This is a genomic window from Variovorax sp. Root318D1 (assembly GCF_001424835.1).
Classification (GTDB): domain Bacteria; phylum Pseudomonadota; class Gammaproteobacteria; order Burkholderiales; family Burkholderiaceae_C; genus Variovorax.
On record NZ_LMCQ01000025.1, the window covers coordinates 271,199 to 328,395 of the forward strand.

Annotated in this window: 51 protein-coding genes and 1 pseudogene (2 of these 52 running past the window's edge); 31 read left to right on the plus strand and 21 right to left on the minus strand. The window is 65.5% G+C overall.

All coding sequences use genetic code 11. The features are described 5' to 3' along the window. From ASC78_RS26390 to ASC78_RS26405, 4 genes are all read right to left on the minus strand, one after another. Positions 1 to 316, minus strand: the 5' portion of a protein-coding gene (locus ASC78_RS26390) for an enoyl-CoA hydratase (protein ID WP_055808332.1). The gene continues 464 nt to the left of window position 1, outside the view; the window shows 316 of its 780 coding nt (coding positions 1–316); the start codon lies at positions 314 to 316; its stop codon lies beyond the left edge, outside the window. Positions 317 to 379: 63 nt separating this feature from the next. Then, positions 380 to 2,230, minus strand: a complete 1,851-nt coding sequence (locus ASC78_RS26395) for a M61 family metallopeptidase (RefSeq protein WP_055808334.1) — start codon at positions 2,228 to 2,230, stop codon at positions 380 to 382. Then, positions 2,230 to 2,952, minus strand: a complete 723-nt coding sequence (locus ASC78_RS26400; RefSeq protein ID WP_055808336.1) for a DsbC family protein — start codon at positions 2,950 to 2,952, stop codon at positions 2,230 to 2,232. Before ASC78_RS26400 ends, ASC78_RS26395 begins: the two co-directional genes overlap by 1 nt. Before the next feature lie 20 nt (positions 2,953 to 2,972). Then, positions 2,973 to 4,106 (minus strand): FAD-dependent monooxygenase, encoded by a 1,134-nt coding sequence (locus ASC78_RS26405; protein ID WP_055808337.1) that lies wholly within the window; start codon positions 4,104 to 4,106, stop codon positions 2,973 to 2,975. A gap of 74 nt (positions 4,107 to 4,180) precedes the next feature. Between ASC78_RS26405 and ASC78_RS26410 the strand changes: the two genes are divergently transcribed. Beyond that, positions 4,181 to 5,062, plus strand: coding sequence for an MOSC domain-containing protein (locus tag ASC78_RS26410; RefSeq protein WP_055808339.1), 882 nt, complete (start codon positions 4,181 to 4,183; stop codon positions 5,060 to 5,062). A gap of 18 nt (positions 5,063 to 5,080) precedes the next feature. Here ASC78_RS26410 and rbsD read toward each other — a convergent pair whose 3' ends face one another. Genes rbsD through ASC78_RS26440 form a run of 6 tightly spaced genes read right to left on the minus strand, consistent with a single transcriptional unit; the run spans position 5,081 to position 11,178 of the window. Then, positions 5,081 to 5,473: a D-ribose pyranase gene (rbsD, locus tag ASC78_RS26415; RefSeq protein WP_055808341.1), complete on the minus strand. Its 393-nt coding sequence runs from the start codon at positions 5,471 to 5,473 to the stop codon at positions 5,081 to 5,083. Beyond that, positions 5,470 to 6,441: a ribokinase gene (rbsK, locus tag ASC78_RS26420; protein ID WP_055808343.1), complete on the minus strand. Its 972-nt coding sequence runs from the start codon at positions 6,439 to 6,441 to the stop codon at positions 5,470 to 5,472. The genes rbsD and rbsK overlap by 4 nt, the downstream gene beginning before the upstream one ends. After that, positions 6,438 to 7,532, minus strand: coding sequence for a LacI family DNA-binding transcriptional regulator (locus tag ASC78_RS26425; RefSeq protein WP_055808344.1), 1,095 nt, complete (start codon positions 7,530 to 7,532; stop codon positions 6,438 to 6,440). The genes rbsK and ASC78_RS26425 overlap by 4 nt, the downstream gene beginning before the upstream one ends. Positions 7,533 to 7,556: 24 nt before the next feature. Next, entirely contained in the window at positions 7,557 to 8,552 is a 996-nt protein-coding gene (locus ASC78_RS26430) for an ABC transporter permease (RefSeq protein WP_055808346.1), read from the minus strand. After that, positions 8,549 to 10,168, minus strand: coding sequence for a sugar ABC transporter ATP-binding protein (locus ASC78_RS26435; RefSeq protein WP_055808348.1), 1,620 nt, complete (start codon positions 10,166 to 10,168; stop codon positions 8,549 to 8,551). Before ASC78_RS26435 ends, ASC78_RS26430 begins: the two co-directional genes overlap by 4 nt. A gap of 50 nt (positions 10,169 to 10,218) precedes the next feature. After that, entirely contained in the window at positions 10,219 to 11,178 is a 960-nt protein-coding gene (locus tag ASC78_RS26440) for a sugar ABC transporter substrate-binding protein (RefSeq protein WP_055808350.1), read from the minus strand. A gap of 203 nt (positions 11,179 to 11,381) precedes the next feature. Here ASC78_RS26440 and ychF point away from each other — a divergent pair, with 203 nt between their 5' ends. Then, positions 11,382 to 12,473 carry a redox-regulated ATPase YchF gene (gene ychF / locus ASC78_RS26445; RefSeq protein ID WP_055808352.1) on the plus strand — a complete coding sequence of 364 codons (1,092 nt, stop codon included), beginning with the start codon at positions 11,382 to 11,384 and terminating at the stop codon, positions 12,471 to 12,473. A 10-nt stretch (positions 12,474 to 12,483) separates the two neighbouring features. After that, a complete protein-coding gene (locus ASC78_RS26450) occupies positions 12,484 to 13,158 on the plus strand; it encodes a glutathione S-transferase (protein WP_055808354.1) in 675 nt (224 codons plus the stop codon). Between the two features lie 16 nt (positions 13,159 to 13,174). Here ASC78_RS26450 and ASC78_RS26455 read toward each other — a convergent pair whose 3' ends face one another. Further along, positions 13,175 to 13,645 carry a YqaA family protein gene (locus tag ASC78_RS26455; RefSeq protein WP_055808356.1) on the minus strand — a complete coding sequence of 157 codons (471 nt, stop codon included), beginning with the start codon at positions 13,643 to 13,645 and terminating at the stop codon, positions 13,175 to 13,177. A gap of 180 nt (positions 13,646 to 13,825) precedes the next feature. Here ASC78_RS26455 and dusB point away from each other — a divergent pair, with 180 nt between their 5' ends. Genes dusB through purH form a run of 3 tightly spaced genes read left to right on the plus strand, consistent with a single transcriptional unit; the run spans position 13,826 to position 16,768 of the window. Further along, the gene (gene dusB / locus ASC78_RS26460) at positions 13,826 to 14,884 is read left to right on the plus strand and encodes a tRNA dihydrouridine synthase DusB (RefSeq protein WP_055808358.1); all 1,059 of its coding nucleotides are present in this window, start codon (positions 13,826 to 13,828) and stop codon (positions 14,882 to 14,884) included. Positions 14,885 to 14,907: 23 nt separating this feature from the next. Further along, positions 14,908 to 15,144, plus strand: coding sequence for a Fis family transcriptional regulator (locus tag ASC78_RS26465; RefSeq protein WP_007838304.1), 237 nt, complete (start codon positions 14,908 to 14,910; stop codon positions 15,142 to 15,144). A gap of 16 nt (positions 15,145 to 15,160) precedes the next feature. After that, on the plus strand, positions 15,161 to 16,768 hold the full coding sequence (gene purH / locus ASC78_RS26470; protein WP_055808360.1) for a bifunctional phosphoribosylaminoimidazolecarboxamide formyltransferase/IMP cyclohydrolase: 1,608 nt from the start codon (positions 15,161 to 15,163) through the stop codon (positions 16,766 to 16,768). 25 nt (positions 16,769 to 16,793) lie between these two features. On the opposite strand, the gene hemL is transcribed toward purH, so the two are convergent. Together hemL and thiD are read right to left on the minus strand one after the other, a co-directional pair. Continuing rightward, positions 16,794 to 18,089, minus strand: coding sequence for a glutamate-1-semialdehyde 2,1-aminomutase (gene hemL / locus ASC78_RS26475; protein WP_055808362.1), 1,296 nt, complete (start codon positions 18,087 to 18,089; stop codon positions 16,794 to 16,796). Then, positions 18,089 to 19,054: a bifunctional hydroxymethylpyrimidine kinase/phosphomethylpyrimidine kinase gene (gene thiD / locus ASC78_RS26480; protein ID WP_055808363.1), complete on the minus strand. Its 966-nt coding sequence runs from the start codon at positions 19,052 to 19,054 to the stop codon at positions 18,089 to 18,091. The genes hemL and thiD overlap by 1 nt, the downstream gene beginning before the upstream one ends. Positions 19,055 to 19,165: 111 nt before the next feature. Here thiD and ASC78_RS27265 point away from each other — a divergent pair, with 111 nt between their 5' ends. From ASC78_RS27265 to ASC78_RS26505, 6 genes are all read left to right on the plus strand, one after another. Then, complete coding sequence (locus ASC78_RS27265; RefSeq protein ID WP_007838397.1) at positions 19,166 to 19,336, plus strand: rubredoxin; 171 nt, start codon at positions 19,166 to 19,168, stop codon at positions 19,334 to 19,336. Positions 19,337 to 19,417: 81 nt separating this feature from the next. Then, positions 19,418 to 19,816 (plus strand): response regulator, encoded by a 399-nt coding sequence (locus tag ASC78_RS26485; RefSeq protein ID WP_028259709.1) that lies wholly within the window; start codon positions 19,418 to 19,420, stop codon positions 19,814 to 19,816. Then, a complete protein-coding gene (locus ASC78_RS26490) occupies positions 19,816 to 20,181 on the plus strand; it encodes a response regulator transcription factor (protein ID WP_055808364.1) in 366 nt (121 codons plus the stop codon). The genes ASC78_RS26485 and ASC78_RS26490 overlap by 1 nt, the downstream gene beginning before the upstream one ends. A gap of 19 nt (positions 20,182 to 20,200) precedes the next feature. Next, entirely contained in the window at positions 20,201 to 20,734 is a 534-nt protein-coding gene (locus tag ASC78_RS26495; protein WP_055808365.1) for a chemotaxis protein CheW, read from the plus strand. A gap of 42 nt (positions 20,735 to 20,776) precedes the next feature. After that, entirely contained in the window at positions 20,777 to 23,101 is a 2,325-nt protein-coding gene (locus ASC78_RS26500; protein WP_055808366.1) for a methyl-accepting chemotaxis protein, read from the plus strand. A 28-nt stretch (positions 23,102 to 23,129) separates the two neighbouring features. Further along, entirely contained in the window at positions 23,130 to 29,126 is a 5,997-nt protein-coding gene (locus ASC78_RS26505; RefSeq protein ID WP_055808368.1) for a hybrid sensor histidine kinase/response regulator, read from the plus strand. A 42-nt stretch (positions 29,127 to 29,168) separates the two neighbouring features. On the opposite strand, the gene ASC78_RS26510 is transcribed toward ASC78_RS26505, so the two are convergent. Further along, positions 29,169 to 30,668, minus strand: coding sequence for a cryptochrome/photolyase family protein (locus tag ASC78_RS26510; protein ID WP_055808370.1), 1,500 nt, complete (start codon positions 30,666 to 30,668; stop codon positions 29,169 to 29,171). Here ASC78_RS26510 and ASC78_RS26515 point away from each other — a divergent pair, their 5' ends adjacent. From ASC78_RS26515 to ASC78_RS26580, 14 genes and pseudogenes are all read left to right on the plus strand, one after another. Continuing rightward, a complete protein-coding gene (locus ASC78_RS26515) occupies positions 30,669 to 31,268 on the plus strand; it encodes a YqgE/AlgH family protein (RefSeq protein ID WP_055808372.1) in 600 nt (199 codons plus the stop codon). Next, positions 31,268 to 31,726: a Holliday junction resolvase RuvX gene (gene ruvX / locus ASC78_RS26520; protein WP_055808374.1), complete on the plus strand. Its 459-nt coding sequence runs from the start codon at positions 31,268 to 31,270 to the stop codon at positions 31,724 to 31,726. Before ASC78_RS26515 ends, ruvX begins: the two co-directional genes overlap by 1 nt. Continuing rightward, positions 31,723 to 32,220 (plus strand): bifunctional pyr operon transcriptional regulator/uracil phosphoribosyltransferase PyrR, encoded by a 498-nt coding sequence (gene pyrR / locus ASC78_RS26525; protein ID WP_055808376.1) that lies wholly within the window; start codon positions 31,723 to 31,725, stop codon positions 32,218 to 32,220. The genes ruvX and pyrR overlap by 4 nt, the downstream gene beginning before the upstream one ends. Beyond that, positions 32,220 to 33,182: an aspartate carbamoyltransferase catalytic subunit gene (locus ASC78_RS26530; RefSeq protein WP_055808378.1), complete on the plus strand. Its 963-nt coding sequence runs from the start codon at positions 32,220 to 32,222 to the stop codon at positions 33,180 to 33,182. Before pyrR ends, ASC78_RS26530 begins: the two co-directional genes overlap by 1 nt. Then, complete coding sequence (locus ASC78_RS26535) at positions 33,179 to 34,465, plus strand: dihydroorotase (protein WP_055808380.1); 1,287 nt, start codon at positions 33,179 to 33,181, stop codon at positions 34,463 to 34,465. Before ASC78_RS26530 ends, ASC78_RS26535 begins: the two co-directional genes overlap by 4 nt. A gap of 23 nt (positions 34,466 to 34,488) precedes the next feature. Further along, on the plus strand, positions 34,489 to 35,235 hold the full coding sequence (locus tag ASC78_RS26540; protein ID WP_055808382.1) for a lysophospholipid acyltransferase family protein: 747 nt from the start codon (positions 34,489 to 34,491) through the stop codon (positions 35,233 to 35,235). A 1,060-nt stretch (positions 35,236 to 36,295) separates the two neighbouring features. Continuing rightward, positions 36,296 to 37,009, plus strand: coding sequence for a response regulator transcription factor (locus tag ASC78_RS26550; RefSeq protein WP_055808385.1), 714 nt, complete (start codon positions 36,296 to 36,298; stop codon positions 37,007 to 37,009). Between the two features lie 64 nt (positions 37,010 to 37,073). After that, positions 37,074 to 38,882: an ATP-binding protein gene (locus ASC78_RS26555; protein ID WP_055808387.1), complete on the plus strand. Its 1,809-nt coding sequence runs from the start codon at positions 37,074 to 37,076 to the stop codon at positions 38,880 to 38,882. A gap of 392 nt (positions 38,883 to 39,274) precedes the next feature. After that, positions 39,275 to 39,844 (plus strand): hypothetical protein, encoded by a 570-nt coding sequence (locus tag ASC78_RS26560; protein ID WP_157634525.1) that lies wholly within the window; start codon positions 39,275 to 39,277, stop codon positions 39,842 to 39,844. Positions 39,845 to 40,140: 296 nt separating this feature from the next. Next, a complete protein-coding gene (locus ASC78_RS26565) occupies positions 40,141 to 40,968 on the plus strand; it encodes a CsgG/HfaB family protein (protein ID WP_235505225.1) in 828 nt (275 codons plus the stop codon). Positions 40,969 to 41,163: 195 nt separating this feature from the next. After that, positions 41,164 to 41,449: pseudogene (locus ASC78_RS27270) on the plus strand (IS21 family transposase); the annotation flags it as partial. Between the two features lie 158 nt (positions 41,450 to 41,607). Further along, on the plus strand, positions 41,608 to 42,669 hold the full coding sequence (locus ASC78_RS26570; RefSeq protein ID WP_055808393.1) for a PDR/VanB family oxidoreductase: 1,062 nt from the start codon (positions 41,608 to 41,610) through the stop codon (positions 42,667 to 42,669). Between the two features lie 140 nt (positions 42,670 to 42,809). Further along, entirely contained in the window at positions 42,810 to 43,490 is a 681-nt protein-coding gene (locus ASC78_RS26575) for a hypothetical protein (RefSeq protein WP_055808394.1), read from the plus strand. Between the two features lie 189 nt (positions 43,491 to 43,679). Then, positions 43,680 to 44,711 carry a helix-turn-helix domain-containing protein gene (locus tag ASC78_RS26580; protein ID WP_055808396.1) on the plus strand — a complete coding sequence of 344 codons (1,032 nt, stop codon included), beginning with the start codon at positions 43,680 to 43,682 and terminating at the stop codon, positions 44,709 to 44,711. Between the two features lie 27 nt (positions 44,712 to 44,738). Here the strand turns inward: ASC78_RS26580 and ASC78_RS26585 are convergent, their stop codons facing one another. The 7 genes from ASC78_RS26585 to ASC78_RS26615 form a co-directional block, all read right to left on the minus strand. Beyond that, positions 44,739 to 45,362, minus strand: coding sequence for an NADPH-dependent F420 reductase (locus ASC78_RS26585; RefSeq protein ID WP_055808399.1), 624 nt, complete (start codon positions 45,360 to 45,362; stop codon positions 44,739 to 44,741). A 92-nt stretch (positions 45,363 to 45,454) separates the two neighbouring features. Continuing rightward, positions 45,455 to 46,978, minus strand: a complete 1,524-nt coding sequence (locus ASC78_RS26590; protein ID WP_082517666.1) for an ABC transporter substrate-binding protein — start codon at positions 46,976 to 46,978, stop codon at positions 45,455 to 45,457. A 28-nt stretch (positions 46,979 to 47,006) separates the two neighbouring features. Next, positions 47,007 to 47,819, minus strand: coding sequence for a TauD/TfdA dioxygenase family protein (locus ASC78_RS26595; protein ID WP_055808491.1), 813 nt, complete (start codon positions 47,817 to 47,819; stop codon positions 47,007 to 47,009). Between the two features lie 100 nt (positions 47,820 to 47,919). Continuing rightward, positions 47,920 to 49,767, minus strand: coding sequence for a dipeptide ABC transporter ATP-binding protein (locus tag ASC78_RS26600; RefSeq protein ID WP_055808493.1), 1,848 nt, complete (start codon positions 49,765 to 49,767; stop codon positions 47,920 to 47,922). Positions 49,768 to 49,824: 57 nt separating this feature from the next. Beyond that, positions 49,825 to 50,706: an ABC transporter permease gene (locus tag ASC78_RS26605; RefSeq protein WP_055808403.1), complete on the minus strand. Its 882-nt coding sequence runs from the start codon at positions 50,704 to 50,706 to the stop codon at positions 49,825 to 49,827. Further along, positions 50,703 to 51,779 carry an ABC transporter permease gene (locus ASC78_RS26610; RefSeq protein ID WP_235505227.1) on the minus strand — a complete coding sequence of 359 codons (1,077 nt, stop codon included), beginning with the start codon at positions 51,777 to 51,779 and terminating at the stop codon, positions 50,703 to 50,705. Before ASC78_RS26610 ends, ASC78_RS26605 begins: the two co-directional genes overlap by 4 nt. A 33-nt stretch (positions 51,780 to 51,812) precedes the next feature. Further along, positions 51,813 to 52,994, minus strand: coding sequence for an aromatic ring-hydroxylating oxygenase subunit alpha (locus ASC78_RS26615; protein WP_235505228.1), 1,182 nt, complete (start codon positions 52,992 to 52,994; stop codon positions 51,813 to 51,815). Between the two features lie 108 nt (positions 52,995 to 53,102). Between ASC78_RS26615 and ASC78_RS26620 the strand changes: the two genes are divergently transcribed. From ASC78_RS26620 to ASC78_RS26640, 5 genes are all read left to right on the plus strand, one after another. After that, positions 53,103 to 53,381 carry a hypothetical protein gene (locus ASC78_RS26620; protein WP_157634526.1) on the plus strand — a complete coding sequence of 93 codons (279 nt, stop codon included), beginning with the start codon at positions 53,103 to 53,105 and terminating at the stop codon, positions 53,379 to 53,381. A gap of 71 nt (positions 53,382 to 53,452) precedes the next feature. Next, positions 53,453 to 54,235, plus strand: a complete 783-nt coding sequence (locus tag ASC78_RS26625) for an outer membrane protein OmpK (RefSeq protein WP_055808409.1) — start codon at positions 53,453 to 53,455, stop codon at positions 54,233 to 54,235. Positions 54,236 to 54,280: 45 nt separating this feature from the next. Next, positions 54,281 to 55,552 (plus strand): MFS transporter, encoded by a 1,272-nt coding sequence (locus ASC78_RS26630; RefSeq protein WP_055808411.1) that lies wholly within the window; start codon positions 54,281 to 54,283, stop codon positions 55,550 to 55,552. A gap of 34 nt (positions 55,553 to 55,586) precedes the next feature. Further along, positions 55,587 to 56,648: an LLM class flavin-dependent oxidoreductase gene (locus ASC78_RS26635; RefSeq protein ID WP_055808413.1), complete on the plus strand. Its 1,062-nt coding sequence runs from the start codon at positions 55,587 to 55,589 to the stop codon at positions 56,646 to 56,648. Continuing rightward, positions 56,645 to 57,197, plus strand: partial view of a cysteine hydrolase family protein gene (locus ASC78_RS26640; RefSeq protein ID WP_055808414.1) — the 5' portion only. 89 nt of this gene lie beyond the right edge of the window; only the first 553 of its 642 coding nucleotides appear in the window; it begins with the start codon at positions 56,645 to 56,647; the stop codon falls past the right edge of the window. Before ASC78_RS26635 ends, ASC78_RS26640 begins: the two co-directional genes overlap by 4 nt.

Below are 57,197 nucleotides of genomic sequence, written 5' to 3' on the forward strand. Positions count from 1 at the left end.
AGCCGCTCACGGCCGCGATCACCGGCTTGCGGATCGAGCGGATGGTTTCCCAGTTGCGCGTGATGTAGTCGCCCTTGTAGGTGTCGATGAAGCTGTACTTGGCCATCGCGGCAATGTCGGCGCCGGCCGCAAAGGCGCGTTCGCTGCCCGTCAGGATGATGCAGCCGATGGCGTCGTCGGCGTCGAAGGCCTTGAGCGCGGTGCCCAACTCGGTCATCAGCGCATCGTTCAGCGCGTTCAGGGCCTTGGGCCGGTTAAGGGTGATGATGCCGACCTTGCCTGCTTCGGTCCGCACTTCGATGTTTTCGTAGCTCATGGGTGTCTCCGGGAGAAGGAAAAAACGCGGTTCACTATACCCAGCCCGGGCAGGCCGCGCAGCTCAGCGCCGCGCGCCCGGCATGAGCCAGCCGGCGACTTTGGCCGCGTCGTGCAGGAACAGCCGCCACGTGGTGGCGCCCTCCGGTCGCACCAGCGGCAGCCGGAGCAGCTTGCGGTCGCGCGCCACCAGCGCGGTGCAGCGCGTGGCGTCGCCGAGATACAGCGCCAGGTCGTCGAGCTTGGCGATGCGCCAAGCCTGAGCAGGCCGCTGCTGGCCCTTCCTGCCGACCGCCGGCAGCTCCACGCCGATCCATTCGTCGTGCGCCGAGAAGCCCGCCTTTTCGGCCGCGCCGCCGCGCAGCACCACCTTCACCTGGATGCTGCCATTGGCTTCCGCCACACGCAGGCCCAGAGCCTGCGCTGGTTGGGAAGGATCTTCGAGCGCTGCAACGCCGTGCGCGCGCAGCAGCTCGGAGAGCGGCAGTTCGTCGGTCGAGTGGACCCATTGCGCGAGTTCTGCCGCATAGGAGCGGCCGCCCACCGCTTCGAGCGCGGCCGCCACGTCGGCTTCGCTGATGGGGCCGCCGCCGCTTTGCGTCCACAGCTGGCGCATCACGTCGTCGAGCGTGCCATTGCCTTCGCGGCGCAGCGTGAGGTCGAAGCACAGCGCCACCAGCGCGCCCTTGGTGTAGTAGCTGACGGTGCTGTTGGGCGTCTGCTCGTCCTGCCGGTAGTACTTGACCCAGGCGTCGAAGCTCGCGTCCGCCACCGGCTGCACCAGCCGGCCGGGCGTTTGCAGCACCTGGTTGATGGTCTTGTTGAGCAGGCGCAGATAGGCCGCGTCGTCGATGCGTCCGGCACGGCGCAGCAGCAGGTCGTCGTAATAGCTGGTGAAGCCTTCGAAGAACCACAGCATGTGCGTGTAGTTTTCGCGGCTGTAGTCGTAGTGCGCAAACTCCGAGGGTCGCATGCGCTTGACGTTCCAGGTGTGGAAGTACTCGTGGCTGATGAGTCCCATCAGCGTGGTGTAGCCCTCTGGCTGCTTCTTTGCGCCCAGCTGCGGCAGGTCGCGCCGGTTGCAGATGAGTGCGGTGGAGTGCCGGTGCTCGAGCCCGCCGTAACCGTCGTCCACTGCGTTGAGCATGAACACATAGCGGTCGATTGGCAGCTTGGGTCCGCCGCGCTTGCCGGCCTTGTCGCCGTGCCAGAAGCGGATCTCGGCTTCGCAGATGGCCTGCGTGTCGGCGATCAGACGCTCGCCGTCGAAAGAGGCCGCGGCCCCTGCGATGACGAAGCGGTGCGGCACGCCGCAGGCTTCGAATTCGGCGCTCCAGAAGGCGCCCATCTCGACCGGGCTGTCGGCCAGCTCGTCGTAGCCGGCGGCCAGGTAGCGGCCGAAGCCGTGCTTGTCGGTTTTCGCGGGGACGAGGGCGGTGGCGCATGACCAGCGCGCGCCGTCGGCCGAAGGCGCTGGCGCCACGATTTCCAGCGCATGCGGCACTTCCGTCTGGCCTTCGACCCGCAGGCAGAGGCTCGTGCCGTTGAAGAAGCCGCGCTCGGCGTCGAGCCATGCGGTGCGCACCGAGTTGTCGTAGGCGCAGACCTGGTAGTGCAGCACCAGCGGCTGGCCCGGCACGCAATCGATCTGCCAGCTGCACTTGTCGAGTTGCGTCAGCACGGGCTTGCGGCGACCCTGCGTGGCCCGCAGGCCCTGCAGGTTCTTGGCGAACTCGCGCACCAGGTAGCTGCCCGGAATCCACACCGGCAGCGCGACGCGCTGTTGGGCGGAGGGCGACTCGATGGTCAGGGTGACGTGGAACAGGTGCGCGTGCAGGTCCGCGCATTCGACGCGATAGCGCACTGCGGCGGCCGGCGCAGCCACTGCGCGCCGCGAGACGGCTGGCGCAGCCATCAGTTCTTGGAAGCGGTGAGTTGCTTCTCGACCTGCTCCGCGGGAATGGCGCCCGGGGCGCGGGTGCCGTCGCTGAAGATCAGCGTGGGCGTGCCGGTGATGTTGTACTTGCGGCCGAACTCCACATTGCGCTGCAGCGCGGCCACGTCGCAGCTGGCGGCCGCGGTGGCGGGCTTGGCGTTGGCTTCCATCCAGTCAGCCCAGGCCTTGCCCTTGTCCTTGCTGCACCAGATGTCACGCGACTTGGTGGCCGAATCGGGCCCGAGCACCGGGTACAGGAACAGGTACACGGTCACGTTGTCGACCGTCTTCATGTCTTTTTCGAAGCGCTTGCAGTAGCCGCAGTTCGGGTCTTCGAACACCGCCAGCTTGCGCTTGCCGTTGCCGCGCACGATCTTGATGGCGTCGTTCACGGGCAGCTTGTCGAAGGAGACTTCGCTGAGCTTCTCGACGCGCTCCTCGGTCAGGTTCTTGCGTGCCTTCACATCGATGAGGTTGCCCTGCAGCAGGTAGTTGCCCTGCTCGTCGGTGTAGTAGATCTGAAAGCCGTTCACGCGCACTTCATAGAGGCCCGGCAGCGGTGACTTGGTGACCTCGTCGATGGCCGGGAACTGCGGAATGCGCGCCGGAAGGTTCTTGCGGATCTCGGCTTCGCCGGCCAAGGCCGTGACGGCCGCGCCCAGCGTGCAGGCGGCGAGAAAAAGGTTGCGTGCGAGTTTCATGGAAAGTCCGGTCGATGGATTCAAGCCTTCAAGCCCATCGCCTGGTTGGCGATCCAATGCTTGAGGAGGCGCGTGCGGTCGAAGCCGCGCATGCCCCAGTTGCGCAGCGTGGGCAGCGGACCCATGCTGTGCGAAAAAAGTTGCTGCAGGCCGTCGGTCGCGAGGCTCATCTGCAGCACGTCGGCGCGGCGGGCGCGTTCGTAGCGGCGCAGCAGGCGCGGGTCGCCCACGCTGCGCCAGTATTCGCGCTGCTTGATCACGTCGGCCAGCATGGCCGCATCGGCCAGGCCGAGGTTGAGGCCCTGGCCCGCGAGCGGATGCACCGTGTGCGCGGCGTCGCCGGCCAGCGCCCAGGTTTGCGATGCGCCCTTGGCCTGCGGCATGGTGCCGGTCCAGCGGTCGGCAATGGCGCGCGACAGCGGCCAGGCGGCGCGCTCGCTCGTGAGCTGGAGCGGGCCCAGCACGCCGTGGCTGGCGTCGCTCACGGCGGCGTTGAATTCATCGGCACTCTGCGCCAGCAGTGCGGGGGCGCGAAGCTGGTCGACCGACCACACCAGCGCGACCGAATGGCTCTGCAGTCCGCCCATCGGCAGCAGGGCCAGCACCTCGCCGTGGTCGTTGAACCACTGGTGCGCAACACCGTCATGCGACTGTGCCGCTTCGAGCCGCGCCGCAATCGCATGCTGCGGATAGCGGGTGACGGCGTAGCTCACGCCCAGCGCATCGCGCGTGGCGCTGGCCTTGCCCTCGCACACCACCGTGAGCGGCGCGGCCACGGGTTCGGACACCACCTCGACCTGGGGCTGGAAGCGCACCGCATCGGCCAGCTGCTGCTCGAGCGCCGGCACGTCGACGATCCAGGCCAGCGCGTCGACCTCCTGGCGCACGGCGCTGAAATGCACGCGCCCGCCTTCGTCGCCGTTCACGAGCATTTCGCGTACGGGCGTGGCATGCGCCGCATCGGGCCAGGCGCGCAGCGATTCGAGCAAGGTGCGCGAGGCGGTGTTGAGCGCGTAGGCCCGGATGTCTTCCTTGGCGGCCGCGGCGGGCGGAACCACCAGCGCAACCCGCACGCGCTCGCGCGCCAGCAGCAGGGCCAGCGTGCGGCCGACGATGCCGGCGCCGCGTATGCAAACTTCAGGGGAAAGGGCCATCGGGCCATTGTAAGAACTCTGCCCACCACCAGGACGATGCGGGACAATCGCTGCCGAATTCCAAGGAACCCCACGTGCCACAGCCAGTTTTCGACCTCCAAGCGACCATTGCGCGCCTGTTCGTCTACCCCGTCAAATCGTGCGCGGGGGTGGAGCTTCCTGAGGCGCTGCTGACCGAAACCGGCCTCGAGTTCGACCGCGCCTGGATGGTGGTCGACGCGAAGGGCGAGTTCGTCACCCAGCGGCAGCTGCCGCGCATGGCGCTCATCCGGCCGCAGATGAAGCACTCCGAAGTGGTGCTCCGCGCGCCGGGGATGCTGGCCCTGCACCTGGCATTCGACCGGGTCGAGAAGCCGGTGCGCGTGCGCGTCTGGAAAGACGAAGTGTCCGCCTACGACATGGGCGACATCGCCGCCCAGTGGTTCAGCGACTTCCTGTCCGAGCCGGGAAAGCCGCAGGCGCTGCGGCTGGTGCGCTTCGATCCCGAGCAAAAGCGCCTGTCGAACCTGCAATGGACCGGCGGCGTGGAGGCGGAGAACCAGTTCTCCGACGGCTATCCGCTGCTGGTGGCCAGCGAGGGCTCGCTGGCCGAACTCAACGAGCGGCTAACCGCCGCGGGCCACGACGCGGTCGGCATCGAACGCTTCCGGCCGAACATCGTGCTGGCCGGTATCGAGTCGCACGACGAGGACCGGGTCGACGCGCTGCACATAACTACGAACGAAGGCGAGGCCGAGCTCAAGCCGGTCAAGCCCTGCACGCGCTGCCCCGTTCCGGACATCGATCCGGCCACGGCCGTGAGCAGCCCCGAGGTCGGCGACATGCTGCGCACCTACCGCGCCGATGCGCGCGTCGACGGGCGCATCACCTTCGGCATGAACTGCATCGTGCTGCAGGGCGTAGAGCACATGCTCAAGGTCGGGCAGGCCGTGGGCGCGAACTACCGCTTCGAATAGGCGGAAAAGCGCGGAGCCTCAGAAGCTCACGCCGGCAATCAGCATGATGTTGGCGTAAGGGGTGCATTCGCCCGTGCGCACGATGGCGCGGGCCATTCCGCTGCGGCGCTTGAAGTCCTCGTGCGACACGGTCTGCGGCGCAATGCCAAGCGACTGCGGATACCAGGCAGGCAGGGCCTTGTCGCCGCTCAGCGCCTCGTCGGCCACCACAACGCCTTCGACCTGCATCTCGGACAGCACCGCCTGCAACACGTCGGTAAGCAGCGGCACGCCGCGCGTCACGGCCAGGTCGATGCGCCGCGGTCCGTCGGGAATCGGCAGGCCGGCATCGCCGATCACCAGCATGTCGCCATGGCCCATGGAGGCGATGACCTGGGAAAGTTCGGCGTGAAGCAGTGCGGTACGTTTCACAGAGCGATCCAGTCGGGAGGCAGGGGGCTTTGCAGCACGGCGTCGCGCTGCGGAATGGAGGGTTGAGCGCCGGCCTGCTGGATGCACAGCGCAGCCGCGCGGATGCCCAGGCGAACGGCCTCGTCGAACGACTGGCCTTCGCCCAATGCAACCCCCAGCGCGCCCAGGAAGGTGTCGCCGGCGGCGGTGGTGTCCACTGCCTTCACTTTCGGCGCGGGATGGTGGCGCGCGCCGTCGGCGTCGATGGCCACGGCGCCGCGCGCGCCCAGCGTGACGACCACGCGCGCAATGCCCTTGGCGCGCAGGAGCTGGCCCGCGAGCGCGGCCTCCTGCGGGCTGTCGGCTGCCTGGCCGCACAAGGCATGCGCTTCGATTTCGTTGACGACCAGCGTGTCGATGCGCTGCCAGAGCGGCTCGGCGATGGGCTGCACGGGCGACGGGTTGAGCAGCACCTTGCAGCCTGCGCCATGTGCCACCGAGATGGCGCGCTCCACCTGGTCCATCGGCGTTTCGAACTGCGTCACCAGGAAGGCCGCGCCCTGCAGCTGCTGCCGCAGCGCAGCCTCGTCGATCTCGACCTGCGCATTGGCGCCGGGAATCATCACGATGCGGTTCTGGCCGCTGTCTTCCACGAGGATCAGTGCCGTGCCCGTGGGCTCGGTGCTGGTGGTGCGCAGCGCGGCCGTATCGATGCCGTCTTGCGTGAGCGCTTCGCGCAGCGCCCGCCCATGCGCGTCGCTGCCGACGCAGCCGATCATGGCCACGCGGCCTCCTTCGCGCGCGCAGCTCACGGCCTGGTTGGCGCCCTTGCCGCCCGGAATGTGGCTGATCGAATGACCCACCAGGGTTTCACCCGCGGCCGGGGCATGCGGCACGCGCAGCACGATGTCCATGTTCAGGCTGCCGAGCACCACGATGCGCGGCGGCTCGGCGGCGCTGGAAGAAGAGGGAGGAGGCGTAGGGCTCACGGGGCGCGGGACTTTCGGTTTTCCTGGGACGAAGGTTCGGACGCAGAAGAAGGGACGGAAGGTGCGGCAGCTTCGCGAAAGCTCGCATGGCGCGCGGTCGAGGCGCGCACGCGCAGCTCGGGCTGCAGCACCACCTTGCGTGCATCGCGCCGCTTGCCGCCGACGCGCTCCAGCAGCATGTCGACCGCCAGCGCGCCGATGCGTTCCTTGGGCTGCGCCACGGTGGTGAGCGGCGGGCTGGTGTACGCCGAGAGCTCGATGTCGTCGAAGCCGACGATCGAAAGGTCGTCCGGCACGTGCACGCCGCTTTCATGCGCCGCGCGCAAAGCGCCGATGGCCATCAGGTCGTTGCAGACGAACACGGCCGACGGCGCCTGCTCGGTGCGCAAGATGGCGTGCATCGCCTCGTAGCCGCCCTGGCTCGTGAAGCCGCCGCGCCACAGCAGCGCGTCTGCATTCGGTGTCACGCCACCTTCGGCCAGCGCCATGCGCCAGCCCTCGATGCGTTGCTCGCTCGGCATCACGCCCACCGGTCCGCCGATGCAGGCAATGCGCTTGTGGCCGAGCGACAGCAGGTGGCGCACCGCGAGCAGGCCGCCCTGCATGTGGGCCGTTTCCACCAGGTCGCAGGCCGGGTCGGCAATCTCGCGGTCGACCAGCACGGTGGGAATGCGCAGGCCGTGCAGTTGCGTGACGAGCGAGTCGTCGTCGCCGGCCCCGGTCGACACCACGATCAATCCGTCGATGCGGCGCTCGGCCAGCACCTGCAGGTACACGCTCTGGCGGCGGGGTTCGTCGTCGGTGTTGCACAGCACCAGCGTGTAGCCGGCGCCAAAGCAGCGGTCTTCCACGATGCGCACGATCTCGGCGAAGTAGGGGTTCGAGCTGTTCGGAATCAGCATGCCGAGCGTCGACGTGGTGTTGCTCTTCAGGCTGCGCGCCATCGCGTTGGGCACGTAGCCCAACTCGCGGATGGCCTCTTCCACGCGCTCGCGCCCCTTGGCGCTCACATGGCGCGTGTCGTTCACCACGTGCGAGACGGTGGTAACCGAAACCCCCGCGCGCAGCGCGACGTCCTTGATGGTGGCCATGGTGTGTTCCCCTTGTTTGCGGCTTCAGGCCAGGCGGCGGTCCGCACGGCGCTGGCGCAAGGTGTCGATGATCACCGCAACCACGATCACCGCGCCGGTGATGATGCGTTTGCTCGGCTCGCTGGCACCCACCTGCGCGAGGCCCGCCTCGAGCACCGCGATGATCAGCACGCCGAAGAAAGTGTTGATCACCGAACCGCGCCCGCCCATGAGGCTGGTGCCGCCGATGACCACGGCCGCGATCACCTGCAGTTCGATACCGACGCCGGCATTCGGGTCGGCCGCTTCGAGCCGTGCCGACTGCATCAGCCCCGCCAGCCCGGCCAGGAGGCCCGTGACGGCAAACACGATGATGCGGATCGGCCGCGGGTCGATGCCCGCGAGCCGCATGGCTTCTTCATTGGTGCCGATGCCCACCACGTGGCGGCCGAACACCGTGCGCGTGAGCACCAGCTGACCGACGGCCACCAGCACCACTGCCAGCACGAAGGCCGCGGAGATGCCGCCGACCCATGGCGCGGCAAGGCCCGAAATGGCATCGCCAACGTACTGTGTGCGCGAATCGGTCACCAGGTAGGCGCCGCCGCGCACCGCTTCGAGCATGCCCAGCGAGACGATGAAGCTCGGCAGCCGCCACGCGACCGAGACGGCACCCGTTACGGTGCCGCACACCAGCCCCGTGGCAAGGCCCAGCGCGGCAGCCGCCGGCACCGAGAGCTTCCACTGCAGGATGGCTGCGGCCGTCACCGCCGCGCTGAGCGCAAGCACCGAACCCACCGAAAGATCGATGCCCGCAATGATCAAGACGAAGGTCATGCCGACCGCCATCACCGCGAGCGCCGGAATTTCGTTGGCAATGGAGATGAAGGTCTCGCGGGTAAAGAAGTATTCGCTCAGCGCGCCGAAGAGCGCGATCATGCCCACGAGTACGACGGTCAGGCCAAGGTAGGTGCCCAGCTGGCCCTTGAAAGCGGAGGGCGGAGCGGATGTCGTGGTGGATGTAGCAGCGGCTGCGTTCATGGTGTGTCGACGGTGGCCGGCTGGGCCGGATTCGAATCGGAAATAGCGGATCCCGCTGTCGGGGTCGTCGGGGCGGCGGTGCGTCCTGCCGCGTCGGTGAATGCCGCGGCGAGCAGAGATTGCTCGCTCCACTGGCCGCGCTCGAACACCGCGACCAGCCGGCCGGCGCTCATCACGCCGATGCGGTCGCACATGGCCATCAGTTCGCGCAGGTCGCTCGACACCATCAGGAGCGCCTTGCCCGCGTCGGTCATGCGGTCGAGTTCGGTATAGAGATCGGCACGCGCGCCGACGTCCACGCCGCGCGTGGGTTCGTCGAGCAGCAGCACCTTGCATTCGCGATGCAGCCAGCGTGCGAACACCACCTTCTGCTGGTTGCCGCCGCTCAGCGTGGCAACTGGTTGCTCGATGCTGCGCGAGCGGATGCGCAGCAGTTCAACCAGGCGCCGCGCAATGCCGCGCTCCCTGGCGCGCTGGAGCCAGCCCGCGCGAGAGATCGCGCCCAGGTCGCTGAGCGTGGCGTTGACGCGGATCGATTGCGCGAGCAACAGCCCCTGCGATTTGCGGTCTTCGGTGACCAGACCGATGCCTGCGCGGATCGCCTGCATCGGCGAGCGCCAGCCCTTGCGGGCGCGCTGCACTGGCGCTGCATTGGATGCGCCGTCATAAAGAAGAATCTCACCGCGGTCGGCACGGTCGGCGCCGAACAGCAGCCGCACCAGTTCGGTCCGGCCGGAGCCAACCAGGCCAGCCAGGCCCATAACTTCGCCTGCGCGCAGGTCGATGTCGACATCGCGCACGACCTGTGCGCGGCCGATGCCGCGCGCGCTCAGCAGCACAGGTCCGGCCACACGGCGGTCGCGCCCTTCGTGTTCGTGCACCGCACGGCCTACCATGCGCTGCACCAGCTCGGATTCACGCACGCCGGCCATGGCGCGCACGTCCACCAGGCGGCCGTCGCGCAGCACCGCCACACGGTCCGCGATGCGCTGCAGCTCCTCGAGACGATGCGACACGTAGACGATGGCCACGCCGCGCGCCTTCAGCAGTTCGATCTGCTCGAAGAGATGCGAGGTCTCGCGCGGCGTGAGCATGGCGGTGGGTTCGTCCAGCACCAGCACGCGCGTGTCGTCCTGCAGGTTGCGCGCAATCTCGACCATCTGCTGCTGGCCGATGCCAAGCCGCGCCACGGGCGTGGCCGGGTCGATGTTCTGCATGCCGATCTTCGCGAGCTGGCGCGCGGCCAGCTCATGCAATCTGCCGCGGCGGATCCAGCCGATCTGGTTGGGCAACCGGTCGAGCAGCAGGTTCTCGGCCACCGACAGCGTGGTGACCAGCCCCAACTCCTGCATGACCATGCGCACGCCCAGGCGTTCGGCGTCGCGGCGCGATGCGGGCTGGAACGGCACGCCGTCGAGCACCATCTGCCCGCGCGTCGGTTGCACCAGGCCGCAGACGATCTTCGACAGCGTGCTCTTGCCCGCGCCGTTCTCGCCCGTGAGCGCGAGCACTTCGCCGGCGTTCAGCACCAGCGAAACATCGTCGAGCACCGGCGCCGCATAGTCCTTGCCGAGCCCACTCAGAGTGAGCACGGGAGCGGCAAGACCTGTATTCATGACGACGGCGGATGCGTTCAACGTCGGCTCTTTCTTTTTCTTCTGGTGGCTTACTTCGGCGATGACGACTTGGTGACCAGCACCACGTCGGTCTTCACTTCGGCGGGCATGCTCGACTGCGGCTTCTTCTCGGCCAGCGCCTTGAGCGCGGTCTCGATCCCGAACACCGCCTGCTTGGCAGCGAACTGGTCGGCCGTGGCAAGAACGCGGCCGTCGGCCAGCATTGGCTTGATGGCGCCGATGTTGTCGTAGCCGACCACCAGCACCTTGCCGGTCTTGCCCGCGGCCTTGACCGCAGCGACTGCGCCGAGCGCCATGCTGTCGTTGCCCGCGAGCAGCGCCTTCAGATCGGGATGCTCGCGCATCATGCCGGCGGCCACCGTGTTGCCCTTGTCGATTTCCCACTGGCCCGACTGCACGCCCACCACCGTCACGCCGGCCGCCTTCATGGCGTCCTGGTAGCCGAGGGTGCGCTGCTGCGCATTGAAGGTGGTCGAAACGCCTTCGATGATGCCAACCTTGTCGCCGGCCTTCAGGCTCTTGGCCAGCTCGTCGCCGACCAGCTTGGCGCCGGCGCGGTTGTCGGGGCCGACGAAAGGCACCTGGATGGCCTTTTCCTTCAGCGCGGCGGTGTCGAACTGGTTGTCGATGTTGACCACCAGGATGCCGCGGTCGATGGCGGCCTTGACCACCGGTACCAGCGCCTTCGAATCGGCCGGCGCGATGACCAGCGCGTTGATCTTCTGCGCCATCATCTGCTCGACCATCTTGATTTGGGCCGCCGTGTCGGTCTCGTCCTTGATGCCGTTGGCCACCAGGGTGTACTGCGAGGCGTGCGCTTTCTGGTGCGCCTTGGCGCCGTCTTCCATCGTGCGGAAGAACTCGTTGGCCAGCGACTTCATGACCAGCGCGACCTTGGGCTTGTCCTGCGCGAGGGCGGGCGAGGCGGCAAGGGCGCCCAGCAGCGTCAGGGCGGCTGCGCTTTGCAGCGTACGGCGGGTGAACTTCATGGGTTTGTCTCCTGAGAGGGTTGAGCGGTGCGCCGGTCTCTTGCCGGGGATGCCGATGTTAACCAACGAAAACGTTTGCGCAAACGTTTGCTAATCCGGTTTTACCCTGATCCCGGTTCGATTCGGAAGGCGTCGGCTTTGGGGCGAAACCGCGTCCCGGAACCGCCGCCCTTAAAATCGCCGGTTACCCAAGAGGACCCCCTATGAGTTTGCAATGCGGCATCGTCGGCCTGCCCAACGTCGGTAAATCCACCCTTTTCAATGCGTTGACCAAGGCCGGCATCGCAGCGGAGAACTATCCGTTCTGCACCATCGAGCCCAACGTGGGCGTGGTGGAAGTGCCCGACCCGCGGCTCGCGCAGCTCAGCGAGATCGTGAAGCCCGAGCGTGTGGTGCCCGCCATCGTCGAGTTCGTCGACATTGCCGGCCTGGTGGCCGGCGCCAGCACGGGCGAGGGGCTGGGCAACAAGTTTCTCGCGCATATCCGCGAAACCGACGCCACGGTGAACGTGGTGCGCTGCTTCGACGACGACAACGTGATCCACGTGGCCGGCAAGGTCGACCCCATCTCCGACATCGAAGTGATCCAGACCGAACTCTGCCTGGCCGACCTGGCCACGGTCGAGAAGGCATTGCATCGCCACACCAAGGTGGCGCGATCCGGCGACAAGGACGCACAAAAGCTCGTCGGCCTGCTCGAGCGCTGCCAGGCTGCGCTGAATGAGAACACGCCGGTGCGCGCGCTCGAGTTCACGAAGGAAGAGCAGCCGCTGGTGAAGTCGTTTACGCTCATCACCGCCAAACCCGCGATGTTCGTTGGCAACGTGGCGGAAGACGGCTTCGAGAACAATCCGTACCTTGACCGCCTGCGCGAATACGCCGCCAAGCAGGGCGCGCCCGTGGTCGCCATCTGCGCCAAGATCGAAGCCGACCTGGCTGAGATGGATGACGAGGACAAGAAGATGTTCCTCGCCGAAATCGGCCAGGACGAGCCGGGCCTCAACCGCCTGATCCGTGCGGCCTTCAAGCTGCTGGGCCTGCAGACCTACTTCACCGCCGGCGTGAAGGAAGTGCGCGCCTGGACCATCCACATCGGCGACACCGGCCCACAGGCGGCCGGCGTGATTCACGGCGATTTCGAAAAGGGCTACATCCGCGCCCAGACCATCGCCTTTGAGGACTACATCGCCTTCAAGGGCGAGCAGGGCGCGAAGGACGCGGGCAAGATGCGTTCGGAAGGCAAGGAATACGTTGTCAAGGATGGCGACGTGATGAACTTCCTCTTCAGCTCCTGAAGCCCGCCGCATGCTCACCGTCCATCACCTGAACAACTCGCGTTCCCAGCGCGTGCTCTGGCTGCTCGAAGAACTCGGGCTGCCCTACGAAATCGTTCACTACGAACGCGATCCGCAGACCATGTTGGCGCCCGCTTCGCTGCGGGCCGTGCATCCGCTTGGCAAGTCGCCGGTGGTGACGACGGACGACGGTCTTGCGTTGGCGGAATCGGGTGCGGTGATCGAGACGCTGATCGAGCGCCATGGCAACGGCCGGCTGGCGCCCGCGCCGGGCACGCCGGAGGCTGTGCGCTACCGCTACTGGCTGCATTTCGCGGAAGGCTCGGCCATGTCGCCGCTGCTGCTCAAGCTGGTGTTCGACAAGATCGAGAACGGCAAGATGCCATTCTTCGCGAAGCCCATCGCCAAGATGATCGCCGGAAAGGCCAAGGCGGCCATCGTCACGCCGAACATCGAGAGCCACCTGAATTTCATGGAGGCTGAACTCGGCAAGGGCGAGTGGTTTGCCGGCAATGAATTCACGGGTGCCGACATCCAGATGAGCTTCCCGGTCGAAGCCGCGCAGGCGCGCGGCGGGCTCGATGCGAAGCGGCCCAGGCTGATGGCCTACCTCGAGCGCATCCATGCGCGCCCGGCCTATCAGCGCGCACTGGAGCGCGGCGGCCCTTACGGTCTGCTGAGTTGAAACGGCAGCAACTGCTTCACGACGGAAACACGTAGAGCAGCGCGACTGTCATGGTGACATAGCGCAGGAATTTTCCGATTGCCATGTAGCCCAGGCACGGCCAGAAGGGCAGCTTGAGCCAGCCGGCCACCGCGCACAGCGGATCGCCCACGATCGGAAGCCAGCTCAAAAGGCAGGCCTTCGGTCCGAGTCGTTCCAGCCAGCCCAATACGCGCACATGATGTTTCGAGTGCGAATATTTGTCGGCCACCTTGTGCGCGCCATAGCCTATCCACCAGTCGACCGCGCCGCCTAGCGTGTTGCCCACCGTGGCCACCGCGATGGCCGACCAGAACATCTCGGGGTTGAGCTTGAGCAGGCCGAAAAGAATGGGCTCGGAGCCCACCGGCAACAGCGTGGCCGAGACGAAAGCCGCAATGAACAGCGTGGAGAGTCCGAACTGCGGAAGTGCGAGCAGTGCGAGAAGAGCGTCGAGCCAGGCTTGCATAAGGTGAAATGAGTCGACGCAGTATAGGCAGCGCGCTTTCAAATCACGGTCGGAAAAAGCGCCGTGCACAAGGGTGTTTGCGCCGGTACCCCGGGCGCAAATCGTTTCAGCCGACAAAACGGCGCGTGGCTACAATCGTGCCTCATTTTTCAGCAGCCGAACGCGCGACACTTTTCTCCCATGACCTTGCAGATCGGCACCCACACGCTGAAGAACCGGCTGTTCGTCGCGCCCATGGCCGGCGTGACGGACCGGCCCTTTCGCATGCTGTGCCGCGAGCTCGGCGCGGGCTACGCGGTCAGCGAGATGGTCACCTCGCGCAAGGAACTCTGGAACACGCTGAAGACGTCGCGCCGCGCCAACCACGACGGCGAGCCGGGCCCCATCGCGGTGCAGATTGCCGGAACCGACGCGGCGATGATGGCCGAGGCCACGGTCTACAACATCGAGCGCGGTGCGCAGATCATCGACATCAACATGGGGTGCCCGGCCAAGAAGGTCTGCAACAAATGGGCCGGCTCCGCGCTGATGCGCGACGAGCCCCTGGCACTCGAGATCGTGCGCGCCGTGGTCGATGCGGCCCAGCCCTTCAACGTGCCGGTCACGCTCAAGATGCGCACCGGCTGGAGCGAAGAGCACCGCAACGCGGTGAAGCTCGCGCGCGATTTCGAATCGGCGGGCGTGCAGATGCTCACCGTGCACGGCCGCACGCGCGAGCAGGGCTACAAGGGCAATGCCGAGTACGACACCATTGCCGCCGTGAAGGCCGCAGTGCGCGTGCCCGTGGTAGCCAACGGCGACATCCGCTCGCCCGAGAAGGCACGCGACGTGCTCGCGGCCACCGGCGCCGATGCGGTAATGATCGGCCGCGCAGCGCAGGGCCGGCCCTGGATCTTTCGCGAGATCGCGCATTTCCTGGATACCGGCACGCACCTTGCACCGCCCTTGGTCGCCGAAGTTCGCCGCCTGCTGCTCGACCACCTCGTGGAGCACTACGCGCTCTACGGCGAGTTCAGTGGCGTGCGCACGGCGCGCAAGCACATTGGCTGGTATGTGCGTACGCTGCCGGATGGCGAAGCCTTCCGCGCACAGATGAACACCATCGAAGACTCGGCCGCGCAACTGCGTGCGGTCGGCGATTATTTCGACGGGTTGGCGGACCGCATGGACCGCATGCCCGTACACCAGGCGGCCGAAGAGCTGTCAGGTGAAGAGGAGGCGGCTTGCGCCGCTGATTGAGAGAGAAGAAGAGAAGAAAAAGCATGAGCAAGAAACACATCGAGGACTGCGTTCGCACCAGTCTGGACAGCTACTTTCGCGATTTGCGCGGCACCGAACCCGACGGCATGTACGAGATGCTCGTGCGCGTGGTCGAGAAGCCCCTGCTTGACGTCGTGATGACGCGCGCCGAGGGCAATCAGTCGAAGGCCGCGCAATGGTTGGGCCTGAATCGCAACACGCTTCGCAAGAAGCTGGTTGAACACAAACTTTTGAAATAACTCCACGGCATATTCCATGGCCCAGACCGCACTCATCTCCGTCTCCGACAAAACCGGCATCCTCGAATTCGCGCAAGCACTGCATGGCCTTGGCATCAAGCTGCTCTCCACCGGCGGCACCGCCAAGCTGCTGGCCGACGCAGGCTTGCCCGTGACCGAAGTGGCCGACCACACCGGTTTTCCTGAAATGCTCGACGGCCGCGTGAAGACGCTGCATCCCAAGATCCATGGCGGCCTGCTCGCGCGGCGTGACCTGCCGGCGCACGTGGCGGCCATCAAGGAACACGGCATCGACACCATCGACCTGCTTGTGGTCAATCTTTACCCGTTCGAAGCCACAGTGGCCAAGGCCGGTTGCACGCTCGAGGACGCCATCGAGAACATCGACATCGGCGGCCCGGCGATGGTGCGCAGCGCGGCCAAGAACTGGAAGGACGTGGGGGTGCTGACCGACGCCTCGCAATACCCCGTGGCACTGGCCGAGCTCCAAGCCGGCGGCAAGCTCAGCGACAAGACCAAGTTCGCCTTCTCCGTGGCTGCGTTCAACCGCATTGCCGACTACGACGGCGCCATCAGCGACTACCTCTCGGCCATCGACTTCGACGCCAGCATCGGCCAGCCTGCGCCTACGCGTTCGCTGTTCCCGGCGCAAAGCAACGGCCGCTTCGTGAAGGTGCAAGACCTGCGCTATGGCGAGAACCCGCACCAGCAAGCCGCGTTCTACCGCGACCTGTATCCGGCGCCGGGCTCACTCGTGTCCGCAAAGCAGCTGCAGGGCAAGGAACTCAGTTACAACAACATCGCCGATGCCGACGCCGCATGGGAATGCGTGAAGAGCTTCGACGTGCCGGCCTGCGTGATCGTGAAGCACGCCAACCCTTGCGGCGTGGCCGTTGGCAAGGATGCGGCCGAAGCCTATGACAAGGCCTTCAAGACCGATCCGACTTCGGCCTTCGGCGGCATCATCGCCTTCAATCGGCCGGTGGACCTTGCCACTGCGCAAGCCGTCAACAAACAGTTCGTCGAAGTGCTGATGGCGCCGGGCTACACGCCTGAGGCGCTGGAGGTGTTCCAGGCGACCAAGGCCAAGCTCAACGTGCGCGTGCTCGAGATCGCATTGCCCAGGGGTGGCGCAACAGACTGGGACAACGGCCGCAACGCGATCGACGTGAAGCGCGTTGGCTCCGGCCTCCTGATGCAAACCGCCGACAACCACGAGCTTTCCGCGAGTGACCTCAAGGTGGTATCGAAGAAGCAACCGACGCCCGAGCAGCTGCAAGACCTGCTGTTCGCGTGGAAGGTCGCCAAGTACGTGAAGAGCAACGCCATCGTGTTCTGCGCTGGCGGGATGACCATGGGCGTGGGCGCGGGCCAGATGAGCCGCCTCGATTCAGCGCGCATCGCGAGCATCAAAGCCGAGCATGCGGGCTTGTCGCTCAAGGGCACCGCGGTGGCCAGCGATGCCTTCTTCCCGTTCCGCGACGGGCTCGACGTGGTGGTCGATGCCGGCGCAAGCTGCGTCATCCAGCCGGGCGGCTCGATGCGCGACCAGGAAGTGATCGATGCCGCCGACGAGCGCGGCGTGGTCATGGTGCTGTCGGGCGTGCGCCACTTCCGCCACTGACCTCGCGCGCCCGCAGGCGATCGGATCAACGGGGCTGGGAGGCCCGGAAGATCTGCCGTGCGGCTTCGACAGTGGCAGCGATGTCTTCGTCGGTGTGCGCGGCGCTCACGAAGCCTGCTTCGTAGAGTGCCGGTGCGATGTACACGCCGCGGTCCAGGAGGCCGTGGAACAGCGCGTTGAACTTCGCGTTGTCGGTCGTCATCACCGTGGCGTAGTTCTGCGGCAGCTCGTTCATCAGGAAGAAGCCGAACATGCCGCCTTCGCTGTCGGCGTTGAAGGGCTGGCCTTCGGCCGCGGCGGCAGCCTTGAGGCCTTCGACCAGCGACTGCGTTTTCTTCGACAGCGATTCATAGAAGCCGGGCTTGGCGATTTCCTTCAGCGTGGCCAAACCGCAGGCCGTGGCCACCGGGTTGCCCGACAGCGTGCCGGCCTGGTAGACCGGCCCGAGCGGCGCGAGCTGCTCCATGATGGCGCGCGGGCCGCCGAAGGCCGCGAGCGGCATGCCGCCGCCGATGACCTTGCCGAGCACGGTGAGGTCGGGCGTGATGCCCAGCACGCCCTGCGCGCCGTGCAGGCCCACGCGAAAGCCGGTCATCACTTCGTCAAACACCAGCAGCGCGCCATGCTGCGTGCAAAGCGCGCGGCAGCGGGCGGCGAATTCGGGCGTGGCGCGCACGAAGTTCATGTTGCCGGCAATCGCCTCGATCATGAGGCAGGCGATGTCGTTGCCGTGCAGCGCAAAGGCTTCCTCCAGCTGCGCGATGTTGTTGTACTCGAGCACCAGCGTGTGCTGGGTCACTTCGGGCGGCACGCCGGCCGAGGTGGGATGGCCGAAGGTGGCGAGGCCGGAGCCGGCCTTTACCAGCAGCGCATCGGCGTGGCCGTGGTAGCAGCCCTCGAACTTGATGATGTGCTTGCGGCCGGTGGCGCCGCGCGCCAGGCGCAGCGCGCTCATGGCGGCCTCGGTGCCCGAGCTCACGAGCCGCACCATCTCCATCGACGGGACCAGGGCGAGGATGGCTTCGGCCAGCTCGATCTCGCGCTCGGTCGGGGCGCCGTAGGAGAAGCCCTCGAGCACTGCCTTCTGCACGGCCTCGACGACAGCCGGGTGGCCATGGCCCAGGATCATCGGACCCCAGGAGCCGATGTAGTCGATGTAGCGCTTGTCGTTGGCGTCCCAGAAATAGGCGCCCTCGGCACGGCGAATGAAGCGCGGCGTGCCGCCCACGGCCTTGAAGGCGCGCACCGGCGAATTGACGCCGCCGGGAATGACGGCGCGGGCGCGCTCGAAAAGAATGTCGTTTTGGTCAGCGTTTGGCATCAATGTCTGGTGTCGTGAGGGGGCAGGGCGAAATCGGGGGCAGCGTCGGGGTCTTGGTCATCGTCGTCTTCATCTTCCGGCTCGGCCCAGAACAGGCGGTCGGGAAGCACATGGCCCATGCCGGGCCGGAATCCCGCGTCCAGGCAGCGGTCCATATAGGCCAGGGCCTCGGTGGTAGCGGCCACCAGGTCGGTGCCGCTCGCGAGCAGGGCGGCCAACGCGGCCGACAGGGTGTCGCCGGCGCCGGCGAAGACGGCCTCGAGCCGCTCGTATTTTTCGTTGGCAAGCACTGACTGCGGCGAAGCCAGCACGTTGTCGATGAACTGGTCGGGCAGCACCATGCCGGTCACCAGCGTGTAGGGCACGCCGAACTCGCCGGCAGCCTTGGCGATGTCGCGTGCACCGGGCGGACGCTCGCCGCTCCAGTCGGGAAGCAGCCATCGCCAGAGGGTGCTGTGGTTTCCAACCAACACTGTGGTCTGTGGCAAAAGTAACTCTCGAAAAGCGTCGAGATAGGGCTCGATCAGGTTCTCGTCCCACCACGAAAGATTGGGCATGTACGCCACCAGCGGCACCTCGGGATAGTCGGAGGCGGTCTCGGCAATGGTGCTCAGGGCGTCGGGGCTGCCGACAAAGCCCACCTTGATGAGCTGGACTTCCACGTCTTCAAGGATGGCGCGCGCCTGCTCGGCAATGGCCTCCTCTTCGAAGGCGAAGTGGTCGAATATCTCGGCCGTGTCGCGTGCGTAGGCGCCCGTCACCACTGGCAGCATGTGTGCGCCCACCGACGCCATGGCCAGTGCGTCGGCCCCCAGGCCGCCCGCACCGCTGGGATCGCTGGCATTGAAGACCAGCACGCAGGGCGGATTCAGGTCCCGTTCGGCCACTTCTTCGGCGTCCGGCGGAGGGTCGTTAAGATTGCCCGGTTTGCGGGTGTTGTCTGCGGAATGTAAGTAAATGGTCATACACGGGCCAAAATCACCTCAATGGTGGCATAGGCGCGACGTTTACCGCCCGCCAGTGAGATACGCATAGATACACTCGTTGCATTTAATGAACAAGGACTTTAAGCTCCGATGAATACGAAAACTTGGATGTGCCTGATTTGTGGGTGGATCTATGACGAAGCGGTGGGTGTACCGGAAGATGGGATCGCAGCAGGCACGGCCTGGGCGGATGTCCCGATGAACTGGACCTGTCCTGAGTGCGGTGCACGCAAGGAAGACTTCGAAATGGTTGAAATCTGAAGCATGGCATAGGGCTACGCGATCTGCGCCGATGTACGGTGCGGCGGGCATCCAAGTCTCATCTCAGCAGGAGTGTGTGCAATGGGGCCGAATGGATCAGGTTACAAGGTGCTGGTCATCGATGACAGCAATACGATCCGGCGCAGTGCCGAAATATTTCTGAAGCAGGGCGGACACGAGGTCCTCCTTGCGGAAGACGGCTTTGACGCGCTCTCGAAGGTCAACGACCACAAGCCGCATCTGATTTTCTGCGACATCCTCATGCCGCGGCTCGACGGCTACCAGACCTGCGCCATCATCAAGCGCAACGCTCAGTTCTCCAATGTTCCGGTTGTCATGCTTTCCTCGAAAGACGGCGTCTTCGACAAGGCTCGCGGCCGCATGGTCGGCTCGCAAGACTACCTGACCAAACCCTTCACCAAAGACCAGCTGCTGCAGGCCGTGCAGCAGTTTGGCATCGTTCAACAGGAAGCGCAGTAATGCCCATTCGAAAAATCCTCGTCGTCGACGACTCCAAGACGGAACTGATGTTCCTGTCCGACCTGCTCCAGAAGAACGGCTTTGCCGTCAAGACCGCCGAAAACGCCGAAGACGCCATGCGCCGTCTCGAAGAGGACCAGCCCGACCTGATTCTCATGGACGTCGTCATGCCCGGCCAGAACGGCTTCCAGCTCACGCGCGCCATTGCCCGCGACCCGCAGTACGCCGCCATTCCGATCATCCTGTGTACCAGCAAGAACCAGGAAACCGATCGCGTCTGGGGCATGCGCCAAGGCGCGCGCGACTACATCGTGAAGCCGGTCAACGTGGCCGAGCTGATGTCCAAGATCAGCGCGCTGGCCTGAACAGAAGACTGCCGAGTCCATGGCGAATCGCGACGCTCTTCGTGCCTTCCAGTCCCGGCTTGCAAGCCGCCTGCAGGCTGCGCGCACCACTGGCGTAGCCGCCACGTGGCTCGCGGTCGAGGCCGGCGAGGGCAAGTACCTCTTTCCACTCGGCCACGCGGGCGAGATCTTCCCCTGGACGCCGCCCCAGCCCGTGCCCTACACGGAACCCTGGTTCCTCGGCGTTGCCAACCTGCGCGGCGGCCTCTACGGCGTGGTGCAGCTGTCGGCATTCGCCTCGGGCAAGTCCGATGGCCTCGCGGCCACTGAGGCGGCCCGCATGCAATCGCGGCTCGTTGCATTCAACGAGCTGCTCGAAGTCAACTGCGCTTTGCTGGTCGATCGACTGGCGGGGTTGCGGGGGGCCGAGGCCTTCACGGGCGCGGAACCTCCGGGCGCAGAAGCACCTGCCTGGCTTGGGCATCTGTACACCGATGCGGCGGGTGAGTGCTGGCAGGAAATCAACCTGCAGGCGCTCTCGCAGCAACCCCAGTTTTTAAGTATTGGCGCCTAGTGCATCCGCACAGCCACAAGACAACCACCTGAAGGACCGACCGTGAGCTCGATCGCCGACAAGTTCAAGAAATTACTGCCCGCGAACAGCGGCAACGACAAGGCCCGCGTCGACGGCTCCGGTTCCACCTTATCGCTCGACGACGTCGATACGGTTCAGGTGCCGGACGAGAAGACCGTTCGCCTGGCCCGGAAACAAGACCGCACGCCCGACGCGCCAGCGCCCACCGGCTTTGCCGACGGCGGCACGCTGATCGGCGAGGCCGCGAACGAGGCCGATGCCGCATCGGCCGAAGCCGCCCAGGCGCAGGCTCCCACGGGACGAGCGGGCTCGAACCCGGCGCGCCAGCAGCGGATCCTGGCGATCTTGCTGGCGGTCGTCGTGCTGCTTCTGTTGCTGGTGGCCGGCTCCGCGATTCTTCGCGCCGAGCGCCTCGCGCAGCAGGTGGCCGCCACCGGCCAGTCGATGATGCAGTCGCAGCGGCTTGCAAAGTCGATCTCCCAGGCTCTCGTCGGCAGCGCGCCCGCGTTCGTGGAAGTGAAGGACAGCGCCGACGACCTTTCGCGCCGCGTGCAGGGCCTGACGAACGGCGACGATGCCCTGCGCCTCGAGCGCGTGGGCAACCAGTACGACGAGGACATGGCCAAGATCAATCCGCTGGTCTCCCGTGCCGACGCCAGCGCCAAGGCCGTGCTGGCCCAGCGCCAGATCCTGACCCAGGTGGGTGCCGCCTTGCGCGACATCAACCAGCAATCGTCCGCGCTGCTCGAAATGACGGAAACCGTGGCATCGCTCAAGATGCAGCAGAACGCCACGCTGCCTGAAATTTCGGCCGCCGGCCAACTCGTGATGCTGACGCAGCGCATCGGCAAGTCGACCAACGAATTCTTTACGGTCGAAGGCGTGAACCCCGACGCCGTGTTCCTGCTCGGCAAGGACTTGAACACCTTCCAGGAAACCACGCGCGGCCTGCTAGACGGCAATGCGCAGCAGCGTTTCCCCGGCTCGAAAGACCCGCAGACGCGCCAGCAGCTCGAAGCCATTCTCAAGACCTACGAGCAGATGCGTACGCAGGCCTCCGCCATTCTGGGCAACCTGCAGGGCCTGGTGGCAGCGCGCGAAGCGCAGGCTTCGATCCTGACCGACAGCGAACCCCTGCGCAAATCGCTCGACGAGCTGCAGGACAAGCTGTCCGCCCGCACCGGCCTGGGCGCCGGAACGATCGTGATGCTTTTCGTGCTCTCGCTGGCCGCCCTGGCCCTTGCCGGCGCCATCGGTTTCGTGCAGGTGCGCGAAGGCCGTGAACGCGCCCTTGTGGCCGAACGCGAACGTCTCGCGGCCGAACAGGCCAGCGACGAGGCCGGCCGCATCAACAACGCCAACCAGGCCGCCATTCTTCGGCTGATGAACGAACTGCAGACAGTGGCCGAAGGCGACCTGACGCAGGAAGCCACCGTGACCGAGGACATTACCGGCGCCATCGCCGACTCGGTGAACTACACGGTGGAAGAACTTCGCCTGCTGGTGGGCAACGTGCAGAACACGGCAACCCGCGTGGCGCAGACCACGTCGCAGGTGGAAAGCACCTCGACCGAACTGCTTGCCGCTTCGACCGAACAGCTGCGCGAAATTCGCGAAACCGGCCAGTCGGTGCTGACCATGGCCGAGCGAATCAACGGCGTGTCCTCGCAAGCGCAAGAGTCCGCCACGGTGGCGCGCCAGTCGCTGGAAGCCGCATCGTCGGGCCTGCAGGCCGTGCAGAACGCCATCGGCGGTATGAACTCCATCCGCGACCAGATCCAGGAAACCTCCAAGCGCATCAAGCGCCTGGGCGAGTCCTCGCAGGAGATCGGTGAAATCACCGAACTGATCTCGGACATTACCGAACAGACGAACGTGCTGGCACTGAACGCCGCCATTCAGGCCGCATCGGCCGGTGAAGCCGGTCGCGGCTTCTCGGTGGTGGCGGAAGAAGTGCAGCGGCTGGCTGAACGCTCCGCAGACGCCACGCGCCAGATTTCGGCGCTGGTGAAGGCCATTCAGACCGACACGCAGGATGCGGTGGGCGCCATGGAGCGTTCCACGCAGGGTGTGGTCGAGGGGGCCAAGCTGTCCGACAATGCAGGTACCGCACTGACCGAGATCGACCGGGTGTCGCGCCGCCTTGCAGAGCTGATCGAGCAGATTTCGCAGTCCGCATCCCGCGAAGCCGATTCGGCCAACGTCGTGGCTGCCAACATCCAGCACATCTTTGCGGTGACCGAGCAGACCGGAGAAGGTACCCGTACCACGGCCCAGCAGGTGCGTGAACTTTCGCAAATGGCGGAAGAACTGCGCCGCTCGGTCGCCCGATTCAAGATTGCCTGACAAAAGTTAAGAACGGCGAGCATCCAACGTGTCGATTCAATCCCCTGCCACGGCCCCCATTGCCGGCAACGTGCCGGCCACCGAAGACCTCGGGCCGCTGGCCTGGGTGCTGGGAGAAATTCAGAAATCCCTCGATGGTGTGGGCAAGTCGTTGCGTCGCTTCGTGCGCGACGTGGGCAATGCCTCGGAGCTCGAGAGCGGCCCGCTGCAAATGGCCCGCCAGCAACTGCACCAATCCGTCGGTGCGCTGCAGATGGTCGGCAACACCGCGCCGGCGCTGGTGCTCGGCTCCATCGAGTTTGCGGTGCAGGGCTTCATTGCCGAGCCGCAGCGCTGCACCGACAGCGCAGTCCTGAAGATCGAGCGCGCCGGCTTTGCCGTCATCGATTTCCTCCACGCGCTGCTGGCCGGCAAGGCCGTGTCGTCGGTCGCGCTGTTCCCCCAATACCGCGACGTGCTCGAACTGGTCGGCAACGAGCGCGTGCATCCGGCGGATCTCTGGAGCGTTGCCTGGCGCTGGGTCGAAGTGCGACCCGCGCTGACCCAGGCCGCGCTGGCCTATGACCCGGCGGTGCGTTCGCGGCTCGATCGCGAAGTGCTGCAGCTGGTAAAGACTGGCGACCCGCAGGCCGCGCGTCGGCTGCAGGCCCTGTGCCTGGGGCTCGGGCGCGGTGCGCTGCTGCCCCGCGTGGCAAGTTTCTGGACTCTGGCCGCGGGCTTTTTCGAGGCCCTGGCGCTGGAGCTGATCCCCGCTGATCCCTATGTCAAGCGCGCCGCCTCGCGCGTGCTGCTGCAATACGCCACGTTTGCGCGCGGCGACAGCACGGTGTCCGACCGGCTGGGCCAGGACCTGTTGTTCTTCTGCGCGCAGGCCGTACCCGCCGCCGACTCCGATGAAGCCGCCACGCTGCGCACCGTGCGCGCGGCCTGGGGCGTCGCGGGCGAGCCGCGTGTCGACTACAGCGTAGAGCAGTTCGGCCGCTTCGATCCGCTGGTGCTGGCGCAGGCCCGCAAGCGCATCGAAACCGCCAAGGAAATGTGGTCGGCGCTTTCGGGCGGCGACGTCGGCCGCACGCGCCAGGTGGCAGACACCTTCGCGCAGCTCGGCGAGTCTCTGCAGAAGCTACATCCGCCCATCTTGCCGATGGTGGAAGCACTGACAAATGCGGTCGAAGCCTCGGTGCGTTCCGGCCAGCCGCCGGATACCGAACTTGCGATGGAAGTCGCCACTTCGGTGCTCTACCTCGAAGCCGCGCTTGAAGACCTTGATCCGAGCGACCCGCAGCTCACCTCCCGCACCCTCCAGCTGGCAGGCCGCATCGAGCGCGTGCGCGAAGGCGGGCATTCGGAGCCGCTCGAGCCCTGGATGGAGGACCTGTACCGACGCGTCAGCGATCGCCAGACCATGGGTACGGTGGTCGACGAACTCCGCAGCCACCTGAGCGAACTCGAAAAATCGCTCGACCAGTATTTCCGCCGCCCCGCAGAAAAGGGCCTGCTGCGCACCGTGCCGACTCAGCTGCTGCAGATGCGCGGCGTGTTCTCCGTGCTTGGCCTTGAGCAGGCCGCCCACACCGTCCAGCGCATGCGCGACGACGTCGAGCAGATGCTGGTGGGCAACGCCTCGCCAGTGGAAGAGATGCAGAGCTTCGACGCGCTCGGCAACAACCTGGGCGCGCTGGGTTTCCTGATCGACATGCTGGGCTACCAGCCCGCGCTGGCCAAGCGCCTGTTCGTGTTCGACCAGGAAGCCGGCGAACTCAAGCCGCTGATGGGCCGACAGGCCACCGACGCCCCCACCGCGGACGTCGCGGCTCCGGGCGCTGCCGCCACCCCCTCCGATGGCGTGCTCAGCATCGAGGAAGTCGACGCCCAGATTGCCTCCAAGCTTGCCGCCCTCGCCACGCCCAACCGCAAGGCGAAGGTCTCGCCCATCGAGGAATTCAGCCGCAAGGCCGACAGCTGGACGAACAAGATCACCGGACCCTCGGCGCTGCCCGACACCGAAGTCACCGAGCTCGAAGAAGACGATCTGCAGAACATCTTCCTCGACGAAGCGCGCGAGGTGGTGCAAAACGGCCTGGCCGCGATCGACGAGCTCGGCAGCCACCCGGACGACACCGAGGAACTCACCATCCTACGGCGTGCCTTCCACACGCTGAAGGGCAGCTCGCGCATGGTCGGCCTGACCGACTTCGGCGACGCCGCCTGGTCCCTGGAGCAGGTGCTCAACACCTGGCTCGCCGACCAGCGCGACGCCACGCCCGATCTGCTCGTCGGCACCCGCAAGGCGATGGAGGAATTCAGCCAGTGGGTCGAAGCTATTGCTTCGGGCTCGCAGCACGGGTGGAAGTCGTCGCACTTCAGCCGCGTGGCCGATGCCCTGCTGGCGGGCGAGCCCGTGCCCGCCATGCCGGCGCGCGTTTCCGATGCGGAAGCCCTGGCCGTGGCCGCGCGCCACATTGCCGCGGAGCCGCCGGCGGTCGCCCCGCTGCCCCTGCCGGAACTCCCGGAGCTGCCCGATCTTTCGCTCACCGCCGTGGCGCCGGAGCCCGCACCCGCTGCCGCGTTCGAGTGGCCGCCCACGGAGGCACCGCAAGAGGCCGCCACGCCTGAAGCCGAAGACGACTTCACGTCGACCGACTTCCTCGACTTCGAATCCAAGCCACTCCCGGCTGACGAGCCTGTCTGGACCGACGTCGAGAAGTTCGATTTTCCGGAACTCGCCATCAAGACTGAGACCCCGGCGCTGCCCCAGGCCGAAGTCGCCGATGAGCCGGCGACTGAGCCTGTGGCCGAGTTGCCTGTCCTGGACGGCCTGCCCGAGCTCGAATGGGCGTCCGAGCCGGCGCCGGTGGTTGCCGAAGAGCCCGTTCCAGTGGCTGCGGAAGTCCCGCCGGCCGAAGAGCTCGTGGAAGTGCCGGCTTTGCAGCTGGCGCCCGAAGAGCCTGCCGAGCTTGCGATAGACGAAGCCCCCGCCATGGCCGACGAAGCCGTGGCCGAAGAAGCCGCGCAGCCCGAGACCCGGGAGCCCGTCGAAGTGGCCGAAGTGGCCGCCGCCTCGAGTGCCGAAGACCAGGTCAAGGTCATCGGTCCGCTGCGCATCGGCATCGCGCTCTACAACGTCTACCTCAACGAAGCCGACGAATGGTCCAGGCAACTGGCCACCGAAGTTGGCGAGTGGGCACTTGAATCCCACGAGCGGCTGCCCGATTCGACCATTGCGCTGGCCCATTCGCTGGCCGGCAGTTCGGCCACGGTCGGCTTCCACAGCCTCTCGGGCATGGCGCGCCTTCTCGAAGCCGCGCTGCAGCATCTGCAGATGCAGGGCAGCGGCTCGCGCGAGCAGGGTGTTGTGCTGGTTGCCGCGGCCGACGAGCTGCGCCGCCTGCTGCACCAGTTTGCCGTCGGCTTCCTGCGCGAACCCTCCGAAGGCACGCTCCAGGCTTTGCGCGACATCGCCGCGGCGCCCATGCCGGCCGAAGCTGCCGCGCGCATCGAAACCCGTCCTCACCAGCACATGGCGGCTGCCGACGGCATGGCCGACGTGGCGCTGGACGATTCCGAAGACGCCATCGACATGGCCGACGCGGTCGACGTCGATCTGTTCCCGATCTTCGAAGAAGAAGCGCAGGAACTGCTGCCCCAGCTGGGCCAGGCGCTGCGCCAGTGGGCCCACCACCCCGACGACAACGCGCCGCGCGCCTCCGTGCTGCGCACGCTGCACACGCTCAAGGGCAGCGCCCGGCTGGCCGGCGCCATGCGCCTTGGCGAGCGCGCGCACCGCATGGAATCCGAGATCGAAGCCCTGGGCACCCAGGGCGGTGCCGACCGGGTCGAAATCGAAAAGCTGCTCACGCGCCTTGACGCGCTTCAGGCCACGTTCGACGCACTGCGCGCCGCGGACGATGCCACCCAGGCCGAAGTGGCCCAGCTGGTGGCCGTGGCATCCGCCACCTCGCCGGGCGTCCAGCTGGTGCAGGTTCCCGCCGAAACCGGCGTGTCGGCCAACGACGAAGTAGTGGCTTCCGTTGACGACGGCGAAAGCTCCGCATCCGCCCCGGCAGCGGCCGCAGTGCCATCGCTCCTGCCGCGCCCCGCGCCCGCGCTGCTCACGCCGCTGCGCGCGGTGTCGAGCCAGGCGGTGCGCATTCGCACCCAGCTGCTCGACCGCTTGGTGGCGCAGACCGGCGAGGTCATCATCACGCGCTCGCGCCTGGAGGCCGAGCTGGGCCAGCTGCGCGGTTCGCTGTCCGATCTGACCGGCAACCTCGACCGCCTGCGCCAGCAGCTGCGCGACATCGAGGTGCAGGCCGAAAGCCAGATGCAGTCCCGCCTCGCGCAGGCCAAGGATTCGCAGCAGAGCTTCGACCCGCTCGAGTTCGACCGCTTCACCCGCGTGCAGGAACTCACGCGCATGATGGCCGAGTCGGTGAACGACGTGGCCACCGTGCAGCGCACGCTGCAAAAGACGGTGCAGGCGACGGAAGACGACCTCAGCGTGCAGGCGCGCCAGACGCGCGAACTGCAGCGCGGCCTGCTGCGCACGCGAATGGTGGAGTTCGAAGGCATTTCCGACCGCCTCTACCGCGTGGTGCGCCAGGCGTCCAAGGACACCGGCAAGCAGGTGCGCCTGGACATCGTCGGCGGCTCGATCGAAATGGACCGCGGCGTGCTCGACCGGATGACACCGGCCTTCGAGCACCTGCTGCGCAATTGCGTGGCACACGGCATCGAAGACCCGGCCGCGCGCGAAAAGGCCGGCAAGGACGCCAACGGCCTGATCGTGATCGACCTGCATCACGAAGGCAACGACGTCTCCGTGAGCTTCCGCGACGACGGCGCCGGCCTGGACAACCAGCGCATTGCAGAGCGGGCCCGCACGCTGGGCCTGCTGGCAGCGGACCAGGAACTGTCGCCCGAGGAAGCCACCGAGCTGATCTTCAAGCCCGGTTTCTCCACCGCTGGCCAGGTCTCCGAACTGGCGGGCCGGGGCATCGGCATGGACGTGGTGCGCTCGCAGATTGCGGCGCTCGGCGGCCGCATCGAAACGCACAGTACGTCCGGCCAGGGCACCACCTTCAAGCTGGTGCTGCCGCTCACCACCGCCGTGACGCACGTGGTAATGCTGCGCGCCGGCGACGTGTCGATCGGCGTGCCGTCCAACCTGGTCGAGCTGGTGCAGCGCGTGAGCAGCACCGAACTCGAAGCGGCCTACCTGCACAACAGCCATCCGTTCGGCAGCGAACAGGTGCCGTTCTACTGGGCGGGTGCACTGCTGCAGGCTTCGGCGCGCAGCGAGCACCCCACCGCCAAGAACAACACCGTCGTGATCGTGCGAAGCGCGGCGCAGCGTGTGGGCCTGCATGTGGACGAAGTGCTGGGCAACCAGGAAGTCGTGGTCAAGAACCTCGGGCCGCAGCTTGCGCGCCTGCCGGGTCTGGCCGGCATCTCGGTGCTGGCTTCGGGCGCGGTGGCGCTGATCTACAACCCGGTGGCGCTGGCCGCGGTGCATGGCGAACAGGCCCGGCTGCGCCAGGCTGCCGCGCTGGTGGCGCCTGCGCACGGCTCCGCCGGTGCCGAGCAGGGCGGTGTGCCGCACGAACCGTTGCCGGTGCTGGCGCCGCCGGTGCCGCAGGTTCCGCTGGTGCTGGTGGTCGACGACTCCATCACCGTGCGCCGCGTGACGCAGCGCCTGCTGCAGCGCGAAGGCTATCGCGTGTCGCTTGCGGCCGACGGTCTGCAGGCACTCGAACGGCTCCAGCAGGAGCGCCCGGCCGTGGTGCTGTCCGACATCGAGATGCCGCGTATGGACGGCTTCGACCTCGCACGCAACATCCGCGCGGACGACTCGATGGCGGGGCTGCCGATCATCATGATCACCTCGCGCATTGCCGAGAAGCACCGCGACTACGCCCGCACGCTGGGTGTGAACCACTACCTCGGCAAGCCCTACTCGGAAGAGGAACTGCTGCGCCTGGTGCGTGCGTACACGAGCGAACCGGCGCTCGCCGCCGCAGCCTGAAGCATTGCCACCCAAAAACAAAGGGGCCTTCGGGCCCCTTTGTTATTTTTGCAGCGCCTTGGCACGTGCCACGCCGTAGCGCTGCAGCGTCTTTTCGCGCGCCTCGGCGTGGTCTACAACCGGCTTCGGATAGTTCTCGCCCAGCTTGATGCCTGCCGCTTCCAGTTCCACCGGCGAAGCCGTCCAGGGCGCGTGGATCGCCGCATTCGAGAGTCCCGCCAGCTGCGGCAGGTAGCGCCGGATGAACTTGCCTTCCGGATCGAAGCGCTCGCTCTGCGTCACCGGGTTGAAGATTCGGAAGTAGGGCTGCGCATCGCAGCCGCTGGAGCTGGCCCACTGCCAGCCACCGTTGTTCGACGCCAGTTCGAAGTCGTTCAGGTGCAGCGCAAAGTAGCGCTCGCCGCGCCGCCAATCCAGCCCCAGGTCCTTGCAGAGGAAACTCGCCACCACCATGCGCAGCCGGTTGTGCATGTATCCGCTCTGGTTGATCTGCAGCATGGCGGCGTCCACCAGCGGGTAGCCGGTGCGGCCTTGGCACCAGGCTTCGAACAGCTGGTCGGCATGCTTGCCGTGGTGCCACTGGATCTTGTCGTACTCGGGCCGGAAGCTCTTCGATTCGCCGCCCGAATGCACGTGCGGGAAGTGCGCCAGGATCTGGAAGTAGAACTCCCGCCAGATCAGCTCGCTGAGCCAGGTCGCCGCGCCCGCATCGCCCTGCAGCGAAAGCTGGTGCGCGACCCCTGCCAGCTGCCGCACCGACACCGTGCCGAAGCGCAGGTGCACGCCCAGATAGCTCGGCCCCCGGACCGCCGGAAAGTTGCGAGCCGCGTCATAGCGGTCGATGCGCTGGAAAAAATCTTCGAACAACGCCGCCGCGCCGCTGGTGCCGGTCGGGATTTCGAGCTCCGAAAGATTGCTCTTCTGGAAGCCGATTTCCTCCAGCGTCGGCACTGGCCCGCGGTAGGCTCCGGGCGGCGGCGCCAGCGCGTCGGCGTGGGTGCGAACCGGGTAGGACTTCAGGAAGAAGGAATCCACCTTGGCCAGCCAAGCCCGCTTGTAGGGCGTGAACACGGTGTAAGGCTGGTCCGTCTTGTTCAGCAGCTCGTCGCGGTCGAAAACGGTGGAATCCTTGAAGGTGTGAAAGCTCACGCCCGCATTGGCCAGGGCGCCGAGCACCTGGGCATCGCGCGACAGGGCGTCGGGCCCGTCGTCGCGGTTGGCAAAGACGGCCTGCACGTCCAGTTCGTGCGCCAGCGCCGGAATTTCGTCGACCGCGGCGGCGTGCCGCACGATCAACCCGCCGCTGAGCGCCTGCAGCTCGGCGTCGAGCTCCACCAGCGATTCGCGGATGAATTCCACCCGCCGGTCGATGCGGGGAAGGGGGTCCAGAATGGCCCGGTCGAACACGAAAACGCACACCACCTGCCGGCAGGCCCGCAGGGCCTGGTAGAGCGCCGCGTTGTCGTCCACGCGAAGGTCGCGGCGAAACCACATGAGCCCTTTGGGATAGGTCTTGTCGACGGCCAGTAAAATCGGCGGCATATGGCTGCCGATTCTGCCCCGATGAACCTCACGCATCATTTCCTGATTGCGATGCCGGGGATGGAAGATAAAACTTTCAACCGCAGCGTCGTCTACCTCTGCGAGCACAGCGAGCGCGGCGCGCTGGGCTTGGTCATCAACAAGCCCAGCGACCTCAACCTGAAGGATCTGTTCGAGAAGATCGAACTGCACCTCGTGCGCCCCGAACTTGGCAACGCGCCCGTCTTCCAGGGCGGGCCGGTGCAGACCGAACGCGGCTTCGTGCTGCACGAGCCGGTGTTTTCCCATGCCGAAAAGCCCGAGGAATCGGTCTATGCCTCGACCATGACCATTCCCGGCGGGCTCGAAATGACCACCTCCAAGGACGTGCTGGAAGCCCTGGCCACCGGCGCCGGGCCGCGAAAGGTGTTGGTTTCGCTGGGCTATTCGGCCTGGGGCGAGGGCCAGCTCGAGTCCGAACTGGCTGAAAACAGCTGGCTCACCGTGAGCGCCGACCCGGCCGTGATCTTCGACACCCCGGTCGAGCAGCGCTACGACAAGGCGCTGCTGTTGCTGGGCCTGGAAGCGTGGACGCTGTCGCCGGAAGCGGGACACGCGTGATGGCCGCTGCCATGCCCGACGCGCCCCAACCCTCCGCTTCTTCTTCCGTTCCCGTTCCTGTTGCCGTTCCCTCGCACTTCCAGAGCTTCCTGGCCTTCGACTTCGGCCTGAAGCGCACCGGCGTCGCGAGCGGCAACCGGCTGCTGGGCACCGCCACCCCCCAAGCCACCATCAAGGCCGAGGGCGATGCGCGTTTTGCGCTGGTCGAGGCCCGCATCAAGGAATGGCAGCCCGACGCGCTGGTGGTCGGCGTGCCCTACCACCCCGACGGCGCCCCACACGAGAACACCCGCCGCGCACAGAAGTTCGCGCGCCAGCTGCGTGGGCGCTTCAATCTGCAGGTGTTCGAGGTCGATGAGCGCTACAGCACGACCGAGGCGTTGGCCTCCGGCGCCCGCGACGCCGATGCCGCCTCCGCCTGCATCATCCTGGAACAATTCTTGAGGAGCATCCCGTGAGTTCAATACCCGATGCCGAAGCGCTCTACAAAGAGCTGCTGAAAGGCGTGAAAGCGCTGATGCGCCCCCAAAGCAAGCTGGTGGGCATCACTTCCGGCGGCGCCTGGCTGGTCGAACGCCTGCAAAAAGACCTGGGCCTGCCCGGTGCGCCCGGCGTGATCTCCTCGGCCATGCACCGCGACGACTTCGCGCGCCGCGGCCTCTCGGCCAGCGCGCAGACCTCGCTGCCTTTCGACGTGAACGGATGCGACGTGCTGCTGCTGGACGACGTGCTCTACACCGGCCGCACGATCCGCGCGGTGCTCAACGAGCTGTTCGACTTCGGCCGCCCGGCCTGTGTGCGGCTTGCCGTGCTGGTCGACCGCGGTGGGCGCGAACTGCCAGTGGCGGCCGATTTCGCGGCCGCGAAACTCACGCTGCCGGACACGCAGCTGCTTGCGCTGGCGCGTGCAGACGACGGGGCCTTCAGCCTCAAGGTCGAGGAGAACCGCTGATGCTCTACAAGCGAAATCCGCAGCTCAACAAGAACGGCGAGCTGATTCACCTGCTGTCGATCGAGGGCCTGCCCAGGGACATCGTCACGCACATTCTCGACACCGCAGCCAACTTCACCAGCGTGAGCGACCGCGAGGTCAAGAAGGTGCCGCTCTTGCGCGGCAAGAGCGTGTTCAACCTGTTCTTCGAAAACAGCACCCGCACCCGCACCACCTTCGAGATTGCGGCCAAGCGCCTGTCGGCCGACGTCATCAACCTGGACATTGCGCGCTCCTCGGCCACCAAGGGCGAGTCGCTGCTCGACACCATCGCCAACCTGAGCGCGATGGCGGCCGATCTGTTCGTGGTGCGGCACAGCGAATCGGGCGCGCCCTACCTCATCGCGCAGCATGTGGCGCCCCACGTGCACGTGGTGAACGCCGGCGACGGCCGCCACGCGCACCCTACGCAGGGGCTGCTCGACATGTACACGATCCGCCATTACAAGAAAGACTTCTCGAACCTCACGGTCGCCATCGTCGGCGACGTGCTGCATTCGCGCGTGGCGCGCTCCGACATCCATGCGCTCACCACGCTGGGGTGCGCCGAAGTGCGCGTGGTCGGCCCGAAGACTCTCGTGCCCGGCGACATGGCCGGCATGGGCGTGCGCGTGTGCCACACGCTCGAAGAGGGCATCAAGGACTGCGACGTCATCATCATGCTGCGCCTGCAGAACGAGCGCATGAGCGGCGCGCTGCTGCCCTCGTCGCAAGAGTTCTTCAAGACCTACGGCCTTACGCCCGAGAAGCTGCAATTGGCCAAGCCGGATGCCATCGTCATGCACCCAGGGCCGATCAACCGCGGCGTGGAGATCGACTCTGCCGTGGTCGACGGAAAGCAGAGCGTGATCCTGCCCCAGGTCACCTTCGGCATTGCCGTCCGCATGGCAGTGATGAGCATCGTCGCAGGAAACGAAGCATGAGCAGAACACTGATTACCAACGGCCGCGTGGTCGACCCCGCATCAGGCACCGACAAGAAAACCGACATCGCCATTGCCGACGGCAAGATCGCCGGCATCGGCCTCGTGCCGGCCGGCTTCAAGGCCGACCGCACCATCGATGCCGCGGGCTGCATCGTCGCACCCGGCCTGGTCGACCTGGCGGCACGCCTGCGTGAGCCCGGCTACGAACACGAAGGCATGCTCGAAAGCGAAATGGCCGCGGCCATTGCGGGCGGCGTGACCAGCGTCGTGTGTCCGCCCGACACCGACCCGGTGCTCGACGAGCCCGGCCTGGTCGAGATGCTCAAGTTCCGCGCCGAAAAACTGCAAGGCGCGCGTCTGTTCCCGCTCGGCGCGCTCACGCGCGGCCTGGCCGGCGGCGTGCTCACCGAAATGGCCGAGCTCACCGAGGCCGGCTGCATCGGTTTCAGCCAGGCCGACGTGGCGCTGGCTGACACCCAGGTGCTGCAGCGCGCGCTGCTCTACGCCAGCACCTTCGGCTACACCGTGTGGCTGCGCCCGCAAGACCGCGATCTGGGCAAGGGCGTGGCCGCCAGCGGTCCGCTTGCGACGCGGCTCGGTCTTTCGGGTGTGCCGGTGTCGGCGGAAACCATTGCCATCTTCACCATCATCGAGCTCATGAAGAGCACCGGCGCGCGCGTGCACCTGTGCCGCATTTCCAGTGCCGCGGGCGTGGCGCTGGTGCGTGCGGCCAAGGCGCAAGGCCTGCCGCTCACCTGCGACGTCAGCATCAACTCGCTGCACCTGGCCGACACCGACATCGGCTTTTTCGACAGCCGCGCGCGCCTCAATCCGCCTTTGCGCCAGCAGGGCGACCGCGATGCGCTCTCGGCCGCGCTGGCCGACGGCACCATCGACGCGCTGGTGTCCGACCACACGCCCGTCGAGGCCGACGCCAAGACGCTGCCCTTTGCCGAAGCCGAACCCGGCGCCACCGGGCTCGAACTGCTGCTGCCGCTCGCGCTGCAATGGGGCGAGCGCAGCGGTGCCGGGCTGTCGCGCGCGCTGGAGGTCATCAGTTCCGCGCCGGCAAAGCTATTGACAGCCGCCGACGCGGCCACCGGCATCGGCCGGCTCTCCGAGGGCGGCGTGGCCGACCTGTGCGTCTTCGACCCCGCCATCGAATGGCAGGTGCAACCCGAGGCGCTCAGGAGCCAGGGCAAGCACACGCCGTTCGCCGGCTATCCGCTGCTGGGCCGCGCGCGCCATACCCTCGTCGCGGGCCGCGTGGTCCATGGCTGAATAAAAAGAGGGCCCCCGTCTCGATGGTTCATTCGCTGAAGGCTTGCTGGCGCCTGCTGCACGCGGTGGGGCACGCACTCGGCGGCTGGTGGACGATCCGCTTCGCCTTTCCGGGCCTCTCGCCGCAAGAGCGCAACCTGCGCGTGCAGCAATGGTCTCGGCGCCTGCTCGAGATCATGGGCGTCACGCTCAAGGTGCAGGGCACCCCACCGGGAGACGGGCCGGTGCTGCTCATCTGCAATCACCTCTCGTGGCTCGACATCACCGCCATCCACGCCGCGTGCCATGTGCGCTTTGTCTCCAAGTCGGGCGTGAAGCACTGGCCGCTCATCGGCACGCTCTCAACCGGCGCGGGCTCGCTCTACATCGAGCGTGAGCGCCGGCGCGACGCGATGCGCGTGGTGCACCACATGACCGAGGCGCTGCAGGACGGCGACCGCATCGGGGTGTTCCCCGAAGGCACCACCAGCGACGGCAACGGGCTGCTGCCCTTTCACGCCAACCTGTTGCAGGCCGCCATTTCTTCCGGCGCACCCGTGCTGCCCGCCGCGCTGCGCTTTGCCGACGCGGCCACTGGTGAAACCAGCCAGGCGCCGCGCTACATCGACGACGACAACCTGCTGACCTCGCTCTGGAACACGCTGCGCGCGCCGCCTCTGCTGGCCATCGTGCGCTTTGGCGAACCGCAGCCATCGCTTGGACGCGAGCGCCGCGCATGGGCTCTGGCGCTGCGTGAAGACGTGCAACAACTGCGCCACGACACCCACTGACTCAGCCGTGTGCAGCTGCAAGAGCGCAAAAAAAAGCGCTCCCGGAGGAGCGCTTAACGACGCACGAATGCGCCGTGAGGAGGAATCTGGATTCGTTGGTCTTGCCCTTGTTCTTCAAAGAATACCGAAGACCTTCAGGCCGATGATCACGACCAGTGGCACTCCGCAGAGCCAGAGGATGATGCTTTTCATGATCGGCATCTCCGTAGAGTAGATAGGTCTCTACATTGACCAAGCGCGCGGCCCCCACATGCGGGAGAAACCAGTCCGTGCGCGTGGGCGGGTGCCTACAGCTCCAGCTGCGGATTCCCGCTGGTACGCAGGGCCTGGAACGCCAGCGCGAGCGTATCGAGCAGTAGTAAAAAGTAAGTAAACGACGACAAGAGAACCTACCGGTAAGCCCTAAGCGTGCCAGCAACACTACTCGCCAAGGGGCTGTGCAACCGCATCGGAATTCGGCGCCCATAATCCGCCTGCGGTACGCCAGAGCCGCGTCAAACCCAAGGCTCCGGGTCTACAGGAAGCGAGCCAGCCATCTTGCATTTCTGGCATTTGCGGGACGACACCATGAGCGTGATGCACATGTTTCTACCGGCATCCGAACCTGCGCGCAGTGAGGCTCTGGCGCAGTTTCTGAGAACACACCACATACCGCGCCGCCTCGTGAGAGGCCTCGGGCGCAAAGACCTGGGCGAGCAGACCGGACCCGCCGCACTGGTCGGTCCACCGCAACGCCAGCAACAGGCATCGCAGGACGTGCAGACGCCGTTTGCACCGGAGAGTTAACGCCTTGTGGGGCTTCGACAGGAATCGCAAACAGGGGCCTAGCCCCAGAGGAGAGGGCGCTTTCGTTGGTGCCTGGCGAGGCGAGGCACCCGAATCTCGATCCCGCTTGGCTGGCGAGTCGCTCGCCGTGGTTGCAGCGGCTATGGCCGAATGACGACTGCGCTGGTCTTCAATGCAAGGTGGGGACGCCCGGAAGTGCCTTGACGCGGCATATGCAGAGCAACCTAACTTTCGTCACTTACCTTTCCGTCCAGAACCGCCTAGATTCAGTTGCTTGAGTACCGTCGAGTCGAATCAACCTCCCCCGCATGGCGTTCCCGCGCCTGCGCGGCGGCCGCGCGCCATTCTGGTGGTGGACGATCACGATCTCGTACGCTTGGGCGTGCGCGCACTGCTGCAGGCACAGTCCTCTCCATCCGGCGAAACGGTTGAAGTCCTGGAGGCCGGCAACCTTGCCGAGGCCTTGGCGTTGTATGAAAGAGCCCAGGATGGCATCGCCCTGGTGTTACTGGATCTTGCCTTGCCCGATACACAGGGCCTGAGCGGCCTGGCGGATTTTCACGCCCGCTATCCTGCCGCTCGCATCGTCGCCATTTCGGGGTCCGGCACTACCTCCATTGCTCAGTCCACGATCGCCCAGGGCGCGCTGGCATTGGGCGCCAGCGCCTTCATTTCCAAGTCGGCGAACCTCAAGGAGGTGGTGAGTTTCATCCGGGCCTGTGGGCTGCTCGGGAGCGACGCGGTAGACGGCTTGCCTTGCCCTTCGACCGCCATCCGGCCCCCCGCGAAACCCTCCCATGGCCGCGCTTGGCAGGCGCTTGCGCCACGGCAATTACAAGTGCTTCAGTGGGTGCTGGAAGGCAAGACCAACAAGGAGATCGCCGAGGCAGCGAGTCTTACCGAAGGCACCGTGAAGAACTACGTGTCGACCATCTTCTTGCTGTTTGGTGTGCGCTCGCGCGCGCAATTGATCAGTAGCTTGCGGTAAGCCCAGTCCGCAGGGGCAACATACAAATACATGCGGGAGACAACTCCTGCGGGGAGGCAATTCGATGAGCGCCATCGTGTCGAAGCATCTGGCCGTCGATGCCAAGCTGAGGCTGCGCATATTGCGCGAGCACGTGGCTTCGGTTTATGCCGGTCACAGCACAGCGGTTCTGGCCCATTTCGGCTTTGCGGCCGCGCTGGCCATCTTCAGCTACTCGCGTCTCGCCCATCCATGGTTGTTGTACTGGCTGCTCGTTCTTGCCGCCGTGGACTTGTACGCGCTGCTGGCACCGCGCTGGACCCCTGCCACGCCGATGTCCGACAGCCCCTATTGGGCGCGCAAGTACGCCCGCTTGGTCACCATGGTCAGCGTCGCGACGGCTCCGGCGCCCTTGTTCCTTGTGTCGACGACGGATCTGGTCATGACCACCGTGTTCACGGTCGTCATCATCGGCAGTTGGACACGGGCCGTGCAGGCACGATGGCCTCTGAAGCCGGCCATGTTCGGGTATGGCATTCCCATGATGACGGGTCTTATCGCGGCCCTGGTCTGGCATGGCAGCGCCCTGAACTGGTTCCTCGCCGGATTCGGAATTGTCAACCTGATACTCACCCTTCGCGCCGGCTTGCAGGAGAACAGGCGGTTGACCGAATCGCTGATCCTGCGCTTTGAGAACGAGGCCTTGGCCGCTCGCCTGAGCGAGCAAATCGCTGCAACCGAACGAGCCAGCGCCGAAAAGACCCGCTTCCTGGCCACCGCCAGTCACGATCTGCGTCAGCCAATGCACGCCATCGCATTGTTCGGCGCCGCGCTGGAAAACGCCCTGCACGACCGCCCCGAAGGGGAAAACGCCGAGCGCCTGATGCGGGCAGTCGATACCCTGGGCGCGTCGCTGAACACCATGCTCGACGTTTCCCGTCTCGATGCCGGAGTGGTGGTGCCCGAGCCATGTGCTCTGGAACTCGACGCGCTGTTTCGCCCGCTCAATCACACCTTCTCGGCGCAGGCAGACCACAAGAATTTGCAGTTGCGCATTCGCGCCAGCGGGCTGTGGGTGCGCAGCGACCCGCAACTTCTGTATCGCATGCTTTCGAATCTTGTCGACAACGCGTTGAAGTACACGCGACACGGTGGCGTGACCGTCACGGCACTTGTGCGTGGCGATTCGGTGTGGATCGAAGTGAGAGACACCGGCATCGGTGTTGCACCCGGACAGCTGGAACGCATCTTCGAGGAGTTCTATCAAATCGGCAACCCGGGACGCGACCGCTCCCGAGGTCTGGGCATCGGGTTGTCGATCGTGCAGCGCCTGTCCCAGTTGCTTGCTCATCCGGTGCAAGTGCGTTCGCGCCCAGGCCGCGGTACACGCTTTCGCCTGCTGGTGCCGAGGGCCGAGGCAACATCGGAATCGCCCACGGATCTCTTGCTCCAGGATCTCGAATCGCCCGTGCGTCATCGCTTCGCCGTACCGGATCTGCGCGGCCGCATCCTGTTGATCGACGACGAGTTGGAAATCAGGCAAGCCATGGCGGCGCTGCTGGGCGCCTACTCCCTCGATGTGGTGGCCGTGGCCAACGAGGTCGCGGCAGCCGAGGTGTTGTCGCATCCTGATGCACAGGCGAAGCCGTTCGCACTGTTGCTGTGCGACTTCCGCCTGGCTGACGGAGTGGACGGACTCGATGTCGGCCTGCGCCTGCGGGAACGCTTTCAGCTCGATGCACCGCTGCTTCTGATCACGGGCGAAACTTCGCCCGAGCGGCTGCAGCGTGTGCGCGCCTCGGGCGTACCTGTGCTGTTCAAGCCCGTGAGCGCCGCGACGCTCCTGCAAGCCATGGCTGAACTCGCGCCCGCAGGCCGTCGGCGTTTGCCCTGAGCGCAACAAGTGACTTTAGACACTGCGTGTTGGTGTCTGCCTTCTCCTAGATTTGCATCGGGCCGGATGTCGGCCTTTTTGACAAGCAACAGGGAGATCGTATGAATAGAAATCCATGGGCGATCGGAGCGGGGATCGCTTCCATCGCGGCGGTAATGGCGGCATGCGGAGGCGGAGGAGGAGGCAATGGTGGCGGCGGTTTTCCAATCATGCCCGCCGCACCTGCTCCGGAGCCCGCACCATCCTCTTCACCACCTCCGCCGCCACCGGCGCCAGCCCCTGCACCGGCATCGGCAACGAGCTCGGCCCCTTGTACGAACGAAGCGGATTTCCATGCCGGAACCGCGCGGGACTACGAAGAACGAACGACGATTTCCGGGCAATCTCCCACGGTGGGCCGAACCGTCGAAACAGTTGGCGAACGCAAGTCGTTTGCCGGTGTCACGCCTGTGACCGTCAAGGTCGAACCCCACGATACCGCCGGCAATCCATCGCCTGCCGCCGAGAACTATCACGACCTGATCAATGGCAGCGTGGTCTCATACGGGTCGATTGCGCAAGTCGCGACTCAAGTCATCACAGTGACGTTCGATCCACCAGTGGGCGGCCCGGTGGACATGCAGCCAGGACAAGTGGCAAGTGGCAGCTACAAGATCAAGACTGTTGCCGTCAGTACGGCGGATGGGTCAAAGATCGAGACTGAGTACCCCGTGTCGCGAGACCTGACCTATGTTGGCCGCGAAACTTTGCAAACGGAGATGGGCGCTTTCAACGCTTGCAAGTTCACGAACAGGCAAACCACAGGTACGGGTGACACGTCCTCCGTCACGACCTTCACCACATGGGTCGCTGCCGAAGGAGCATATCGGGGTCAGTTGCTCAAGATCCATACGCGTCCAGAAGGAGGCTCCCGGCCCGAGTTCACAACAGAGCGGATCAAGATGACCTACACGCCGAAGTAGCGTTCGCTCGCGCCCAGCAGGCCATGGCGGGGACAACCTTGCATCACGCAGCAAGTGACTTTAGCCACTTACAGGTCGTCTGGCTTTCCGCCTAAATTTGCACGGGGCCCGATCTCGGCCCTTTGCCAACCAACAGGGAGGAACGCATGAAAAAACCAATGGGTGCGGCACACCAGCGCCCACTTTCAAACTCGGTCACGGAGCGGTCAGCGCCGCGCCCCACGTCTTCGCAATACATGAGATTTCCGACAGTCGCGGCGGTGGCCGGGCTCTTGACTCTTGCGGGTTGTCAGAACATGCCCGCTCTCGACATGCAAATGGGCAGCCAGTCGGCCAAGACCATGGCAACGGGCAGCGCGGCAGGGTCGGCCACTGCCGGCGAAAGCAGCCAGCTCGAGCGCTGCGAGTCGCCGCTCGGCACGGTTTCGCTGATCGAGAACGTGAACTCCGGCTGGTACACCATCCTCACCGGCGAATACCGCCTGCCGCCCACGGCCAACCTGCTGCGCCTCCTGGTTCAGCAGTCGAACTGTTTCGTGGTGGTCGAGCGCGGCGCGGCCGGCATGAACGCCATGACGCGCGAGCGCGCACTGCAGCAGTCGGGCGAAATGCGCGGCGGCAGCAACTTCGGCCGCGGCCAGATGGTGGCGTCCGACTACGGCCTCTCACCCGAGATCGTGTTCAGCAACAGCGATGCCGGCGGGATCGGCGGTGCGCTGGGCGGCCTGGTGGGCGGGGGACGGGGCCTCGCGATTGCCAAGCTGGGCGCAAGCATGCAGACCAAAGAAGCCAGCGCGCTGCTCACGCTCATCGACAACCGCTCGGGCGTGCAGGTCGCGGCCGCGGAGGGCAGCGCTTCCAAGACCGACTTCGGCGCCTTCGGCTCGGTGTTCGGCGCCCGCGCCGGCGGCAATCTCGGCGGCTATACAAACACGGCGCAAGGCAAGGTGATTGCAGCGGCGTTCATGGACGGCTTCAACCAGATGGTTCGCTCGCTGCGCAACTACAAGGCGCAGACGGTGCGCGGCCAGGGCCTCGGCGGCGGTGGCCGGCTGGGCGTGGACGGCGGAATGGCGCCTTCGCCGACTTCGGCGCCGTCCGCATCCAATCGCAGCAGGAAGTAGTCTCGACGGACCGATGCTGTCGGAGATTTTGTCATCCCATTACTCCACGCGCCGATTGAATCGTGAGCCACGGGTGGAAGCTGACGCTGTGATGGTCGGCTGCAGATCCTGCCGGCCGTGTGGCACAAGCCGCTGGCGAGTTTCTATCCCTGTTGGCGCCGACCGAAAACTGTCCGCCTGAACCCGGGTCTGCCGGTCTCGAAGTGGCTGTGGGCGCCGATAAACGACACCGAAGTACCGGCGTGAGCCGCGCCCGAACAAGATTAGCGCGTTCGAGGCGGAGCTGGGGCAGGCATTGACGGCCGATGCCCGACGACCCAAGCACGAGCGGCGCACGGCCCGCGCGCTGCACGCCGAGAACAAGGCCGCGGGCTACGCCGGCAGCTACTCGGCCGTCACCGACATCGTTCGGGCCTGGCGCCAGGGCGAGGGGCAATCGGTCAACGTCACGGCCTACGTTCCCTTGAACTTCGACCCTGGCCGCTACGCTGGCTGCGCGGTTCGCAGTCGCTGCGCCACTCCGTGTCATCGCGTGAGCCGCGTACCAACGTCTTCCCGCGAGGCGGTATCAAGGCCTCGTGCACCCATGCGCAAGACACCACGAAGCGGCGCCCCTAGGATCATTTCACCGTGATCCCAATGACCTTCAAGCCCCTTCACCGCATGTCTTCCACGCCCTTCGTCCAGCGCTCGCCTGCGCCCGCGTCCCTGATCAATCCAAACGAATGGTTCGCACTGCAAGTCCTGGCGCGGCGCAACGAGACGCGCGACATCGTCGTGTTCGACCTCGCACTGCCCGAAGGCGCGACCTTGCCGCAATTCCAGGCCGGTGCGCACCTTGAGCTGCAGATCGGCGGGCGGGTCCGCCATTACTCTCTCTGCAACCCACCGGAGGACCGCACGCACTACCGCATCGCGGTGCAGCGCGAGAGCGCTGGGCGCGGTGGTTCGGTGCAGCTGTGCGACGGTGCCGCTGTCGGTGACACGCTGTGGGTCCGCGGCCCTTTCAACCACTTCGCTCTGCGACTACCGGCCGCACGACCGCCGCTTCTGCTGGCCGGTGGCATCGGCGTAACGCCGGTTCTGTGCATGGCGCTGGAACTGACGGCTGCTGGCCTCGACTTCGAACTGCACTTCAGCGGCCGTTCGCTAGAGCACATGGCCTTCCTGCCCCTGCTGCGCTCGGGCGTGTTCGGCCGCCGCGTGCACCTGTATGCCGACGACGGCAGGGGAATGGCGCCGATGCATCTGCCGACGCTGCTCGGCAGCGGCAAGCCGGGTCGGCATCTGTATGTGTGCGGGCCGGGCGGGATGATCGATGCAGCCGACCGCATCGCGCGCGAGCAAGGCTGGGCCGGCGACCACATCCACTTCGAGCACTTCGGCGTGCCGCCGGCAGCGTCGACGGACGTGCGCGCCGACGGCTCATGCTGCGAGGCTTTCGAGGTCGAGATCGCCTCAACCGGCCGCCGCATTGCGGTCGCGGCCGACCAGAACGTGGTGCAGGCGCTGGCCGCGGCGGGGGTGCACATCCCGATGTCGTGCGAGGTGGGCGTATGCGGTTCGTGCCGCACGCGCGTGCTTGCTGGCGTGCCCGACCACCGCGACCTGCTGCTGAGTCCGGAGGAGCAGGCAACGAATCAGGAGTTCACACCCTGTTGTTCGCGCGCCAAGACTCCGCTGCTCGTGCTCGACCTCTGAGCGCGCGCCACGCGGCCAAAAGCAGCCGTCCTTCCGCCGCAATAATGTTGCGTTGCGGTCGCCGCATAGGGGGTGCTTGGGTTGCCGCTGACACGACGGTGCAGTAGCCTTCTCGCTCCAATACTGCCAGGAGACTCCCGATGCCCAGTCGCTTATTTCTTTCCGCTGGCGCCGCCTTCGCAGCCACCGCACTGATCGTCGGTTGCGGTGCCATGCGTTCATCGGGCGGCAACCCCATGAGCTTCTTCATCACCAGCGTCAACCCCGGCAAGGGCGGCGACCTCGGAGGCTTGGCCGGAGCCGACCGCTTCTGCCAGTCGCTGGCCACGAGTGCGGGGGCGGGCAACAAAACGTGGCGCGCTTATTTGAGCAGCGCTGCCGCGAACGGGCAGCCGGCTGTCAATGCGCGTGACCGGATCGGGACTGGTCCTTGGACCAATGCCAAGGGAGTGGTCGTCGCCACCAGCGTGGCCGATCTGCACAGCGCCAACGCCAAGGTCGGCAAGGACACCTCGCTGACCGAGAAGGGAGAGGTTGTCTCCGGCGCCGGCGATCCGGTCAACCGCCACGACATCCTCACCGGCTCGCGCCCTGACGGCACACTGGCCGTGCCCGATCCCGGTAAGGACACCACATGCGGCAATTGGACCAAAAGCGACGGCGGCTCCGCCATCGTGGGTCACCACGACCGCAAAGGCACCAATCCCGATCCAGTAGCCAATGCTTCGTGGAACTCTTCGCACGGTACGCGCGGCTGCAGCGTCGACCAACTCAAAATGAGCGGCAGCGCTGGGCTGATGTATTGCTTCGCGACGAATTGACTTTGGCAGATGGGCGGGCCTCGGCCCGCGTCGTCTCGACGAGGCTGTCCCTTGCTCAGATCGAGCATGACGGGTAAGTGACGGCCAAGACAGTCATTCGAGGAGGCGCAAACCGAACTCTCCGTCGCCTCGCGTTCCACATTCTGCGATGGCCTGGAACCTGCTTGCATTTGGGGCGCAAGTCGAAGAATGGTCAATGGCACCGTTCAGAACCAGCCGCAGGAGTTCACCGTGAATGCATGGAATATTTCCACCAGCGCCTACATGCAGGGAGAGCGTCCTCGCGTGTGGCAGCAAGCCCTCTCGCGCCTGCATCTGCCGACCGTGGACCAGCTGGACACCTACTCCAGCGTCGACGGCGACGTCGTCAGCATGGTGTCACCACAGGGCATCGAGTTTGCCCGCATGAGCGCATCGCCGCAGACCATTTCCGGGCGGTCAGGCGAACAGCCCTTCTCGGTGTGGCTGTCGATCCTGATGGAAGGCCGCTTCGCCTTCGGCGACCGGGGCGGCCCCTGCGTCGACCTGATGCCGGGCGACATCATTTACGGGCCTACCGGCGTCGACTCCACCCTCACGGTCAAGAGCGACTTCCGCATGCTCTACGTGAAGATCCCGCAGCTCATGCTGCACCCGCGGTTGGTCAACCTGGGATCGCTGCGCACCGGGGCGCTGTCCAGACGCAAGGCCATCAATCGCATCTTCGCGGGCATGTTGACCTCGGTGGCCGACAACATCGAAGAGCTGGACGCGGCCGAGCTGCGCCCAATCGAATCCGCACTGACCGAGTTCGTCGTGGTGGGTCTGGCCGGCAGCACCGCGGTGCAGGCCTTTGGCAGCACGGCGCGGCTGGTGCACTATCAGCGCATCTGCCAGTCGATCGAGGATCGGCTCGGCGATCCGGATCTTACGGTCGGCCAGATTGCGGCCGAGCAGCACGCGTCGCTGCGCTACATCCAGAAGCTGTTCGAAGCCGCCGGCCTGAGCTTCGGTCAGTACCTGCGACAGCGCCGACTGGAGCGCTGCCGCTCCGACCTGCAGAGCGCGCTGCACCGCCATCTCTCGATCTCCGACATTTGTTTCGGCTGGGGCTTCAGCGACCCGGCGCATTTCAGCCGCACCTTTCGGGCCGAGTTCGGGACCACGCCGCGGGCCTATCGACGGGCGCAGCTAGGCCTTGGCGAGACCCAGCCGGCCGAGGCCTCCGACATGCTGGCCTGAGCAGCGGCGCCGGTTGCGAAGACTAGCTCAGCGCTGCAGCCAGGCCGGCGCAATCTGCGTACCCAGGCCGGCCCCATAGCCGAAATAGATGTTGAGGCCGGCCATTGGCTCGAGGTAGCGCGCGTTCTTCAGGCCGCCGGCATCGACTGCGTCGAAGCCGATGCTCTCGATCAGCGCCTTCACCGTTTTTTTCGCCACCGGCGCGTCGCCGGCGAAGAAGACGCTGCCCTTGAACTCGCCGAATCCCGCGCCCTCATGAATCACCTGCGCAAAAAGCGTGTTGAATGCTTTCACGACATGCGCGGTCGGTACGAGCTTGGCAATCTCCTCGGCGGCCGAGGAGCTGAAACCTACGGTGAGTCCCATGTAGTCAGCGGTCAGCGGGTTGGAGACGTCGACGATCACCTTGCCCTGCAGGTCGCCCAGCGCAGCCAGCGCGTCGGATGCCTGTTCGTAGGGCACGGCGAGCACGACAACCTCGGCATCCGTCGCTGCCTGGTTCATCGGGAGCGTCGTCGCCCCGATCGATTCGGCGACGACCCGGGCCTTGTCGAGCGAGCGGCCGGTCAGCGTCACGCTGTGCCCGGCCTGGACGAATTGCTTTGCGAGACCGGAGCCGACGTTGCCGTAACCGACGATAGTGAGTGTCATGGAGATGTCCTTGGTGAGAAAAAGGTAAAGCTAGCGCCAACACGCTGTACGCGATGTACAGCGCGCGTTGCAGGGGGGCCGGCGCAGCGGCGTCAGGCCCAGTCGTATGGAATCAGGATGCCGCTCTTGTAGGGCCGGAAACCGAGCGACCGCTTCGCGACAATGGTGCTGAGACCAAGGAACAGCGGGATCGAGTAGCCTTGCTCGACCTGCCACATGTCGAAGGTCTTGAAGCCCTCCATACGCTTCGCGTAGTCGGGTTCGCCCATCAATGGGTAGAGCTTCGGCGGGATGTCCTCGCCTTTCCAGATCGAGAAGCTCATCTTCGGGTCGAGCATGTAGCCAGAGTAGGTGCCTGGGTCGCCGGCCGCTGGGTTGAAGGGCTTGAGCACCGGACCATCGAACTTGCCGGTGCGCTGATATTCATACAGCGTCGGGCTGTCGAGCACCTGCAGGTTCACCTCGATGCCGACCTTCTGCCACATCTGTGCGATCACGCGCGCCGTGTCGAAGTCGCTCGCGAAAACGCCCTTGCTCGTATAGAAATTCAGCTTCACCGGATTTGCCGCGTTGTAGCCCGAGGCCGCGAGCAGCGCCTTCGCCTTCGCGGGGTCGAATGCGACCTTGAAGTCGGGCACGTAGGCCGGAAAGCCTGGACCAGCCGGCATATAGACCGCGGTGGCGTGACCGCCGAACAGCGCCTTCGAGATCGCCGCCTTGTCGATCGCGTGATGGCAGGCCAGTCGCACGTTCTTGTCGGTCAGGATGCCCTTGTTGGCCATCTGCAGAAAGATCACGCCGGTCGTCGAGTCGAGGTGCGGCGCCAGCCCTGGCAATGCGCCCAGGCGCTCCGCCTCGCGAACGGGGATGTTCATGGTCAGGTCGGCCTGGCCGGACTGGATGGCGGCTGCGCGCGCGGTCGGATCCTTCGTCACCTGGAACACCAGTCGCTTCACCTTGGCCGGACCGCGCCAGTAGCCCTCATACGCCTCAAGCACGATGCGCTGGTCTCGCTGGTACTCGACCAGCTTGTAAGGCCCGGAGCCGATCGGCTTGGCCTCGAAGCCGTCCTTGCCGACCTTCTCGTAGTAAGCCTTGGGCAGGATGTAGGCAGGGATGTCGGCAAACATCACCGGCGCGATCGCCATCGGTGCGCTGAACTTCACCACAGCCTTCAGCGGTGTTGGCACTTCGATGGATTCGATGGCCGACCACACACCGGCCAGCAGCGAGGCCTTCTGCGCACGCGGCCGGTCGAAGAACGAGAACTTGAAGTCGGCCGCCGTCAGCTTGTCGCCGTTGTGGAAGGTCACGCCATCGCGGAAGCTCATCTCGAGCAGCGTGCAGTTCTTGTTGAGCCACTTGAAGTCCGACACCACGCTGGGGCCGAACTTCAGATCCGGCGCGAGTTCGAGCGGCTGGTCGTACACGCACTTGATGATCGCCGACTGCGTGGGGTTGAGCGTCACCGGATCCCAGCTCAGGATGTCCATTGGGAACGCGACAGTGACGGTGCGCGGGTCCTGCGCGAAGGCGCCGGTGCCGAAGGTGGTGGCCACCGCCGCGCCGAACAAAGCAAGCGGTAGCCTGGTGACGAAATCTCTGCGGTGGGTCATGGGAGGAAGCACTCCGTGAAGGAAGAGATCAGAAGGGCTTGTCGCCCTGGATGGTCACGCGGTGACCGGATCGGGTCTGTGGGTAGTAGTCCCACACGGCGTGGTGCTCGACGCAGCGGTTATCCCAGAAGGCGACCGAGTGCGGTTGCCAACGGAAGCGCACCTGGAAGTTCGGGTTCTGGCAGTGCGCGAAGAGAAACCTCAGGATGGCGTCGCTCTCGGGCTTGTCGACGCCGACGATGTGCGTTGTGTACTGCGCGTCGGCGAACAGGCACTTGCGCTTGGTCACCGGATGCGTGCGCACGATGGGCTGTGCGGTCGCTGGAAAGTGCTTGGTCGGGTCTGTCGTGTACTTGCGGTAGACGTGCTCGGCGTCATGCACCGCGGTCAGGCCTTCGAGGTAGGCCTTCATGCGGTCGGACAGCGCCTCGTAGGCTGCGTACTGACTCGAGAACAGCGTATCGCCCCCGATGGGCGGCACGATGTGCAGGTGCAGGATGCTGCCCATCGGCGGCGCCGCGTCGCAGCTCAGGTCGGAGTGCCAGCTCTCGCCCGCCACCGACTTCGAATTTGCGTCGCCATGGATCGGCACCACGTAGGGGTAGCCCTCGACGCCGAAGCCGCCGGTATGGAGCACCAGATCGCCATAGTGGCGCGCAAAGCGCTGGTGCGACTCGAAGTCCAGCTTCTGGTCGCGGAAGAAGACCACCTGGTGCGTCATCAGCGCCTCGTGGATCTCATGCACCTGTTGCGGGTGCAGGGTTTGCGTGAGATCGACGCCGCTGATTTCGGCGCCGATGGTGAGCGTCATGGGCGCCACCTGGATCGTCTCGTACTGCATGATCATTTCACTCCTGAGGGGCTTCATTCTTAGCCGGAAGGGCTCGTTTCCTCTTGCACCGCCGCGCATCGGGACTTGAGTGAACGGGGCGGTACGTCGTTCATGCAGGCCAGCGCACCTGGAGGTCGCGCGGCGGTGCGGCCGCGAGAAGGCTCTTCGTGTAGGCGTGCTTCGGATTGGCGAACACCGCTTCGGTCTCGCCGCTTTCCACCACCACACCCCGGTGCATGACGAGCACGCGGCTGCACAGGTAGCGAACCACCGCAAGATCGTGCGAGATGAGCAGCAGCGAGATCTTGTGTTCGCGGCGGATGCGCAGCAGCAGGTTGAGAATCTGAGCCTGCACCGACACATCGAGCCCCGACACGATCTCATCGGCAACCAGCAGCTGCGGCAGGTCACACAGCGCGCGGCCGATGTTCACGCGCTGACGCTGGCCGCCCGACATCTGCGAGGGGAAGCGCGCGAGCATGTCCGGCGCGAGGCCGACATCGCCCACCAGTTCGCGCGCCCGCGCCTTCCGGTCGCTGTGCAGGTGTGGCCGGCTCTCCATCGATTGGGTGACCAGGCTCTGCACTCGGCGCCGCGGGTTGAGCGCGGATCGCGCGTCCTGGAAGATCATCTGGATGGAAGCGATGCGCCGCTCCCAGTCCTCGGCCCTGGCCACAAGCGCCTTGCCGTTGAGCAGAATGCGGCCTTCGCTTGGGGTCTCAAGGCCCATCACCAATCTGGCCAGGCTGGACTTGCCGCTCCCGCTCTCGCCCACGATGCCGACGAACTCACCGGGCGCGATGCTCAAGCTGATGTCCTTCACCGCATGCACCGCGGTATTGCGCCGGAGCCAGCCGCGCGACGGATAGGTCTTCGACAAGCCCTCCACCTGAAGGAACGGCGCTTCGCTCATGCGCGGTGCGTGCAACAGCGTGGCGTCGCTGGCGTCGGCCGCGAGCAGCGGCTCGGGCGCCGCTGCACCGTGCACGCAGCGCACATGGTGCTCGGGGAGCACCTCGCGCATCGCAGGCACGTGCGGCGTGCACGTGTCCGTCGCGACCGCGCAGCGTGGCTGGAAACGGCAGCCCTTCAGCGACGAGAAATCGCTGATGCCTGGCATCTGGCCCGGCAGAGAGAACAGCAGGCGCCGCGCGCCGGTGAGGTGCGGATTGGCGCGCTGCAGCGCCTGCGTGTAGGGATGCAGCGAGCGCGTGAAGATGCGCTTGGCCGGGCCGCGCTCGGCCATCTCGCCGGCGTAGAGAACCACCAGCTCGTCGCACGCGTGTGCCGCCAGGCCGAGGTCATGCGTCACGAAGATCACGCCGGTGCCACGCTGCTGCTGCAGGCTGCGGATCAGCTTGACGATGTGTGCCTGGGTGCTCGCGTCGAGCGCGGTGGTGGCCTCGTCGGAAACCACAAGCTGCGGGTCGCCGGCGAAGGCCATGGCAATCATCACGCGCTGGCACATCCCACCTGACAGTTGGAAAGCGTACTTGTCGAGCACCTGCGCCGGCTCGTGGATGCGCACTTCGGCCAGCATTTCGGTGGCGCGCTCGCGCCATTCGTCCTTGGCAACGCCCAGTTGCAGCAGGTGCTCCTGCAGTTGCTGTCCGATGGTGAGCACCGGGTTCAGCGCCGTCGTCGGCTCCTGCGGGATGAAGGCGATGCGTGCGCGCAGAAGGCGACGATGGTCATCGGCTGGCATGCCGAGCAGGTCTTCGCCGCCGAAGCGGAGGGTGCCCGCGTCGACCGAGAAGCCGTCGGGCAGATGCCGCGCGAGCGTGCGGCCGAGCATGCTCTTGCCCGCACCGGATTCGCCGACCAGGCCGAGTGTGGCGCCGGCACGCAGCGTGAAGCTCACGTCGCGCAGCACCTGCGGGCGCTCGGGCGAGCCCGGTGCAGAGACGGTGAGGCCACGCGCTTCGAGCAACGCGACGCCTGCGGGTTGAGTTTGCACGGGCTGGACTTGCAGCAGATCTGGTTTCCAGGGGATGGCGTGGGCCGGGCTCATGGGTCAGCTCCCCGATCGGTTGAACAAACGTGGGTCGGCCGTGCGGCGCAGGCCATCGCCCAGGCACGTCGTCGCGAGCACCGTGAGCACGGTGCACAGCACCGGCGCGATCAGCCCCCACGGCGAACTGAAGACGCTCTTCAGGCCATCGGCAATCATCACGCCCCAGGTCGGCACGTGCGGCTCGACGGACATGCCGACGAAAGAGAGGATGCTTTCGGCCACGACCGAGATGCCCATTTCCAGGCTGATCAGCGAGATCAGCGTGGGCGTGATGCCGGGCACGATGTCCTTCATCACGACCTGCCAGTGCGATGCACCGGTAATGCGCGCAGCGGCCACGTAATCCTTGCGGCGCAGCACCACGACATCGGCGCGGATCACCCGGCAGAAGCGCGTCCAGTCGACCAGGATGATCGCGATGATCACATTGAGCAGTCCGGGCGAGAGTGCGACCATCAGTACCAGTGCGAGCACGATGGCGGGGAACGACATCCACAAGTCCACCATGCGCAGGATCGCCCACTCGATGCGCCCGCCGCGGTAGCCCGCGATGAGTGCGAGTGCACAGCCCAGCAGCGCGGCCCCCAGCGGCGCGGTGAGCGCGATGATCACGGTGACGCGCGTGCTGTAGATGAGGCGCGACAGGATGCACTGGCCCAGCGCGTCGGTGCCCAGCGGAAAGCTGCGGTCGCCGCCGTGCGCCCAGGCAGGCGGCAGCAGCGTGCTCAGCAGGTCCTGCTCGTTGGGGCCATGCGGGGCCAACCAGGGCGCGAACACCGCGAGAGCGACCAGCAGCAGCAGGAGGGTGGCGCCGATGAGGACGCTGGGTTCGCCGAGAACGCGCCTGAAGGGCGTCTGCGCGGACAGGGACAAGTTGCTCATGGCGTGCGCAGTCGAGGGTTGAGCAGCAGCAAGGCCGCATCGGTGACCATGTTCACCGCCTGCACGGCGACGGCATAGGTCAAGGCCAGCCCCTGGATCATTGGCAGATCGTTCGCGCCGATGGCATTGACCATCAGGCTGCCGATGCCGGGGAAGCCGAAGATGGTTTCCATCAGCAGCGTGCCGCCGATCACCGTGCTGGCCTGGATGCCCAGCATGCTGACGGTGGGCAGCGCCGCGTTCTTCAACGCGTGCCGCACAAGGATGCGGTTTTCGCTGAGCCCGCGCAGGCGTGCAGCTGCGATGTAGTCCTCGGCGTAGGCCTCCAGGAGGCTCGAATGCAAGATGCGCATCAAAGGCGGCGCGATCCCCAGCGACAGCGCAAAAGACGGCAGTGCCAGGTGCTTCACCCCGCTCCACCATGCCGCGAAGTCACCCGCCACGATCGCGTCGATCAGCAGGAAGCCGGTCACGGGCTGCACGGTCAGGTTGGCGTCGAGCTGACCCAGGAAGGGCAGCCACTGAAGGCCGATGCCCACACCGAGGATCAGCAGGATGGCCCAGAGAAATTCGGGCACGGAGATCGAGATGCTGTTGATCACCTCCACCGCGCGCTCGATGCGTGTGCCGCGGTAGCGAAAGGCGAGCAGTCCGCCGCCGATGCCGAAAATGACACCAAGCACAAGGCCGCAGAAGATGAGCTGTAGCGTGACTGGCAGCGCCTTCAGGATGAGCGGGGTAACCGCTTGGCCCGACTGCATCGTGCGGCCAAGATCCCCGTGCAACGCGTGGCCCAGCCAGATGCCGAACTGCATCGGGATCGGCTTGTCGAGCCCCAGCGCCTCCGTGAGCGCCTTCACGTCGGCCGGAGTTGCGCTGGGCGGCAGCAGCATGCCCATCGGGTCGGCCGGCAGCACGCGCAGCACCAGGAACACGATGGCCGCGAGGAACAGCAGCATCGGAACGCGCCACAGGATGCGCCACAAGGTCGACATGGCGCCGAGGCCGCGTGCGGCAGTTGCGCTCAGATGGCCGAGCGATGCCTGGCCGGACAGTGCGGGGGGTATGAGCATGGCGGGGGTCGTGGAACGCGTCCTTGCGAAGCTTCAGCCCCCATGCGCCGGAGCGGTGGCGGGTGCGTTGTGGATCGGGATGCGCCGCGCCCCAATGCCGCCGCTCCTCCAGGTCGACTGGTACCGCGGCACCAGCCAGTTGTTGAACTCGCGCTGGGCCTGCTCCTGCCACGAGTAGCGTCCGCGTGTCGCAAAGCGTGAGCGCAGGCCGACCTGCACCAGTTCGTCGACGTGCAGGTCCTGCGCGATGATTTCGGAGGCTGCGTGCATGTTCATTGCCATGCGCTGCTGGAACAGCGGGTCCTCCATGGCACCTGGCGCGAACAGCAGGCCGGTGTCCATCTCGTGGGTCTCGGGGCCATCGGCGCGCAGGATCATGTAGATGACCATGTCGCTCGTCATCACCAGCGACAGCGTCGGCGGGACGTTGGCGAACATCATGCGGTTGCGCTCCTCGATGGTGAGCTTGGGGAACACAGGCAGGACGGCGCGCTGCGTCGCGTTGAAGCTGGCATCCTGGTGCAGCGTGCCGTTGAAGCGGTAGTAGCCGGCGGTCGTCCCGGGCAGATCCGGGAAGCTGGCCATCGCGCTCGGCACGAAGTCGTGCAGCGGGCCGTGGTGCAGCCGGTTGGCGTGGTAGCCGTCGTTGTTGTTCTCGAACATGACTTTCCAGTTCCACGGGAAGTGCGCCGGCTTGTCGGGCCGGGGACCGTCGAGGTTGGCCAAGTCGAAGTTGGCCAGCGCCTGCGTGACTTCCGCGAGGCGCGGCGCCAGCGGCTCGGCCGCGGCGTCGAAATTCACGAAGACAAAGCCCTGCCAGACCTCGACCTTCAGCGTTGGCAGGCAGAAGGCCTTCTTGTCGAAGCCCGCGGTCTGCTCCATGGCGGGTGCGCCGATCAGGTCGCCGTCGAGCGAGTAGGTCCAGTGGTGATACGGACAGAGAAAGGCGTTGGTGTTGCCGTGGCCTTCGGCCACCAGCATGGCCCGGTGCTGGCAGACCGAGGACATGGCCTTGATCTCGCCGACGCGGTTGCGCGCGATCACCAGCGGCTCGCCGACGATCCTGGTCGTGAAATAGTCGCCCGCCTTCGCGAGCCATGATTCGCGGCCGACGCACAGCCACTCGTGGTTGAAGACTGCTTCCTTCTCGAATTCGTAGAAGTCGCGGTCGGTATAGCAAAGCGGCGGGAGTGCCTGCGCCTTCTGAACAGACAAGACAGAGCTGTCGAGTTCTTCGAAAAATCTGTCCGTGGGAGAAAAAGTCATTGCTGCGCCTTCGAGTTGAATTCTTTTCGCGGGAGTCTTTCTCCCCTCGAAAAGGCCTTGAACGCGGCTGATCTTAGGACCCGCTCCCCTGCAACTCTTGCCATCACGTGCACGGGTATTGGTCTTCAAGTGCACCATCTTGGAGAGTGGTCGGTAGAAGACGAAAAGCGGCAGGTGCATATCGTTCCCGATAGCGAGAACCGCGCCATCTCCCTGGTGCTGTGGCTTTTCGCGCAGTGCAAATCGTCGTGCGGTTTCGTGCAAGTTCTCTCGTCACTGACTGGCTACGATCGATCGCACAAGAAGGAGAAGAATTTCCAGCGCATGGAAATTTGATCGATCAAAGAGACATCTCAATAAACAAGCGCAAGCGTTTACTCAAGATGAAGAAACTCTACAGGTGAAATATGAATGACATGACACTGAGCCGGAAGACGAGCGTCGCTTTTGCATCCATCCTGATGGTCTGGGGCTGCGAAGCACAAGCGGGAGATTTCGTTAATTTCCAGATGTTTGATACCAGCTTGTATCTTCAAGCTGGCAACAAGGTCGATCCCGAAAAAACAATCTCGCCGATCTTCGAAGCCTTTGGCGACTACAGCATTGGCGACATGTATGTCTACGCGATCTGGCAGAACGCGCTCGAATCGAGCCACCAGCAGGGCCCGTCGAGCACCTACTACTACAAGTTTGTGCCGCGCCTGAGCATAGGCAAGATATTCGGCACGGACCTGTCCTTCGGGCCATTGAAGGACATCAGTTTCGCCCAGTGGATTTCACGCACCAAGGGCTATGGCACCGAATACATGCCAGGCATCGGTCTTGACTGGGACGTGCCTGGTTTTACATGGCTGCGGACCATGTTCTATGCCGAACACAACCAGCCACTCGGCTGGAACGATCGACGAATTCACATCGACTACGGTTATCCGTTCAGCACGAGCTGGGGCAACTTTCGCATCGTGGGCACATTCGACCGCACCTTCGGAGGCAGTGGGCAAGCCGTGACAACCGACTTCAAGCCGGAACTTCACTACGACCTTGGACAGGCTTTGGGACAGAGGCCAGGTCATTTGTGGACGGGTGTCGTCATCGACATGGTCAAGAACAAATACAAGATCCAAAACACCGCATCTTTCAAAACCAATCAGGTGAGCTACGGCGCGCTCATTCGATACAGCTTCTTCTGAACATAGGTTCGCGTGCCAGTACGCGTGCGCAAAAGGAATCCGTCAATGAACGATCACCATCAGGCTTATTCCAGGACTTATCAGGGAGGAGTTTTGCTGTTATTCAGCTTGCTCTTCTTTCTGGTGACGGCCGCAACTTTCACGTCGCTCGGGGTGGTATTGCCGAGCATGATCAAGGAATTGCAATGGAGTTGGGCCGACGCCGGCCTGGGCTTTACTCTGCTCGGGCTGGCCTGCGGGCTGTCGAGCTACTTGCCGGCGTTCTTCATACGCAAGGTGGGCGTCAGGGCCACCTTGTTGCTGGGCACATTGATCCTGATGGCCGGCTTTGGCCGCTTGTACTCGGCCCACGGCATCGCCGCCTATTTCATCGGAACAACGCTCCTCGGAATCGGTTTCAGCTTCGTCGCCACGGTGCCCGGCACGCATGTGATCGGTCGGCTCTTCGAGAAGCAGTCGCTGGCGTTCGGCATCTATTTCACGCTGGGTGGCTTGGGCGGGGTCGTGGGGCCGTGGATCTACTTCTTGGCGGTGAATGTCTGGGGCAGTTGGCGGATGCATTGGGGCCTGTGCGGCGCGTTGCTCGCCGGTGCGGGACTGCTCACGTGTCTGGTGCTGCGTGAAGGCGAGAGGGAGAAGGCCCACGCGGCGGGTGTCGGTCAACGCATACAGGCCGCAAGCAGCAAGTCGATTTATCGAACCGCTGAGGTATGGAGTGCCCGCCAGGCGCTGCGCACTTGGCAGTTCTATGTCATTGCTGCGGCCTACACCTCTTTTCTGTTGTGCGGCATCACCGTCAACAGTTTTGCGGTGGCCCACCTGGGCGATCGGGGTTTCAGCCCTGAGATCGCCGCCAGCCTGCTCAGCGCGCAGGCGCTGATCAATGCCTTCTCGCGAGTCGGCGGCGGTGTGTTCGGTGAGTTCGTCGAGCCCAAGAAGCTGCTTGCCGGCAGCTTGGCGCTGATCATTGTCGGCGTGCTTGCACTCAGTGCCGGCAATTCCTGGCCCATGCTGATCCTGTTCACGGCCGGCATCGGTATCGGCTACGGCATGACCTTTCTGGCGACCAGCGTTCTGCTGTCGAACTACTTCGGTCGTGGCCCGTATCTGGAACTGTTCTCGGTGACGAATCTGATTTCGACGGTGGCCTGTATCTCGCCTTTTCTCGCGGGAGCAATCAAGGACCAGACCGGGAGCTTCAGCATGGCCTTTCTGATGATCGCCATCGTGCCCATTCTGGTGCTGCTGGCCACGCTGGCAATGCGCCCGCCCGGCCTCCCGCAGGGCTCCGCCTCTCCCCAACCAGCGACACGCTGATGTCCCGCATAGCTACAGAGAGCCAGACAGAAAAATGAGCAAATCAACCAAAGAGTTCGGCGTCTTCCTGCCCATTGCCAAAGGTGGGTGGATCATTTCCAAGACGACGCCACTGCTCGATGCCTCGTACCGCCAGAATCGCGAGGCCGCGATTCTGGCCGATGAAATTGGCATGGATTTCATCATGTCGATGGCAAAGTGGCGCGGCTTCGGGGGCGATACCGGCCACTGGGGCACGTCGCTGGAGTCCGTGACGATGATGGCCGGCATTGCCGAAGTCACCCATCGCGCCAAGATCATCGCCACCATGCATGCCGGCCTGCACAACCCGGCCGTCACCGCGAAGATGATTGCAACGCTCGATCAGATCAGCAACGGCCGCGCGGGCCTGAACATCGTCTCAGGTTCATTCAAGGATGAATTCATCCAAATGGGTGAATGGGATGCGTCGATGTCCCATGACCAGCGCTACGCCATGACCGAAGAGTGGACACGCATGGTCAAGCGCCTGTGGAGCGAGGAAAGTGTGAGCGAGAAGGGCGAGTTCTTCACGCTCGACGATTGCACGCTGCTGCCCAAGCCGGTGTCCAGCCCGCGGCCTTTTCTGGTGTGTGCCGGGCAATCGGAGCGTGGACTGCGCTTCAGCGTGCGACACACCGACGTCTGCTTCATCGGCGGCAAGGACGAAGCACAGACCCGCGAGATCAGCCTGCGCGCCAAGCGTCTGGCCAGCGAATGCGGGACCACGATCAAGACCTTCTGCATGTCCACGATCGTTTGCGCGCCGACCGACCAGGAGGCAGAAGAGCTGGCAGCGCAATACCGGGCCGGCCTGGACGTCGAGGCGGTGCGCGGCATGATGCGCAGCTTCGGCATCGAGGCCGACGGCCAGAGCAACGCGATGGTGGAGCGTGCGGGCAATGCCTTCATGACCCACACGGCAATCGGGAGTCCGGAGACCTGCCGGCGGCAACTTTCGGAATTGCTGCGCGACGCTGAACTGGACGGCGCAATGCTGATCTTTCCCGACTACGTCCGGGGCCTCGAGGTGTTCGGCGAACAGATACTGCCGCGCCTGCGCGCGGAGTTCTCATGAGCGCTGAAGAGCTGAAGGACTGGCTGGCCCCCGCGCGTACCGCCCTGTGCATCATTGACGCGCAAGTGGACTTCATCGGGCCGCAAGGCGCGATGGCGAAGCTGGGTGTCGATGTAGCTCCGCTGTCCGAGCCACTGGCCAGAATCGGCGCCTTGCTGGATCAGGCCAGGGCCAGCGGCGTCGCCGTTTACTTCATCGGCCTTGCCCAGTCGCCGGACGGGGGCGCGCCGAGTTGGCGCCAATGGATGCAGCGCAGCGGCAAGGACGTCGACGCAGCCAACAGCCTGTGCGTGGAGGGAACCGCCGGTGCCAGCTTCTACGGCGTGGCCCCGCGCGAAGGAGAGCGCGTGGTCTGGAAGCGGCGCTACAACGCTTTTCACGGCACCGATCTCGCGGAGCAACTGCGTGCTGCGTCCATCGACACGCTGGCGGTGTGCGGTTTCACCACCGAGTGCTGCGTGGACAGCACGGTGCGCGATGCCTTCCACAACGATTTTTCGGTGTTCGTGGCCAGTGACGCCTGCGGCGCCTACGCATCGGAGGTCCATC

Coding starts and splice junctions, on each gene's coding strand:
- ASC78_RS26395 (WP_055808334.1), bottom strand. CDS start 2,230: ATGGCTGCGCCAGCCGTCTCGCGGCGCGCAGTGGCTGCGCCGGCCGCC.
- ASC78_RS26400 (WP_055808336.1), bottom strand. CDS start 2,952: ATGAAACTCGCACGCAACCTTTTTCTCGCCGCCTGCACGCTGGGCGCG.
- ASC78_RS26405 (WP_055808337.1), bottom strand. CDS start 4,106: ATGGCCCTTTCCCCTGAAGTTTGCATACGCGGCGCCGGCATCGTCGGC.
- ASC78_RS26425 (WP_055808344.1), bottom strand. CDS start 7,532: ATGGCCACCATCAAGGACGTCGCGCTGCGCGCGGGGGTTTCGGTTACC.
- ASC78_RS26430 (WP_055808346.1), bottom strand. CDS start 8,552: ATGAACGCAGCCGCTGCTACATCCACCACGACATCCGCTCCGCCCTCC.
- ASC78_RS26435 (WP_055808348.1), bottom strand. CDS start 10,168: ATGAATACAGGTCTTGCCGCTCCCGTGCTCACTCTGAGTGGGCTCGGC.
- ASC78_RS26440 (WP_055808350.1), bottom strand. CDS start 11,178: ATGAAGTTCACCCGCCGTACGCTGCAAAGCGCAGCCGCCCTGACGCTG.
- ychF (WP_055808352.1), top strand. CDS start 11,382: ATGAGTTTGCAATGCGGCATCGTCGGCCTGCCCAACGTCGGTAAATCC.
- ASC78_RS26450 (WP_055808354.1), top strand. CDS start 12,484: ATGCTCACCGTCCATCACCTGAACAACTCGCGTTCCCAGCGCGTGCTC.
- ASC78_RS26455 (WP_055808356.1), bottom strand. CDS start 13,645: ATGCAAGCCTGGCTCGACGCTCTTCTCGCACTGCTCGCACTTCCGCAG.
- dusB (WP_055808358.1), top strand. CDS start 13,826: ATGACCTTGCAGATCGGCACCCACACGCTGAAGAACCGGCTGTTCGTC.
- ASC78_RS26465 (WP_007838304.1), top strand. CDS start 14,908: ATGAGCAAGAAACACATCGAGGACTGCGTTCGCACCAGTCTGGACAGC.
- purH (WP_055808360.1), top strand. CDS start 15,161: ATGGCCCAGACCGCACTCATCTCCGTCTCCGACAAAACCGGCATCCTC.
- hemL (WP_055808362.1), bottom strand. CDS start 18,089: ATGCCAAACGCTGACCAAAACGACATTCTTTTCGAGCGCGCCCGCGCC.
- thiD (WP_055808363.1), bottom strand. CDS start 19,054: ATGACCATTTACTTACATTCCGCAGACAACACCCGCAAACCGGGCAAT.
- ASC78_RS27265 (WP_007838397.1), top strand. CDS start 19,166: ATGAATACGAAAACTTGGATGTGCCTGATTTGTGGGTGGATCTATGAC.
- ASC78_RS26485 (WP_028259709.1), top strand. CDS start 19,418: ATGGGGCCGAATGGATCAGGTTACAAGGTGCTGGTCATCGATGACAGC.
- ASC78_RS26490 (WP_055808364.1), top strand. CDS start 19,816: ATGCCCATTCGAAAAATCCTCGTCGTCGACGACTCCAAGACGGAACTG.
- ASC78_RS26495 (WP_055808365.1), top strand. CDS start 20,201: ATGGCGAATCGCGACGCTCTTCGTGCCTTCCAGTCCCGGCTTGCAAGC.
- ASC78_RS26510 (WP_055808370.1), bottom strand. CDS start 30,668: ATGCCGCCGATTTTACTGGCCGTCGACAAGACCTATCCCAAAGGGCTC.
- ASC78_RS26515 (WP_055808372.1), top strand. CDS start 30,669: ATGGCTGCCGATTCTGCCCCGATGAACCTCACGCATCATTTCCTGATT.
- ruvX (WP_055808374.1), top strand. CDS start 31,268: ATGGCCGCTGCCATGCCCGACGCGCCCCAACCCTCCGCTTCTTCTTCC.
- ASC78_RS26530 (WP_055808378.1), top strand. CDS start 32,220: ATGCTCTACAAGCGAAATCCGCAGCTCAACAAGAACGGCGAGCTGATT.
- ASC78_RS26535 (WP_055808380.1), top strand. CDS start 33,179: ATGAGCAGAACACTGATTACCAACGGCCGCGTGGTCGACCCCGCATCA.
- ASC78_RS26540 (WP_055808382.1), top strand. CDS start 34,489: ATGGTTCATTCGCTGAAGGCTTGCTGGCGCCTGCTGCACGCGGTGGGG.
- ASC78_RS26555 (WP_055808387.1), top strand. CDS start 37,074: ATGAGCGCCATCGTGTCGAAGCATCTGGCCGTCGATGCCAAGCTGAGG.
- ASC78_RS26565 (WP_235505225.1), top strand. CDS start 40,141: ATGCCCGCTCTCGACATGCAAATGGGCAGCCAGTCGGCCAAGACCATG.
- ASC78_RS26570 (WP_055808393.1), top strand. CDS start 41,608: ATGACCTTCAAGCCCCTTCACCGCATGTCTTCCACGCCCTTCGTCCAG.
- ASC78_RS26575 (WP_055808394.1), top strand. CDS start 42,810: ATGCCCAGTCGCTTATTTCTTTCCGCTGGCGCCGCCTTCGCAGCCACC.
- ASC78_RS26580 (WP_055808396.1), top strand. CDS start 43,680: ATGGTCAATGGCACCGTTCAGAACCAGCCGCAGGAGTTCACCGTGAAT.
- ASC78_RS26585 (WP_055808399.1), bottom strand. CDS start 45,362: ATGACACTCACTATCGTCGGTTACGGCAACGTCGGCTCCGGTCTCGCA.
- ASC78_RS26590 (WP_082517666.1), bottom strand. CDS start 46,978: ATGACCCACCGCAGAGATTTCGTCACCAGGCTACCGCTTGCTTTGTTC.
- ASC78_RS26595 (WP_055808491.1), bottom strand. CDS start 47,819: ATGCAGTACGAGACGATCCAGGTGGCGCCCATGACGCTCACCATCGGC.
- ASC78_RS26605 (WP_055808403.1), bottom strand. CDS start 50,706: ATGAGCAACTTGTCCCTGTCCGCGCAGACGCCCTTCAGGCGCGTTCTC.
- ASC78_RS26610 (WP_235505227.1), bottom strand. CDS start 51,779: ATGCTCATACCCCCCGCACTGTCCGGCCAGGCATCGCTCGGCCATCTG.
- ASC78_RS26625 (WP_055808409.1), top strand. CDS start 53,453: ATGAATGACATGACACTGAGCCGGAAGACGAGCGTCGCTTTTGCATCC.
- ASC78_RS26630 (WP_055808411.1), top strand. CDS start 54,281: ATGAACGATCACCATCAGGCTTATTCCAGGACTTATCAGGGAGGAGTT.
- ASC78_RS26635 (WP_055808413.1), top strand. CDS start 55,587: ATGAGCAAATCAACCAAAGAGTTCGGCGTCTTCCTGCCCATTGCCAAA.